The sequence below is a fragment of the Clavibacter phaseoli genome (assembly GCF_021922925.1).
Lineage (GTDB): Bacteria > Actinomycetota > Actinomycetes > Actinomycetales > Microbacteriaceae > Clavibacter > Clavibacter phaseoli.
The window spans coordinates 1815044-1871568 of record NZ_CP040786.1 but is presented as its reverse complement, the minus strand read 5'-3'; the positions used below and the strand labels follow the sequence as shown (position 1 = coordinate 1871568).

The window sequence follows — 56525 nt, the reverse complement described above, 5'->3', positions numbered from 1 at the left end:
CCCCCCGGATCGCGGAGGCCGCGGAGGCCGGATCCGCGGCGGCGTCGCTCGCGGTCCTCGACGCGGTCGGGGTGGCGCGGCGCCGGATCGACGGCAACGTCTCGCCGGCGCTCGCCCTGGAGTCCATGCTCGTCTCCATCACCCGCACGCGCGCGGCGGGTCGCGCGTGAGGCGCCCGGGGCCGCGGCCGGCGGCCGTGCGTCGCGCCGGTGCCCTGGGCGCGCTCCTCCTCGCCGCGGTCGTCGCGCTCAGCGGCTGCGGCCTCATCCCCGTCCCCGAGCCGCGCAGCTCCACCTCGAGTCCCACGACGGAGGACGTCGCGCCCGACCTCGCGCGGTACTACGAGCAGACCCTCGCGTGGTCCCCCTGCGAGGACGGCGCCCAGTGCGCGACCGCGACGGCTCCGCTCGACTGGTCCGCGCCGGATCCGGCCACCGACATCCAGCTCGCCCTCGTGCGGCACACCGCCCGCGGCGCCGACGGCCCGCGCGGGTCGCTCTTCGTCAACCCGGGCGGTCCGGGCGCGTCCGGCGTCGACTTCGTGAAGGCCAGCGTCGACTACGCGGTCTCGCGCGACCTCCAGGACGCGTACGACGTCGTCGGCTGGGATCCCCGCGGCGTCGGGGCGTCCACCGCCGTGGACTGCGTCGACGACGCCCAGCTCGACTCCTTCCTCTACGGCGAGACGGAGGCGCCTCCGGGCACCCCCGCGCACGACGAGGAGCTGGTGCAGGCGTCGAAGTCGTTCGCGGAGTCCTGCGCCGCCCGATCCGGCCCGCTGCTGCAGTTCATCGACACGCAGAGCACCGTGCACGACCTCGACATGCTGCGGGCCCTGGTGGGCGACGAGGAGCTCAACTACCTCGGCTACTCCTACGGCACGAGCATCGGCGCGCAGTACGCGCAGGACTTCCCCGGGCACGTCGGCCGGATGGTGCTCGACGGCGCGACGGATCCGTCCGCGAGCTCGTTCGACGTGGTGCTCGCGCAGACGACCGGCTTCCGCAGCTCGTTCGAGTCCTACATGGCCGCGTGCCTCGCGGGTCAGGGGTGCCCGTTCCGCGGATCCGTCGAGGACGGCGAGGAGACAGTCTCCGCCCTCCTCGACCGCCTCGACCAGAGCCCGCTGCGCGCCGCCGACGGGCGCGAGCTCGACGGGCAGGTCATGCGCAGCGCCATCGACTCCGCGCTCTACAGCGAGCAGCAGTGGCCGGCGCTCACGACGGCGTTCACTGAGGCCCTCCGCGGCGAGTCGGCCACGGCCTTCGCGCTCGCCGACTCCTACTTCGGCCGCAGCCCCGACGGGACGTACACGGGCAACTTCTACGAGGCGTTCCTCGCCATCCAGTGCATCGACTACCCGGTGGAGCGGGATCCGGCGGTGCTCGTGACGGAGGCGGCCGAGATCCGCGCCGCCGCCGGCGAGCTGGCGGACGACGACACCTCCCGCGACGGCGAGCCGGACCCGCTCTGCGGCAACTGGCCGTACGCGGCCCGGGAAGCCCCGGCACCCGTGTCGGCGGAGGGCGCGGCGCCCATCGTCGTCGTCGGGACCACGGGCGATCCCGCGACGCCGTACTCGTGGGCGGAGGCGCTGGCGGGTCAGCTCTCCTCGGGCGTGCTGCTCACCTACGAGGGCGAGGGGCACATCGCGTACGACGAGCGGGATCCGTGCATCGTCTCCGCGGTGGACGGCTACCTGCTCGGCGGGGATCCGCCGGCCGCCGGCACGACCTGCGGCTGACCGGGCGGGGCCCCGCGCGGGCGTCGCGGTCCCCGCTGCGGCTCGGGCGCGCCCGCGTGCAGGAGCGCCCTCCGGGATCCGGTATGCTCTCTACTCGTGCCCGGTACTCCTTGAGTCCGGGCCGGGCCGCCTTAGCTCAGTCGGTAGAGCATCTCACTCGTAATGAGAAGGTCGTCAGTTCGATTCTGACAGGCGGCTCCACCACCCCTCCTCCCCGTCGCGCTCTCCGAACGCGGGCCGGGAGACGGCACCGCTCGTCCCTCGCAGGGTGCCATCGTCGAACGCGTCCCCGGGGCGCCGGCGGCCGGACGTGCCCTCGGGTGCGGCGTCTAACATGGCCCCATGCGACCCCCAGCCGACGGCCCCGACCGCGCGCGCGCCGACCGCACCGATCAGGACGACCCCGCGTCACGCGTCCGCGCGCCTGACCGCCGTCGCACCCGCTCCCTCACGACCGCCGTCGCCGTGGTGGCCCTGCTCGCCGCCGGTGCCGTCGGCGCCGGCGCGCTGACCGGACGCGCCGGCAGCGCCTCCGCGAGCGTCGCCGCCACCTCCGACCCGACGCCCACCACGAGCCCCACGCCCACGCAGGCGCCGCCGCGCACCGCGCCCGCCGACCAGGCCGCGCGCGACCTCCGCATGTGCTCCATCTCGTCCCTCGCGCAGGATCCGCGGCTCGCCACCTTCGAGGGCCAGGTCCGCGACGCCGCGTCCGGCCGGGTGCTGTTCGACCGGAACGGCAGCACGCCGGAGCGCACGGCGAGCGTCATGAAGGTCATCACGTCGGCCGCCGCCCTCGCCGCGCTCGGCCCCGACCGGCGCATCGCCACCACGGTCGTCCGCGGATCCGAGCCCGGCACGGTCGTGCTCGTCGGCGGCGGCGACCCGACCCTGTCGCGCCTCACCTCGGGCAGCTCCGTCTACCCGGGCGCGCCGCGCCTCAGCGACCTCGCCCAGCAGGTCCGCACGGCCTGGGCCGCGGATCCCGCGACGGCCGGCACGCCCATCACGCGCATCGTGCTCGACACCTCCCTCTTCTCCGGCGACACGTGGATCCCCTCGTGGGCCGCCACCGAGCGCAAGGCCGGGTACTCCAGCTTCATGACGCCGCTGCAGCTCGACGCCGACCGGGCGGATCCCGCGGCCGTCGTGTCGGCGCGCAGCGAGGATCCCCTGGCGCGCGTCGGGAGCACCTTCCGCTCCATGCTGGGCGGGTCTGCCGACGTCACGCAGGGCACGGCACCCGCCGGCGCCGCTGTGCTCGGCACGGTGGAGTCGCAGCCGGTGTCGTCGCTCATCCAGACGGCCCTCATCAACTCCGACAACGTGCTCGCGGAGTCGCTCGCGCGGCTGGCGAGCATCCAGGTCGGGGCGGGGAACACGCAGCAGTCGCTGGCGACGGGCATCCCGAAGGCCCTCCAGGCGTACGGGCTCGACACCTCCACGCTCACCATCGTCGACGGCCAGGGGCTCAGCCCCGACAACCGGGTCCCGCCGTCGCTGCTCGCGCAGCTGATGATCCAGGTCGACCAGCGGCAGCAGTCGCTCGGCTACCTGCACGACGGCCTCCCGGTGGCGGGCCGCACGGGCACCCTGGCGAGCCGGTTCACGGGCGACAGCGCCGTGGCCCGCGGGCACGTCGTGGCCAAGACCGGCTGGATCGACACCAGCTACACGCTCGCCGGCATCGTCGACGCGGCCGACGGCACGAAGCTGACCTTCGCCTTCTACGCCATCGGGAACGTGACGGGCGACGCGAAGATCGCCCTCGACGCGCTGGCCGCGGGCACGTACCGCTGCGGGGCGGACCTGGGGGACGAGTGACGCGCGGCCCGATCCCGGGCGGCGGATCCACGGCACCGGGCCCGGCCCGGGGAAGGAGCGGCGCATGAGCAGGGCCCTGTTCATCATCGACGTGCAGAACGACTTCACGGAGGGCGGCGCGCTCGGCGTCGAGGGCGGCGGCGACGTCGCGCGGGGGATCACCCGCCTCCTCGCCGCGGAGCCGTACCGCTACGACCACGTGCTCGCGTCCCGCGACTGGCACGAGGCCACGGGCGGCAACGGCGGGCACTTCGCCGCGGCCGGCACCGTCCCCGACTACTCCACCACCTGGCCCGAGCACTGCGTGCAGGGCACCCCCGGCGCCGAGTACCACCCCGACCTCGACGTCACCGCCGTCGACTTCCACATCCGCAAGGGCCAGGGCGCGCCCGCCTACTCGATCTTCGAGGGCACGACGGAGGACGGCGTGCCGCTGGCGGACCTGCTGGTGCTGCACGACATCACCGACATCGACGTGGTCGGCCTCGCGACCGACTACTGCGTGCTCGCCTCCGCGCTCGACGCGGTGCACCAGGGCAAGCGCGTGCGGATCCTCGCCGACCTCGTCGCGGGCGTGGCGCCGGCCACCAGCGCCGCCGCCCTCGACCGCCTGCGCGACGCGGGGGCCGAGATCGTCGAGGGCCCGGCCGACTGACCCGTGGCGCGGCCGGCGCGGCCGGCGCGGCCGCGACCGCGACCGCGAGCAGCGGCGCGCGCACCAGCGCGAGCGCAGACACGAGCAAGACACAGCACCGAAGAAGCGAGGACAGCATGAGCGCATCCACCGAGACCGACCTCCTGTCGGGCACGCCCATTACCCTGCTCATCGGCGGGGAGCGGGTCGACGCCGCGGGCGGCGCGACGTTCGAGGTGCGGGATCCCGCGACCGACGCCGTCCTCGCGCGGGTCGCCGACGCGAGCCCCGCGGACGGCGCGCGCGCCCTCGACGCGGCGGTCGCCGCGCAGGCGGCGTGGGCGGCGACCGCGCCGCGCGCCCGGGGCGAGATCCTCCGCCGCGCGTTCGACCTGCTCCAGGCGCGCAAGGACGAGTTCGCCCTCCTCATGACGCTCGAGATGGGCAAGCCGCTGGCCGAGTCGCTCGGCGAGGTGACGTACGGCGGCGAGTTCCTCCGCTGGTTCTCCGAGGAGGCCGTGCGCATCACGGGCCGCTACGGCACGAACCCGGAGGGGACCGGCCGCATGATCGTGTCGCAGCATCCCGTCGGGCCGGTGCTGCTCATCACCCCGTGGAACTTCCCGCTCGCGATGGCGACCCGCAAGATCGCGCCGGCGCTCGCCGCGGGCTGCACGGTCGTCATCAAGCCCGCCGACCTCACCCCGCTCACCACGCTCCGGTTCGCCGAGCTGCTGGCGGAGGCGGGGCTGCCCGCTGGCGTCCTCAACGTGATCCCCACCACGGCCGCCGCCGACGTCACGGGTCCGCTCATCGCCGACCCGCGGCTGCGCAAGCTGAGCTTCACCGGATCCACGCCCGTCGGTCGCCAGCTCGGCGCGCAGGCCGCGCAGAACGTCCTCCGCGTCTCGCTCGAGCTGGGCGGCAACGCGCCGTTCTTGGTCTTCGCGGACGCCGACATCGACAAGGCGGTGGAGGGCGCGATGGCGGCGAAGTTCCGCAACGTCGGGCAGGCGTGCACGGCGGCGAACCGCTTCATCGTCGAGGCGTCGATCGCGGGCGCGTTCGCCGACCGGCTGCAGGAGCGCATCGACGCGATGCGGATCGGGCGCGGCACCGAGGAGGGCGTCACGGTCGGACCGCTCATCGACGGCCGCGCCGTCGACAAGGCGGACCGGCTGGTGCGCGACGCCGTCGAGCGCGGCGCGACCGTGCGCGCGGGCGGCGAGCCTCGCGAGGGCGCCGGCCACTTCTACCCGCCGACCCTCGTCACGGGCGTCGCCGAGGGCAGCGACATCCTGCGCGAGGAGATCTTCGGGCCGGTGGTCGCGATCGTGCCGTTCGACGACGAGGACGACGCCGTGCGCCTCGCCAACGACACCGAGTTCGGCCTCGTCTCCTACGTCTTCACGCAGGACCTCGCGCGCGGCCAGCGCATGATCGAGCGGCTCGAGACGGGGATGACGGGCCTCAACATGGGCGTCATCTCCAACGCGGCGGCGCCGTTCGGCGGCGTGAAGCAGTCGGGGCTCGGCCGCGAGGGCGGGCTCGAGGGGATCCACGAGTACCTGAACACGAAGTACACGCTCACGCCCGACCCCTTCGCGTCGTAGTGGCGCACGTCGTCCCGGTCGACGATCTGGCGGATCCGCGGCTCGCCGACTACAGCCACCGCACCGACGTGGCGCTCCGGAAGGCCGCGGGCGCGGGCCACGGCATCTACCTGGCCGAGTCCGCGCTGGTGCTCGAGCGGGCGCTCCGGGCCGGGCACGAGCCGCGGTCGGTGCTCGCGCTCGGCGGCACGGTGGACGAGGCCCTGGCGCTGGTCGGCGACCGGGACGTGCCCGTCTTCACGGGGCCCGGCGAGCTGCTCGCCGAGCTGACCGGCTACGTGCTGCACCGCGGCGTGGTCGCGTCGCTCGACCGGCCCGCGCTGCCGTCGGTCGCGTCGCTGCTGGCCGGCGCGCGGCGCGTGGTGGTGCTCGAGGACGTCGTGGATCCCACGAACGTCGGCGCGATCTTCCGCTCGGTCAGCGCCATCGGCGCGGACGCGGTGCTCGTGACGCCGCGCTGCACGGACCCGTTCTACCGCCGCGCCATCCGCGTCAGCATGGGCACGGTGCTGCAGGTGCCGTGGACGCGCACGGGGGAGTGGCCGGAGACCCGCGCCGCGCTCGCCGACGCCGGGTTCCACGTCGCCGCGCTCGCGCTGACGCCCGATGCCGTCTCGCTCCGCGACTTCCCTTCCGAGGAGCACGAGCGGCTCGCCATCGTGCTCGGCTCGGAGGGGCCGGGCCTGTCGGCGGAGGCGATCCGGTCCGCGGACACCGTCGTGCGGATCCCCATGGCGCACGGCATCGACTCGCTCAACGTCGCGGCCGCCAGCGCGGTCGCGCTCTACGCGCTCACGGCACCGGCCGGCTGATCGCGCGGCCCGCTCCTCCCCAGGCGAGCGGCGGGCCGCTCCGCGACCGATCCCGGGCGGGCGGGTCAGCTCGGCGCGCCAGCGCCTAGCCTGGCCTCATCCACGAGAAGGGGTCCCCATGAGCACGCGTCCCGCACGTCGGCGCCCCACGCGCCTCGCCGTCGTCTACCTGGTGCTCGCGGTCGCCGGCCTCGTGCTCACCTGGTCGGCGAACATCCGTGTGGTGACGGAGGGCCGCGACTTCCTCGCCGACCTCTCCGCCGGCGGCCCGTCGGTCTCGTCGCTGTCGTGGGACCTGCTGATCGCGGCGGTCGCGAGCGTCGTCTTCATCGTCGTCGAGGGGCGTCGCCTCCGGATGCGCCGAATCTGGATCTACGTGCTGCTCGCCCCGCTCGTGGCGTTCGCGGTCGCGCTGCCGGTCTTCCTCGCGGCGCGGGAGATGCACCTGAGCGCGCCGGAGCGGGCGGAGCCGGCGCCGGGCGCATGACGCTCGTCACCGCCGGGGCGCTGGGGCGCTGGGGTGCCGGATCGTGTGAGCACCGCACCGCACCGCACCGCAGCGCAGCCCGAGCGCTGCAGCCCAGCGCCGCAGCGCCCGCGGATCCCCGGCGCCCCGGCGCACTCGCTACACGAGCAGCTGGTGCTTCGCGAGGTCGCGGTAGAGCGGCGTCGAGACGACGAGCTCCGCGTGGGTGCCGGTGCCGACGACGCGGCCCTTCTCCACGACCACGATGAGGTCGCTGTCGACGACGGTCGAGAGCCGGTGGGCGATCACGATGAGGGTGCGGTGCTCGGCGACCGCGTCGATCGCCTTGCGGAGCAGCTGCTCGTTGAGGCCGTCGAGGCTGGAGGTCGACTCGTCGAGCAGCAGGATCGGCGGCGCGGAGAGCAGGGTGCGCGCGATCGCGAGGCGCTGGCGCTCGCCGCCGGAGAGCATGATGCCGTCCTCGCCGACGGGCGCGTCGAGGCCGAGCTCGTTGCGCGCGAGCACCTCGGTGAGGTTCACGGCGTGCAGGACCTGGACGCAGTCCTCGTCGGTGGCGTCGAACGCGGTGAGCGTGAGGTTCTCGCGGAGCGTGCCGGCGAGCACGGGCGCGTCCTGCTCGACGTAGCCGATCTGACGGCGCAGGTCCTCGCGGTCGAGCGTGCGGATATCGCGCCCGCCGACGCGCACGACGCCCGACGTCGGGTCGTAGAAGCGCTCGATGAGGGCGAGGATCGTGCTCTTGCCAGCGCCTGAGGGGCCGACGAGCGCTATGCGGGTGCCGCGCTCGGCGCGGAAGCTGATGCCCTGGAGGACGCCGCCGCCGGTGCGGTCGGCGCCGGGGGCGGCGTCCGCGGCGTCGACGGCGTCCGTCGGCAGAGCGGCGGGCACAGATCCCTCGGGCGTCGAGGTGGAATCCGTGTCCGCATCCGCCGCCACCGGGTACGCGAACCGCACGTCCACGAGCTCGACGGCGGGCGCGTCGGTGAAGTCCTCGGCCACGGGCGCATCGTCCCGGAGCCGTCCGGCGAGGTCGGCGTCGCCGTCGGTCTCGACGGGCAGCTTCACGATCTCTTGGATCCGGCCGAGCGCGCCGAGCGCCTGGTTGACCGCGGTCACGGCGCCGAACGCCTGGCCGAGCGGCATGATCATGAGGAAGAGGAACAGGATGAAGGCCACGAGGTCGCCGACCGTGATGGCGCCCGACGCGACGCGGAAGCCGCCGACGCCGACCACCACGAGGAACGACGCCTGCAGCGCGATGCCGGCGATCGGCACGACCACCGCCGAGGCCTTCGCGACCTTGATGCCCATCTCCCACGCGCCCTCGGCGTCGGCCTCGATGGTCCGGATCTCGCGGTCGGTGGCGTTGCTGGCGCGGACGGTGCGGATCGCGCCGATGGCCCGCTCGACGCTCGCGGCCAGGTCGCCGACCTTGCGCTGCGCGCGCTGGCTGGCGACGCGGATCCGCCCGGACAGGCCCACGACGGCGACGACCGACACCGCGACGACCAGCACCGTGAGGCTGAGGAGCACGGGGTCGATGATGAGCATCGCGATGATGGCGCCGAGGAACGTGACCGCGCCGCCGATCGCCTCGACGAGCCCCTGCGTGAGCACCGCGCGGAGGAGCGTGGTGTCGCTTCCGACGCGGGAGACGAGGTCGCCCGTGCGGCGCGTGTCGAACTCGGAGATGGGGAGGCGCAGGATCCGGCGCACGAGCGTGCGGCGCGACGAGAGCACGATGCCCTCGCCCATGCGCTGCAGCAGGTAGTGCTGGTAGCCGGAGAGCACGCCGGACACGACGACGAGGCCGACGAGCGCCCAGACGAGGACGCCCAGCTGGCCGCCCTCCTGCACGACCCCGACGACCCGCTGCACGAGGAGCGGCTGGCCGAGGCTCGCAGCCGCGCCGAGCACGCTCAGCACGACGACGAAGGCCATGAGGCCGCGCTGCTCGAGGATGTAGGGGAGGAGCTCCGAGAAGCGCGCGCGGGGTCCGTCGTCGGCGGAGTCGCGGCGGGCGAACGGGTTGCGGGACCGGGCGCGCGGGGCGGCGGACTCGGGGCGGGCGGTGCTCATGCGTGTTCTCCCGGAGGGTGGGTGCGATCGTGATGCGGCGCGCGGGCAGCCGGGCGGACGGCCGGCGACCGGGCGGGCGGCCGACGAGCGGCGCGTCGCGCGTGTCGCATCGCCGTGGCGACTCTACGCGCCGGCCGCCGCGCGACCGCCGGGAGTGATTCCGCCCGTGGAGAAAACCCCCGGCCATCCCTAGGCTGTGGACTCGTGCCCACCCCCGTCATCACCGCCGACCGCCTCGTGAAGAAGTACGGCGACCACGTCGCCGTCGACGGCCTGTCGTTCGAGGTCGCGCCCGGCGAGTCCTTCGGGCTGCTCGGCCCGAACGGCGCGGGCAAGTCCACGACCATGCGCATGATCGGCGCGGTCTCCTCGCGCACGGGCGGATCGCTCGACATCCTCGGGCTCGACCCGGACACGCACGGTCCCGAGATCCGCTCGCAGCTCGGCGTCGTGCCGCAGGCCGACAACCTCGACCTGGAGCTCAAGGCGCGCGACAACCTCATCGTCTACGGCCGCTACTTCGGGCTGCCGCGGAAGCAGGTCGCGGCGCGCGCCGACGAGCTGCTCGAGTTCGCGCAGCTCAGCGACCGTGCGGGCGCCAAGGTCGACGACCTCTCCGGCGGCATGAAGCGACGGCTCACGATCGCGCGCGCCCTCATCAGCGACCCGCGGATCCTGCTGCTCGACGAGCCGACGACCGGCCTCGACCCGCAGGCCCGCCACATCCTCTGGGACCGGCTGTTCCGCCTCAAGGAGCAGGGCACGACGCTCGTCCTGACCACGCACTACATGGACGAGGCCGAGCAGCTGTGCGACCGGATCGTCGTGGTCGACGAGGGTCGGATCATGGCCGAGGGCTCGCCTGCGTCCCTCATCCGCGACCACTCCAGCCGCGAGGTGCTCGAGGTGCGCTTCGGGTCCGACCGCAACGAGTCCGCGTCGCGCGAGATCGCCGGGTTCGGCGACCGCGTGGAGGTGCTGCCCGACCGCGTGCTCGTGTACGCGTCCGACGGCGAGGCCGTGCTCAGCCGGATCCTCGAGCAGGGCCTGAAGCCCATCACCACGCTCGTGCGCCGCTCCAGTCTCGAGGACGTCTTCCTGCGCCTCACCGGACGGAGCCTGGTCGAGTGAGCGTCGTCGACCACGCCGCCGCCGGGGGACCCGCGGCCGAGGGATCCGGCACCGGCGCCGACCACCGCGCCCGTGCCGTCGCCGGAGGCGTCCGCCCCCGCCGCTTCGGCGCCTGGTACGCGGCCGAGCACCGGCTGCTCGGGATCCGCGCCTACCTCGGCACCGCGCTCGCGACCGGCATCGCGAGCCCCTACGTCTACCTCTACGCGCTCGGCGTCGGCCTCGCGACGGTCGTCGACCGCGGCACGGACGCGAACCAGGCGCTCGGCGTCAGCTTTCTCGTGTTCGTGGCGCCCGCGCTGCTCGCGACGAGCGCCATGACGGTCGCGAGCGAGGAGTTCAGCTACCCGATCTTCGGCGGCTTCAAGTGGAACCCCGTCTTCCAGGCGATGAACGCGTCGCCGCTGACCCCGGCGCAGATCATCGACGGCCAGGTGATCGGCGTCGCGATCCGCATGGCGCCCACCTGCATCGCCTACTTCGCGTTCATGCTCCTGTTCGGCGCGGTGCCGCTCGGCACGGGCGTCCTCGCGATCGGCGCCGCGGTGCTCACGGGCATGGCGATCGGCGTGATGCTCATGGCCTACGTCGCGACCCTCACGCAGGACACCGGCCAGATCGCGATGGTGATGCGCTTCGTGATCACGCCGCTCTCGCTGTTCTCGGGCACGTTCTTCCCGCTCACGCAGTTCCCCGTCTGGCTGCAGTGGATCGGCTGGATCTCGCCGCTCTGGCACGGCACCGAGCTCGGCCGCGTCGCCACCTACGGCATGGAGGAGCCGCTCTGGCTCACGGTCGCGCACGTCGCGTACCTGCTGCTCTGGCTCGCGGTGGGCTGGACGCTGGCCCGCCGCGTCGCGACGAGGAGGCTGCGCGCATGACCGGATCCACGATGCCGGCGGACGCCCCCGCGCCCGCCGCCCGTCGGAGCCGCGGCGGCCCCCGCGCGCTCTACGCCGGCAACGCCCGCTCGGTGCTCTCCCGCGGCCTGCTGGCGACGCGCAGCACCAACTGGACGGTCGTCCTCTCCGGCTTCTTCGAGCCCGTCTTCTACCTGCTCGCGATGGGGATCGGCTTGGGCTCCCTCGTGGGCGACGTGACCACGAGCACCGGCCAGCCCGTGCCGTACGCCGCGTACATCGCGCCGGCGCTCCTCGCGGTCTCCGCCATGAACGGCGCCGTCTACGACTCCACCTGGAACGTCTTCTTCAAGATGAACCACTCGAAGCTGTACCAGGGCATGCTCGCGACCTCGCTCGGGCCGCTCGACGTGGCGTTCGGCGAGATCGGCCTGGCGCTGCTCCGCGGCGTCGTCTACTCGTCCGGCTTCCTGGTCGTGATGCAGGTGCTCGGCCTCAACCTGTCGTGGTGGGCGATCCTCGCGCTGCCGTCCGTGGTGCTCATCGCGCTGGCCTTCGCGAGCTTCGGCATGGCCGTGACGAGCTACATGAAGACCTTCCAGCAGATGGACTGGATCAACTTCGTCCTGCTGCCCATGTTCCTGTTCTCCGCGACCTTCTACCCGCTGTCGGTGTACCCGGCGTGGATCCAGGCGGTCATCCAGGCGCTGCCGCTCTGGCACGCGGTGGAGCTCGTGCGCGGCTTCACGACGGGCGCGCTCTCGATCGCGGTCCTCGGCCACGTGCTCTACTTCGCGGTGATGACGGCGATCGGCCTGGTCTTCACGACGCGGCGGCTGCGGGTCCTCTTCCTCGGCTGAAGGCCCCCGCCGCGAGCGCGAGGCCGGCGACGCCCATGACCACGGCGGCCGTCGCGACCGCGACCGGGTACGCAGCGGGCTGCGCGGCCGCCGGGACGAGGGCGAGCGCCTGCGCCGTCACGACGGTGGCGAGGAACGACGATCCGGCCAGCACCGTCGAGGTGAGCGACGAGACCCGGCCCATCGTCCCCACGGGCGCCTCCGCCTGCAGGATCGGGCCCTGCGACACGAGGTAGACGGAGAAGACGAGGCCCACGACGCCCATGAGGATCGCCGCGGGCAGGAAGGCGCGCACGGTCGAGTACGCCGCGTAGGCGACGCCGAGGGTCACGAGCGCGACCGGCAGCGCGCGCTCGGGGCGGAGGCGGGCGACGAGCGCGGGCGCCGTGAGGGATCCGACGAGCCCGCCCACCGCGAACATGGCCGTGACGACGCCGTACTCCGCCGCTGTCAGCCCCATCGTGGTGAGGGCGAGGAGCGCGAGCGTCGCGTTGTTGACGCCGAGGGTGACGCCGTAGGCGGCGAGGCCGGCCACGAGGATCCGCAGGCGCGGCGACGCCCGGACGACGCGGATCCCCGCGGCCAGCTCCGCGCGGAAGCGGGCGCGCGCGGAGGCGACCGTCGGATCCGCGCCCGTCGCCAGAGCCCCGCGCTCGCGCACCGCGAGCACCAGCGCCGCCGACGCGAGGAACGCCACGATGTCCACCACGAGCGCGGGCACCGGCCCGACGCCCGCGTAGACGACCGGCCCGATCATGGCGGAGAGGATCCCGACCCCCGTGCTCGCGAGGAGCGTGCGCCCCGCGGCGTCCGCACGGCGGTCGGCGGGGACGACCACCTGCACGAGGGCGGCGCGCGCCGGGTCGAACAGCTGCGAGGCGCAGCCGATGAGGAGCTGCGTGACGATCACGGCGCCGATGACGACGGGCGCGGGTCCGACCATCGCGATCACGAGGAGCGGCACGAGCAGGGCGGCGCGCACGAGGTCGGCCGTGACCATCACGCGGCGGACGGGCCACCGGTCGACGAGCACGCCGGCGACGGGCGCGAGCAACAGCCGCGGCAAGCTCGTCGCGCCGATGACCGCGCCGATGTAGAGCGGCAGGGCCGGGTCGCCGGGCGCGAGGCCCGTCGCGAGCCACACCGTGACGGTCGCCGCGAGCACGTACTCGCCGAAGGAGGAGAGCGCCTGGGCGACCCAGATGAGCGCGAACGAGCGCGAGATCAGCAGGGGGCGGCGGGGGCCGCGCGCACGGGGGCGGGGATCGGGCATGGGCGACCTCCGATCCGTCCGCTCCCCACGGTAGCGGCCGGCCGGGCGGGCCCGCCGGCGGTCCCGCGCCCACGATCCGCTCGGTACCCTGGCGGGGAGCGCCACCCGGGCGCGGCCGGCCGCGCGCCGGGGGAGGCAGGTGCCCATGGGCCGCGTCGTGGTGCTCGGATCGCTCAACGTCGACCAGGTGGTGCGCGTCCCGCGGCACCCGCAGCCGGGGGAGACGCTCATCGGATCCGACCCCGAGCGGCTCTGGGGCGGCAAGGGCGCGAACCAGGCGGTCGCCGCGGCCGACGCCGGCGGCGAGGTCGCGATGGTCGGGGCCGTGGGCGACGACGCCGACGGATCCGCGTACCGCGCGCGCCTGGCGGACCGCGGCATCGACGTGTCCGGCCTCGTCACGGTCGAGGGTGCCACGACGGGCCTCGCGATCATCGCGGTCGACGCCGACGGCGAGAACACGATCATCGTCGCGCCCGGCGCGAACGCCCGCGTCACCGACGCCCACCTGGATCCGCTCGACGCGCTCGCCGCGGGCGACGTCCTGCTCGCCTCGCTCGAGCTGCCCCTCGACACGATCGCCGCGGGCGTCCGCCGCGCGCACGCCGCCGGCGCCCGCGTCGTGCTGAACCTCGCGCCCTTCGCCGAGCTGCCCGCCGACGTGCTGGCGCTCGCGGATCCCGTCGTCGTCAACGAGCACGAGGCGGGGCTCCTCCGCGAGTCGGGCGCGCGCGCGCCCGCGTCGCTGCTCGTCACCCTCGGCGCCGAGGGCGCGATGTGGGGCGACGTCGAGGTCCCCGCGTCGAAGGTCTCCCGCGTCGTCGACACCACGGGCGCGGGCGACGCCTTCTGCGGCGCGCTGGCCTCGGCGCTCGCCGGGGGCGCCGACCGTGAGGGCGCCCTGGTCGTCGCGGCCGACGCCGCCGCGGTCGTCGTGCAGCGTCAGGGCGCGCAGCCGGCGGACGACTGATTGGCGTGGGCGACGCCGCGGACGCCCCGGGGAACGACGCCGAACCCGTCGTCGACTTCGTGCGCGCGCTCGCGACGCCGCCGTGGCCGCGCGCCGCGGCGGACGCGGAGCGGATGCTGGCACCCCTCGGCGTGCATCCCGCGGGCGGGGTCGACGCGTGGTCCCCGACGTCCGCCCGGCACGCGCTCGCAGGGGGCCCCGACGCGGTCGACCACCTGTCCTACGGCGTGCACGCGGACCGCGTCACGGGCGTCGGCTTCTTCCTGGCGCGGCACGGCGGCCCGCGGGATGCGCTCGTCCGGCGCGACCACGACGCGCTCGTCGCGGCCCTCGTCGCCCTGTTCGGCCCACCGCGCGCGGCGTTGGACGACCAGTCGAGCCCGGTGCTGTGGGACGTGGCCGAGCTGCAGGTGGGCGTGCAGCTCTTCGACCGCGTCGACAGCAGCGTCATGGTGGATGTCGATCACCGCGAGCGGTCCGCGGAGGCGGCGGCGGAGGCGGCGGCCGGGGACGACCCGGGTCCGCGGCTAGCGGATCCGCCCCCGTGACATGCGCGCGCGGCGTCCGCCCCGGTCGCGCGACAGCGGGTACGCGCGGTCGAGCCGCGGGCCGAGGAGGAACAGGAACGCCGCGTTCGCCAGCATGAAGCCGCCCGCCCAGTACGCCGGGACGACGACGATCGCCAGGTTCGGCAGCACGTCGGCGGCGATCGAGAAGACGACCGCGAGGGTCAGCAGCACGCCGAGACCGGCGTAGAGCGACCGGACGCCGTCGGTCACCGCGTCGCGGCGCTCCTGCTGCTCCTCGGCGCGGGCGTCGAGCGCCACGACCGTCTCCCCGTACTCGTCCGCGGGCGCCGTCGTGAACAGCTCGCGCACCGGCACGTCGAACGCGCGGGCGACGAGCGACAGCGTCTCGAGGCTCGCGTCCTTCCCGGCCTCCAGGCGCTGCACCGTGCGCACCGTGATCCCGCTGGCCTCGGCCAGCCGGTCCTGCGTCCAACCCCGCTCGCGGCGGAGGTCCGCCACCCGTGTCTCGTTCATGCGCCCAGCCTGGCGCCCTGGCGCCACCCGCACCACGACACGGGGCCGACAGCTCCCCGACATCCGCCCGACAGCGGGCCGACGTCCGCGCAGCGGCGGTCAGGGGCGCCGTCGGATCCCGCGCTTGCCCCCTGGTCGGGGTCCATGAGATGCTCGACGCGCTGCGCTTCTTATGCGCATAAGTAGATCACCGGCTCGCGACGCGGGCGCTTCGTTCAAGGAGGAACACGTGAAGACATCCATGCGTCTGGGCGCGGTCGCGACCGTGCTGGCGGCCACCGTCGCGCTGACCGGCTGCGGCCGCTCCGCCGACGAGGGATCCGGCCCCGCGGCCGCGACCACCCTCGGCTCCGAGCCCGCGACCGGCAAGGTCACCATGTGGGCCATGGGCGCGGAGGGCGAGGCCCTGCCCGCCTTCGTGAAGACGTTCGAGGACGCCAACCCGGGCGTCGAGGTCGACGTCACGGCGATCCCGTGGGACGCCGCGCACAACAAGTTCCAGACCGCGATCGCGGGCGGCACCACCCCGGACATCGCGATGATGGGCACCACGTGGATGGCCGACTTCTCGGACGCCCTCACCACCGTGCCGACCGACGTCGACGCGAGCGACTCCTTCCCCGGCTCCCTCGCGACGAACACCGTGCGGGACCGCGCCGCCGGCATCCCCTGGTACGTCGACACGCGCGTGCTCTACTACCGCACCGACCTCGCGGCGAAGGCCGGCTGGACGACGGCCCCCACCACCTGGGACGAGCTGAAGCAGATGGCGTCCGACATGCAGACCAAGGCCGGCGCCGCGCACGGCATCCGCCTCCCCGCCGGCAACGACGCCTTCCAGGGCACGCTCTGGATGCCGTGGTCGAACGGGGCGGAGATCACCGACGGCGCGAAGTGGACGCTCGACACCCCGGAGATGCAGGAGGCCTACGAGTACTACGGCAGCTTCTTCGCCGACGGCATCGCCGACCCCGACGTCGACGTCTCGTCCGGCGCGCAGGAGGCCTCGTTCGTCGACGGATCCGCGCCCATGCTCATCGAGGGCCCCTTCGAGATCGGCCAGCTGAAGGCCGTCGGCGGCGCGGGCTTCGAGTCGAAGTTCACGACCGCGGTGCTCCCGGCGAAGGAGACCTCGGCGTCGTTCAGCGGCGGCGCGAACCTCGTCGTCTTCGACCAGGCGAAGAACCAGGACGCCGCGTGGAAGCTCGCGCGCTGGCTCGGCCAGCCGGACACGCAGGCGGCCTGGTACCAGGCCACCGGCGACCTCCCCGCCGCGCAGTCGGCCTGGCAGGACCCGGCCCTGCAGGCCGACCCCACCCTCGCCGCGTTCGGCGAGCAGCTGAAGACCGCGAAGTCGGTGCCCGTCACCACCAACTGGGTGAAGGTCGGATCCGCCGCGGACTCGGCGCTGGAGCAGATCCGCCGCGGCACCTCCTCGGTGCCCGACGCGCTGGCGAAGCTGCAGTCGGACGCCGACTCCATCGGCTCGGCGGAGTAGCCGTTGGCCCTCACCGCAGAGCGCGCGGCCGGGTCCCGTCCCGGCCGCACGCGGTCCCCGCTCGTCGCCCGGCAGCGGCGCCGTCAGGCGATCATCGCCTGGGGCTTCTGCCTCCCGTTCGTGGCCGTCTTCGCGGTCTTCATGCTCGTGCCGCTGGTGAGCTCGTTCGCCATGTCGTTCACGGACTTCCGCGCGACCGACATCCGGTCGCCCTTCGCGGTCGACTTCGTCGGCCTCGACCAGTACGTCGCGCTCTTCACCGACGCCACGTTCCTCCGCTCCATCGGCGTGACCGCGTTCTTCGTGGTCGTCGGGATCCCCGTGACGATGGTCACGGCGCTCGCGCTGGCCCTCGCGCTCAACTCGGGCCGGGGACGCATCGTCTCGTTCTTCCGCGTGGGCTTCTACGCGCCCGTCGTCACGAGCATCGTCGCGGTCTCCGTCGTGTGGCGCTACATCCTGCTGCCGGACGGGCTGCTCAACTCCGCGCTCGCGGTGGTCGGGATCACCGGCCCCAACTGGCTGAGCGACACCACGTGGGCGCTGCCCTCGCTCGTCGCGATGGCGGTGTGGCGCAACGTCGGCACGCTCATGATCATCTTCCTGGCGGGCCTGCAGGCCGTGCCCGAGGAGGTGCAGGAGGCGGCCGTCATGGACGGCGCGAGCCCCTGGCGCCGGCTGATCTCCGTGACGCTGCCGCTGCTGCGCCCGACCCTGCTGCTCGGATCCGTGCTCATCTCGGTCGGCTTCCTGCAGTTCTTCGAGGAGGCGTTCGTGATGACCCGCGGCGGCCCCCTCGACTCCACGCTGTCCGTCGCGTACTACACGTACCGGCAGTTCGGCTTCGGCGAGTACGGCCTCGCCTCCGCGGCGAGCTACGTCCTCTTCCTCGCCATCGCCCTGCTCAGCCTGCTGCAGTTCCGGCTGCTGCGGTCGAAGGACTGAAAGGCACCGTCATGACCACCACCGCATCCGCCCCCGCCGCCACGGTCGTCGCCGAGGCCGCGACGGGCGCCCCGCCGCGCCGCCGGCGCCGCACCGACCGCGGCCGGCGCACCCGCGCGATCGTCTACCTCGTCCTCGCCGGCGTGCTCTGCGTCTGGCTCGTGCCGTTCGTCTGGATGGCGCTCGGGTCCGTGAAGACGCAGGGCGAGATCCTGCAGCGGCCGCCGACGTGGTGGCCCCAGGATCCCGTCGCCGACAACTTCGCGCAGTGGTTCGGGCCGCTCGACTTCGGCACGTTCTTCTCCAACAGCCTCGTCGTCGCGCTCGTCACCGTGCTCGGCAACCTCGTATTCTGCTCGATGGTCGGCTACGCGCTCGCGAAGATGGAGTTCCCGGGCAAGCGGATCCTGTTCCTCACCGTGATGGTGACGCTCATGGTGCCGGGCGTCGTCACGTTCGTGCCGCTGTTCGTCATGGTCTCGGGGCTCGGCCTCGTGAACACGTACGCGGCGCTCATCCTCCCGTTCATCACGGCGCCCATCGGGGTGTTCCTCATGCGGCAGTTCATGCTCGGGATCCCCGAGGCGCTCATCGAGGCCGCGCGCCTCGACGGCGCGGGGGAGTTCCGCATCTTCTCCCGCATCGTGATGCCGCTGTGCGGGCCGCCGCTCGCGACCCTCGGCATCCTCACGTTCCTCGCCTCGTGGAACAACTTCCTCTGGCCGCTCGTCGCGGCGCAGACCGAGGGCATGTACACGCTGCCGATCGCCCTGTCGCTCTACTCGACCGGGCAGAACGCGACCGACTACGGCCTCCTGCTCGCGGGATCCGTGCTCGTGATCGCGCCGATCCTCGCCCTGTTCGTGTTCCTGCAGCGCTACTTCATCCAGGGCGTCGCGACCGCCGGCCTCAAGTGACCACCTCCCGCCTCCGACCCCTGGAGACCCCCATGCCCCGCGCCCCGCGCACGCAGCTCACCGCCCCCGACGGCACCCGGTTCCGCGACCTCGACGGGGACGGGGTGATGGCGCCCTACGAGGATCCGCGCCTGACCCCCGAGGAGCGCACGGCCGACCTCGTCGGGCGCCTGAGCCTGGCGGAGAAAGCCGGCCTCATGTTCCAGACCGTGATCGAGGTCGGCGCCGACGGCGAGCTGAAGGAGGAGCCGGGCGCGATCTCGAAGTCCGGCACCACCGAGGTCGTGGTCGGGAAGGCCATGAACCACTTCAACGTGCACGAGATCCGCACGGCCCGGCAGGCCGCGCGCTGGAGCAACCGGCTGCAGGAGCTGGCGGAGTCGACGCCGCACGGGATCCCCGTGACCGTCAGCACGGATCCGCGCCACGCCTTCGTGGAGAACGCGGGCGTCGCCTTCTCCGCGGGCCCGTTCTCGCAGTGGCCCGAGGCGCTCGGCCTCGCGGCGCTCGACGACGTGGACGCGATCCGCGCGTTCGCCGACGCCGCCCGGCAGGAGTACGTGGCCGTCGGGATCCGTGCCGCGCTGCACCCGCAGATCGACCTCGCCACCGAGCCGCGCTGGGGCCGTCAGGCGCAGACGCTCGGCCACGACGCCGACCGCGTCGCCGAGTTCACGGCCGCGTACCTCGCGGGCTTCCAGGGCGACGAGCTCGGATCCACGAGCGTCGCCTGCACCACCAAGCACTTCCCGGGCGGCGGCCCGCAGAAGGACGGCGAGGACGCGCACTTCCCCTACGGCCGCGAGCAGGTGTACCCGGGCGGCATGTTCGAGTACCACCTACGGCCGTTCCGCGAGGCGATCGCGCGCGGGACCGCCGCGATGATGCCGTACTACGGGATGCCCGAGGGCCTCGTGCGCGACGGCGAGGAGATCGAGCCCGTGGGCTTCGGCTTCAACCGGCAGGTGATCACCGGGCTCCTGCGCGAGGAGCTCGGCTACGACGGCATCGTGGTCACCGACTGGGAGCTCGTGAACGACAACCACGTCGGCGACCAGGTGCTGCCGGCGCGCGCGTGGGGCGTCGAGGAGCTGACGCCGCACGAGCGGATGGAGCGGATCATCGCCGCCGGCTGCGACCAGTTCGGCGGCGAGGAGTGCGTGGACGTGCTGCTCGACCTCGTGGCCGACGGGCGGGTCAGCGAGGCGCGCGTCGACGAGTCGGTGCGTCGCCTGCTGCTCGTGAAGTTCCGGCTCGGGCTCTTCGACGACCCCTACGTCGACGAGGACGAGGCCGAGCGCATCGTCGGCCGCGCGGACCTCCGCGAGCTCGGCTTCCGCGCGCAGGCCGCGTCGGTCACCGTGCTCGAGAACCGGGAGCGCGACGGGCGGCCCACGCTGCCGCTGCCCGTCCACGGTCCCCGGATGCGCGTGCACGTCGAGGGCATGCGGCCCGAGGCGCTCGACGGCTGGGCGGATCCCGCCGACGGTCCCGACGACGCCGACCTCGCGATCGTGCGGCTCGGCGCGCCCTTCGAGCCGCGCTCCGATCTCTTCCTCGAGGCGTGGTTCCACCAGGGGTCGCTCGAGTTCCCGCCCGGCCTCGTGCACCGGCTGCGCCGGATCGCCGACCGCTGCCCGCTCGTCGTGGTCGTGAACCTCGACCGGCCCGCGATCATGACGCCGCTCGTGCCGTTCGCCGCCGCGCTCGCCGTCGACTACGGCAGCTCCGACGCCGCCGTGCTCGCGGCGCTCACGGGACGCGTCGCGCCCGAGGGGCGGCTGCCCGTGGAGATCCCACGCTCGATGGATGCCGTGCGCGCGTCGCGGACGGACGTGCCGTCGGACACCGCCGACCCGGTGTACCCGCTGCACCACGGCCTCCGGATCCGCTGACCGCGCCCGTGCCCGCCCCGCGCGGCGCCGGGTCGCGGTCGCGCGCGCCCGCCTCGCCTACGCTTCCAGGAGAGAGGACGGTCGCATGAGCCCCCGGCGCCCCACGGTCTACGACGTCGCCGAACGCGCGAAGGTCTCCATCGCGACGGTGTCGTTCGCGTTCAGCCGCCCCGACCAGATCAGCGCCGCCACGCGCGAGCGCGTGCTCGAGACCGCGCGCGAGCTCGGCTACATGCCGAGCGCGTCCGCCCGGGGCCTCGCCCGTGGTCGCACGGGCGCGCTCGGGCTGCACTCGTTCGACCTCCTCATCGACCGGCCGCTGCAGCGCGAGCCCGCCGAGCCGGTGGCGGACGACGCCGCGGCACCGGCGCGCGAGCCGTACGCGCCCGGCCGCACCTTCATCCCGTGGGACGACGCGGGCGAGATCGCGGCGGACCCGCGCGCGTTCCCGCTCTACGTCGACGAGGTGCGCCGCGGCTTCGAGCTCGAGTGCCGCGCGCACGACCGGCCGGTGATGCTCAGCCGCGGCAGCGACACGACCACGGCGGTCGCCGAGTCGGCCGGCCGCGTCGACGGGCTCGCGATCTTCCCGGGGCCGTCCGCCGCGGCGTCGCTCAAGCGCGTCTCGCTCGCCATGCCGATCGTGCTGTTCAGCTACCCGCCCGCCGACGACGGGCACCACCGCGTCACTTCCGACAACGCCGGGGGAGCACGGGAGCTCGTGCGGCACCTCGTGGTCGAGCACGGGATCACCGACCTCGGATTCGTGGGCGCGACGAGCGTCGGCGACTACCGGGAGCGCTTCGAGGGCTACCGCGCGGCGCTCACGGAGCTCGGGGTGCCGGCGTCCGACGAGGTGCTCGACGACACGGTGCTCGGCGAGGGATCCGGCTTCGGCGGCGTCATCGCGGCCCTCCGCGCCGGGAGGCTGCCGCGCGCGCTCGTGTGCGCGAGCGACCAGCTGGCGCTCGCCCTCGTCGACCTGCTGCGGGCGGAGGGCGTGGACGTGCCGGGCGACGTCGTGGTCACGGGCTTCGACGGGATCCTCGCGGGCCTCCTCGCGACGCCGCGGCTCACCACCGTGCGGCAGCCGATGGAGGCGATGGGGCGCGCGGCGGCCCGCATCCTCATCGACACGACGACGGGCTCGCAGCCGGCGGATCCCGTCACGCTGCGGCTCGGCACGAAGCTCGTGGTGCGCGAGAGCTGCGGCTGCGGCGGCTGAGGCCGGTCCGCCTCCGCGACCCCGCGGTGCCGTGGCAGGCTGGGCGCATGGCCCCGTCACCCCGCACGACGTTCCGGGAGCAGGCGGAGGGAGCGCTGGCGGGATTCGCCGGCATCGTCACGTACCTGCTGTTCCAGGTCGCGCGACGGACCGAGGTGCGGACGGAGGGCGACCGCGTGCTGGTCGTCGTGTGCACGATCGGCGCGGTCGCCATGGGCGCTGTCCTCGTCGTCCTCCTCGTGCGGGGAGCGGTCGTCCGGCATCGCGGGCGGGTCGCGGCCGCCGGGCGCGCACCGGAGACGCGTGACGAGGATACCGGCGAGCGGCCCGGCTCCTAGCGGCGCAGCCCCCGGCGGCGCGCGACCTCCACGCTGAGCGCCACCAGCAGGATCGCGGCGCCCGCCGCGGCGGCCCACCAGGCGATCTCGGTGCCGACCGGCTCCTCTCCCACGATGCCGCCCATCACGGCGCCCAGCGCGACCGCGAGGACGAGCGCGCCGGACCCGGCCAGGGTCGCCGCGAGGATCCGCATGTTCTTGCCCGTCAGACCGGCTGCAGCGCCCGCTGCTCGCCCGCGGGCAGCTCCACGCGCACGGCGTCGTCGGGGCGGACCTCGCCGCCGGCGATCACGACGCCCATGACGCCGGACTTCCGCACGACGTTCCCGTCGGCGTCACGGTCGAGCACCGCCTTCATGGCGCCCGTGCCGAGCTTGTCGATCTGGATGCAGGGGTTGCGCAGGCCCGTCAGCTCGACGACGGCCTCGTCGCCGAGGTGGAGACGCGTGCCCTCGGGCAGGTCGAGGAGCGGGACGCCCGCCGTCGTGACGTTCTCGCCGAGGTCGCCGGGCCCGACGGCGAAGCCCTTCTCCGCCAGCTCCTCGTGCAGCTCGGCGTGCACGAGGTGCACCTGGCGGAGGTTCGGGGCGTCGGGATCCCGGCGCTTGCGCGAGAGGTGCTGCACGGTGGTGCCGAGGTGCGCGTCGCCCTCGACGCCGAGGCCGGCGAGGAGCGTGATCGACGGGCGGACCGGCTTGGAGAACGCGTGGGCGTCGTCGCGCGCGACCGCGAGGACCCGGGGGGAGTCGGAGGGCTGCATGCCAGCGACGATAGCGGCGGCGGGTGCGCCGGTCGAGGGCCGGGCGACGACGGGGGCGCGGCGCGTGTAGCGGCGGATGCGGGTCGGTAGCGTCGCGTCATCGACGGCGAGGGAGGGGGCGGGCGATGCGCGACACGGCGATGAGCGGATCCCCGTCGACGACCGGCCTCTCCGGACGCGACGGACGCCCGTCGCGCGGGGCGACGGGCGTCCGGGTCGAGCGGGCGGCGACGGAGCGCTAGCTGACGTTCCCCGCGTAGTCGGCGTCGCGGGTCTCGCGGCTGATGATCAGCGCGACGAGCGTGATGGCCGCCATCGCGCTGAGGTACACGCCGACGAGCAGCACGTTCCCGTCGAGCAGCTGCCAGAGGGCGACCGCGATGAAGGGCGCGACCGCGGCGCCGAGGATGCTCGCGACGTTGTAGCTGATCGCCGATCCCGTGTAGCGCACGTTCGTCGGGAACAGCTCCGGCAGCACCGCGCCCATGGGACCGAAGGTGAGGCCCATGAGCGTGAAGCCGATGATGAGGAGCGCCATGGTGCCGACGAAGCCGCCCGAGAACAGGGGCACGAAGAGCAGGCCGAAGACGAGGATCCCGACGGTGGTCGCGATGAGCATCTTGCGGCGGCCGTACTTCTCCGCGAGCGGGCCCGAGACCAGCGTGAAGATCCCGAAGAACACGACGCCGACGATCAGCATGAGCAGGAAGTCGTTGCGCGCGTAGCCGAGGCCCGCCGCGAACGTGTCCGGGTTGAACGGCTTGCCGGCGGCGGTCGCGGCGGCCTCGGCGGTGGCGGCGTCGCGCGCGGTGGTGCCGTAGGTGAGCGTGAACGTCGTCATCAGGTAGAAGAGCGTGTAGGTCGCCAGCATGATGAAGGTGCCGAGGATCAGCGGGCGCCAGCTCGTGACGAACACGCGCGCGACGGGCAGCTTGGCGACCTCGCCGGAGTCGACGACCTTCTGGAACGCGGGCGTCTCGATGAGCTTGAGGCGGACGTAGAGGCCCACGATCACGAGCACGGCGCTCGCGAGGAACGGCACGCGCCAGCCCCACGCCTGGAACTGCTCGGGGGTGAGGCCGAGGCTCAGAGCGAGGAACACGCCGTTGGCGACGATGAAGCCGATGGGCGCGCCGAGCTGCGGGAACGTGCCGTAGATGGCGCGCTTGCCGGCGGGCGCGTTCTCGGTGGCGAGGAGGGCGGCGCCGCTCCACTCGCCGCCGAGGCCGAGGCCCTGGCCGAAGCGCATGATCACGAGGAGCGCGGGGGCCGCGACCTCCCAGCCGGGCGTGAGCGCGGTGGGCAGGCAGCCGATCAGCACGGTCGCGATGCCCATGGTGAGCAGCGACGCGACGAGCGTGCCCTTGCGGCCGATGCGGTCGCCGAAGTGGCCGAAGAGGATGGATCCGATGGGCCGGGCGATGAACGCGACGCCGAACACCGCGAACGACGCGAGCTGCGCGACGGTCGGGTCGTCGTTCGCGAAGAAGAGCGCGGGGAAGACGAGCACCGCCGCGGTCGCGTAGACGTAGAAGTCGTAGAACTCGATCGACGTGCCGATGAGGCTCGCGATGATGACGCGCGAGCGCGAGTTCCCGGCGGGCGGGGTGGCGGTGGACGGATCGGCGGCGCTGGCGGCGCGGGTGCTGGACATGCGTGGAGACGGCTTTCGGCTGGTGCGGCGTGAGCGGCAGGGGCGCGCGGAGGGGGCGGGCGCGCCGGTCGGGCGCGGGCGCCGGATGCGGCGGAGTCGAGGGGGCCACTCGTGATGGCCCCATGAGCCTACGCCTCGCGGGGAGTCGCCTGGGAATCCGGGGGCGGGGGTTGCGGTCGCCGCGCGGCGCCGTCGGTAGGTTCGGAGCAGGCGGGACCCGCGACGCCGCCCGACGCACGAGGAGCCCCATGGAGCACGAGACCGGCCGACAGGTCCTCCCCGGCCTCGCGAAGCTGTTCGGCGTCGGCGCGTTCGCCGCCGTCGCGACCGGGTACTGGTACCTCGCGATCCCGTGCGTCGCCGTCGTCGTGCTCTGCGTGATGCAGCTGCGCCGGTGGACGCACCAGGAGCTCGAGGAGCGCGCCCGTCTCGCCGAGGATCCGACCGAGGAGGACCGGGCGGCCGCCCTCGCGTGGGACGAGGACGGGGGCGTCGCCCGGGATCCGCGCCCGGACGTCGCGCGCGAGGACGGGTCGGCCGAGGGCGGTTCGCGGGACGACACGACCGGCGGCATGCATACGCGGCCCATCGACGGGTCATAGGAGGGGCATAGCGGCACGGGGTGTCCTGGGGCTCCACCCCGAGAGAACCCTGGAGCCCGCCGTGGACCACATCCTCCCCATCGCCGTCGACCTCGTCGCCGTCGGCATCCTCACCTTCGCCGTCTACTTCCCCCGCCATCACCGGCGCGACCTCGTCGTCGCCTTCCTCGGCGTCAACGTCGGCGTGCTCGCCGTCTCGCTCGTGCTCGGATCCACCACCATCGGCGCGGGCCTCGGGCTCGGCCTGTTCGGCGTGCTGTCGATCATCCGGCTGCGGTCCGACGAGATCGCCCAGCACGAGGTCGCCTACTACTTCTCCGCGCTCGCCCTCGGCCTGATCTCGGGCCTGTCCGGCACGCTGACCTGGCTGAACGCGGCGCTGATGGCGCTCATCCTCCTCGTGCTCGTCGTGGGCGACCACCCGCGCCTGTTCGGCCGGTACCGCCAGCAGACGATGAGCATCGACACGGCGATCACCGACCACGACGCGCTCGTGGAGCACCTCGGCCTCGTCCTCGGCGCCGAGATCCGCGGCGCGACCGTGAAGCACATCGACCTCGTGAACGACACGACGCTCGTGGACGTGCGCTACCGGGTCCGCCCGGCCGGCAGCGCCGCGCGGATGCGCGAGACCATGCCGCAGGGCAAGGTCACGGCGTGAGCGCCGTGCGCGACATCGCCGCGCTCGACGCGCTCGCGCCCATCACCCTCGAGGAGCTCGTCGCCCGGGCGGCCCTGCTCACGCGGGTGGACCGGAAGTACGTGGTGCCGCTGGCCCAGCTCGACGACGCGCTCGCCGGGCTCGAGCAGGGGACGCGGGCCCTCGAGATCGACGGGCGGCGCGCCGCCGCCTACCGCAGCGTCTACTTCGACACCCCCGAGCTCACGTCGTTCCACCTCGCGGTGCGCGGCCGGCGCCGCCGCTTCAAGGTGCGGACGCGGAGCTACCTCGACACCGGGGAGTGCGCCCTGGAGGTCAAGACCCGCGGCGGCCGCAGCAGCACCGTGAAGGACCGGGTCGCGTACGTCGCGGGCGACGAGCGGGCGCTCACGCCGGCCGGCCTCGCCCACGTGGACGAGACGCTGCACGACGCGGGGATCCACGGCGTTGCCCCGCGGCGGCTGCGGCCGACGCTGGTGACCGAGTACGACCGGGCCACGCTCTTCGTCCCCGGCGACGAGAGCCGCGCCACCGTCGACACCGCGCTCACCTGGATCCTCGACGACCGTCGCCTCGAGCTGCCCGGCGTCGCGATCGTCGAGACGAAGTCCGGATCCCGGCCCTCCGCCGTCGACCGACTGCTGTGGAGCCGCGGCCACCGCCCGGCGACCATCTCGAAGTACGGCACCGGGCTCGCGGCCCTCCGCGACGACCTCCCCGGCAACAGGTGGAACCGGGTCATCCGGCGCCACTTCCTGGACGGGGCCCTCTCCGCGGCGTGACCGCCCGGCCGCCCGCCACCCCGCATCCCGCCGCCCCGACGCGGCACCCCTCCCTCCCCGCGCGACCCCGCGCACCACAGAAGGACACGACCATGACGAAGAAGCGCCCCATCCGGAACCCCACCATCATCGCCGTCTCGCTGCTGCTGAGCGTCGGCCTCCTCGCCGGCTGCAGCCTCGCGACCACCGGCGCCGCGACCGACTCCACGACCGCCGCGACCGCCGCGGCCGTCGACGTCGACGCGACGCAGAGCGCCGCCGACGTGCTCGCGGCCGACGACGAGGCGACCGACTCGAGCGCCGACGTCGACGCGGCCTCCGCGGTGGGGATCGCCCTCGACGGCGACACCGCCACCGCGTCCGGCGACGGGGTCACCGTCGACGGCGGCACCGTCACCATCACGGCGGCGGGCACCTACCGGATCTCCGGCACGCTCGACGACGGGCAGGTGGTGGTCGACACGACCGATGCCGGCACTGTCGCGCTGATCCTCGACGGCGCCTCCATCTCGTCCAGCACGGGCGCGGCCGTCGACATCCGCCAGGCCGACGCGGCCGTGGTGTCGCTCGCGGACGGCAGCGCGAACAGCCTCAGCGACGCCGCCTCCTACGACGACGCGGCGGACGCGAACGCGGCGCTGTACAGCGCGGTCGACCTGACCATCACCGGATCCGGCGCCCTCGACGTCACCGGCAACGGGAACGACGGCATCGCGTCCCAGGACGGGCTCGTGATCGACTCGGGCACCATCACGGTGGACGCGGCCGACGACGGGATCCGCGGCAAGGACGCGCTCGTGATCCAGGGCGGCGCCGTCACGGTGACGGCCGGCGGCGACGGCCTGAAGTCGGACGACGACGAGGACGCGACCCGCGGGTACGTCGCGATCGCGGACGGAGCCGTCACCGTGACCGCGGGCGACGACGGCCTCGCCGCGACCACCGACGTGGTCATCACCGGCGGCACGCTCGACGTCACGGCGGGCGGCGGATCCGCGAACGCGGCCCAGGCGACGGACGACGCGACCGCGCAGGGCATCACCGCCGGCGTGATCGCCGTGATCGAGGGCGGGACGACCACCATCGACGCGCAGCACGACGCGATCAACGCCGACGGCGGCGTGCACGTGGCCGCCGGGTCGGTGTCCATCGCCGCGGGCGACGACGCCGTGCACGCCGACACCGCCCTCGTGATCGACGGCGGCACCCTCGCCGTCTCGACCGCGGAGGAGGGGCTCGAGAGCGCGGCCATCACGGTCGCGGGCGGCGAGACCTCGCTCGTGACGGCCGACGACGGGGTGAACGCGACCGCGGGATCCACGACGGAGACGACCGCGACCGCCACGGGCACCGGCACGACCTCCACGGACGACGCCGCAGCCGCGCCCGCGGAGGGGACGGCGCCCGCCGACGGCACCGCCCCGACCGGCGAGCGCCCCGCGGGCGGCATGCCCGCGGGCGGCGGCGACATGGGCGGCGGCGGCGGGATGGGCGGCGACGACGGATCGACCTTCACCATGACCGGCGGCACGCTCACGATCGACGCGGACGGCGACGGCCTCGACTCCAACGGCTCGGCGAGCATCTCGGGCGGCACGGTCGTGGTCAGCGGGCCCGAGGGGAACGGGAACGGCGCCCTGGACGTCAACGGCACGCTGGACGTGTCCGGCGGCACCCTGCTCGCCGCGGGCAGCACCGGCATGGTCGTCTCGCCCGCCACCACGAGCGCGCAGGGGTGGATCTCCGCCACGCTCGACCGGACCTACGACGCCGGCACGATCGTCCAGGTCCTCGACGCGGACGGCGCCCTGGTCGCGTCCTTCGAGGCGAGCAAGTCGTTCGGCAACGTCGTCCTCTCGTCCGACGCGATCACGACGGGGGAGGCCTACACGGTCTCCGTCGGCGGCACGGTCGCGGGCGCGAGCGTCGGCGGCCTCGCCGCCTCGGGCGACGCGACGGGCGCGGTCGCGTCGGTCACGGTCACCGCGGGCGAGGCGGCGGCCGGCGGCGGCATGGGCGGCCGGTGATGGGCGCTCCGACGCCCGACGCGGGTCGGACCGCGCCGCCCGCGCAGCCCGCGGCGCCTGCGCCGCCCGCGCCACCCGCGCCACCCGCGCAGCCGGGCCGCCGGGCGCGGCCCTCGCGCCGCTCCGTCCTCCTCGGCGGCGCCGCGGCCCTCGGGCTCGCGGCCGCCGGCACCGGCTGGGCCCTCGACCGGTTCGTGGTCGAGCACGTGGAGATCGACGACGTGGACGCCTTCGAGGCCGCCACGGCCTCCACGTCCGACACGGCGGCGGCCGCGGGCACAGCGACCATCGCGGCGGAGACGCGCACGCAGGGATCCGGCGACGACCTGGTCACGTACTACGTGGCCGACCTCCTGCTCTCCGACGCCACCGCCCTCCGCTCCGCGTTCGCCGACGACGCGTTCGGCGAGAACATCGTCGACACCACGTCGAGCATCGCCGCGGCGAACGACGCGGCGTTCGCGATCAACGGCGACTACTACGGCTTCCGCTCCACGGGCATCGTGATCCGGAACGGCGTGGCGTTCCGCGACGAGGGCGCCCGCGAGGGCCTCGCGCTCTACCGCGACGGGCACGCCGAGGTCTACGACGAGACCGCCACGACGGCCGACGCGCTGGTCGCCGCCGGCGTGTGGCACACGCTGTCCTTCGGGCCGGCCGTGGTGCGCGACGGCGCCGTCGTCGACGGCATCGACCAGGTCGAGGTCGACACGAACTTCGGCAACCACTCCATCCAGGGGCTGCAGCCGCGCACGTGCGTGGGCGTGGGCGGCTCCGGGCACCTCGTGATGGTGGTGGTCGACGGGCGCAGCACCGGCTACAGCGCGGGCGTGACCCTGCCGGGCCTCGCGGCGATCATGCTCGACCTCGGCTGCACGACCGCGTACAACATCGACGGCGGCGGATCCTCGACGATGTACCACGACGGCGCCCTCGTGAACCGGCCGCTCGGGAAGGGCACCGAGCGCGGCACGTCCGACATCCTCTACGTGCCCGTGAGCGCGACGTGATCGTGCTGGTCCCGGCCTACGAGCCGGACGCGCGCTTGCCCGCGCTGCTGCGCGAGATCCGGGCCGCCCGCCCGGGGGTCGGGCTGGTCGTCGTCGACGACGGGAGCGGGCCCGCGTCCGCCGACGCGTTCGCGGAGGCGCGGGCGCTCGGGGCGACCGTGCTCGTGCACCCGCGGAACCTCGGCAAGGGCTGCGCGCTCCGCACCGGCCTCGCGTGGATCCTGGACGCGCACCCCGGCGAGGACGTGGTGTGCGCCGACAGCGACGGCCAGCACGCCCCCGACGACGTGCTGCGGGTGGGCGACCGGGTGCGGGCGTCCGGCGCGATGGTGCTCGGCGGGCGGCGGTTCGAGGGCGACGTGCCCGTGCGCAGCCGCCTCGGCAACGCGGTCGCGCGCGGGCTCCTCCGGCGGGCGTCGGGCGGGCGGGTGCACGACACGCAGACGGGTCTGCGCGGCTACCCGGCGGGATCCCTCGCCTGGCTCCTCGAGGTGCCCGGCGACCGGTTCGAGTACGAGCTGCGGGTGCTGCTGCGGGCGCACGGCGACGGGCGCGCGGTGGAGGAGATCCCGATCCGCACGGTCTACCTCGATGGCAACGCGTCGTCCCACTTCCGGCCCGTCGCGGACTCGTGGCGGGTGCTCGCGCCGCTCGTCCTGCACGCCGTCGTGGCGCTCGGCTCGTTCCTGGTGGACGTCGCGGTGCTCGCCCTCGTCGTCGCCGCCACGGGCGACCTCGTCCTCGGGGTGGTCGCCGCGCGCGTGCTCAGCGGGGCGCTCAACTTCTCCGCCAACAGGCACCTCGCGCACCGGGCGCGCGGATCCGCGGGGCCGGGTGCGCGCGCGCGCCGACGCGCCGGGCGGTCGGCTCCCGGGCGGGTCGCCCGAGCGGGCGCCCGACCCGCTCGGTCCGTGCGGCGCCGCGCGCTCGCCGCGGACGCCGCGCGCTACGCGTCGCTCGCGGCCGTGATCGCGCTGGGCGACGTGCTGCTGCTCGAGGCGCTCACGGCGGCGGGCATCCCGCTGCTGCTGGCGCGCGCAGGATCCGGCCTCGCGCTCTTCCTCGTGGGGTTCGCGGCGCAGCGGGCGCTCGTGTTCCGGCGACCCGGCCCCGAGGGGCCCCGCCACGACACGTCCAGCCCCGACAGCGACACCGCGAGCACCGCGGCCAGCACGAGCGCGAGCGCGGGGGCGCCGACCGTCCACGGCGCGCGCTCCGCGTAGGCGCCGCCCTCGCTGAGGATCAGGCCCCACTCGGGCGTCGGCCGGGGGCTGCCGAGGCCGAGGAAGCCGAGGGCCGCGAGCGTCAGGGCGACCCCGGGGAGGCGCAGCGTCGCGTTCCGCACGACGGGGCCGACGACGGCGGGCAGGAGGTGCGCGAGGAGGATCCGCGCGCGCCCGACGCCCAGCACCGGCAGGATCCGCACGTGCGGCTGCGCGCGCGCCTCCTGCACCAGCGCCCCGGCGTGCGCGGCGAGCGGCGCCCAGCCGACGGCCGCCACCGCGATGGCCGCGCCCGCGGTCGACGGGCCCTGGATCGCGGCGACCACGATCCCGACGAGGATCGGCGGGGCGGCGTTCGCGACCTCGATCGGCCCGACCGCGGCGCGCGGCAGGAGCCCGACCGCGAGCCCGATGACGCAGCAGGCGACGACCACGAGGAGCGCCGTGCCGAGCGTCGTGACGGCGCCGTGGCCGACCCGGCCGAGGAGGTCCCGGCCGCTCGCGTCGGCGCCGAACGGGAGCGCCCACGACGGCGGGGCGAGGCGGCCCGCGGTGGTGGCGAGGGGATCCCGCGTGAGCCCGGCCACGACGATCAGCGCGAGGAGACCCGCGGCGACGGCGGGGACGACGGCGTCGCGGGGACGCGCGGGCACGCGCGCGTCGGGCACGGGCAGCGACCCGAGGCGGAGCGCCGGGCCGAGGAGCGCGCGGCGGGCGAGGTCCGCGAGGGCGCCCGCCGCGACGGCGACCGCGAGGAGCGCGAGCACGCCCGCCTGGAGCGCGGGCACGTCCTGGCTGCCGGCGGCGCCGAGCGTCGCGCGGCCGATGCCGGGGATCGCGAAGACCTGCTCGACCGCGACCGCGCCGCCCGTGAGGCCGACGAGCACGAGCCCGACCTGCCCGAGCACCGACGGGAGCGCGCGGCGCAGCACCGCGAGGGTCGTGCGCGCGGGCGCCAGGCCCGCCATCGCCCAGGTCGCGACCCAGCGCTCGGCCGACGCGGCGCGGATCGCGTCGGCGAGGAGGCGCCCGACGAGCCCGCCGGCGGGGATCCCGAGGGCGAGCGCCGGCAGCGCCGCGTTGCCCGGCCCGTCCCAGCCGGAGGGCGGCGCCCAGCGCAGCCACACCGCGACCACCACGAGCAGCGCCGTCGCCAGCACGAACTCGGGCAGCGCCGTGAGGGCGGCGGCCATGGCGCCGGATCCGCGGGCGCGACGCCCGCGCGTCGCGTCGCGGAGGGCGGGCGCGCACAGGAGCGTCGCGACCACCACGGCGACCGCGACGGCGAACGCCATCAGCGTGAGGGAGACGCCGAGCGCGTCGAGCGTGCCGTGGATGACCGGGCGGCCCGAGATCCACGACGTGCCGAGGTCGCCGCGGGCCGCGCCGGCGAGCCAGTCGAGCGAGACGGCGAACGGTCCGCGGTCGAGGCCGAGCTGGGCGCGCACCGACGCGAGCGCCTCCGGGGTGGCCTCGAGGTCCGCGTAGCGCGCGCGGAGGATCGTGTACTCGGGCGAGCGGCCCGACAGCCAGGGCAGCGCGCCGACGAGCGCCACGAGGCCGCCGACGGCGACGACGCGGGACGCCCCGACGACGAGCCCGTCGCGCGCGCGGCCCATCAGCGCGCGACGCGCGTGTCGACCGTGATGAGCGCCCGCTCGCGGGGATCGCGCACGGCGCCCGTCACCCCGGCGGCCTCGCCCTGGATCACGCGCTCGTGCAGGAGCGGCACCGCGGCGTCGTCGGCGAGCACGAGCGCCTCGACGCGCATGATCGCGGCGCGTCGCTCGGGTCCGGCCGGGAGCGCGGAGGCGTCGGCGAGGGCCCGGTCGACCGCGGGGTCGCACTCCTGGGAGATGTTGAAGGATCCCTCGCACGCGAAGTCGCTGTAGAGGTAGGCGGCGGGGTCGCCCGAGTCGAGCACGGTGGCGCGCGACAGGATGAAGGCGTCGAACGCCCCGGCCAGGGCGTCGGCCTCGATGTACTGGTACTCGCGCACGTCCTGGGTCACGTCGAAGCCGGCCGCCTCGAGCTGCTGCTCGAGCTGCACGGCGACCTCGGGCAGCTCGGCGCGGTCGGTGAAGGTGCCGAGCGTGATGGGCACGCCGTCGACGCGGGCGGGCGCCGCGCGGCCCGCGAGCGCGTCGCGGTAGGAGGCGTCGTCGCGGAGGTCGGCGGCCCAGGGCAGCGCCGGCCCGAGGAGCCCGGCGGCCGCGTCGGCCCTGCCCTCGTAGACGCCCGAGACGAGCGCGGCGCGGTCGACGGCGGCCTGCGCGGCGGCGCGCACGGCGGGATCCGCGAACGGCCCGGTCCGCGTGTTGAGGTAGAGCGTGTTAGTGCGCGGCATCGCGACCTCGTGCAAAAGCTGCGGATCCACCTGGGCGGCCTGGCCCACGGGGATCGCCTCGACCACGTCGGCCGTGCCCGTGCGGAGCGCGGCGGCGCGGGCCGTGCCGTCGGGCACGAAGCTGACGTCGATGCCGGCCGACGCGGCGCGCCCGCCCCAGTAGCCGTCGAAGCGGTCGAGCGTGGCGGAGGACGTGCCGTCGACCGCGGTCAGGCGGAACGGGCCCGTCCCCGTGCCGACGGGCGAGACGGTGCCGTCGGCGGAGTACGCGGAGGCCGCGAGGATCGCGAGCTGCGGGCTCGACATGCGCTGCGGCACGAGCGGATCCGGCGTCGCGGTGCGCACCAGCACGCGGTCGCCGTCCGCGGTCGCGGTGAGGTCGACGCCGTCGAGGATCCGCGGCTTCGGGCTCGCGGTCGCGGCGGCGGTGAGCGAGGCGGCGGCCTGCGCGGCCGTGAGGGTCGTGCCGTCGTGGAAGGCGACGTCGGGGCGGATGTCGAAGGCCCACGTCAGGTCGTCGAACCGGGTCCAGCCGGTGGCGAGCTGCGGCTGCGCGTCGCCGAGGTCGTCGAGGGTCACGAGGGTCTCGGCCGTGCTCCAGCGCGCGAGCTTGAAGGCGTCGTCGCTGAGCGGGGTGAGGCCGGAGCGCGGCGGCTGCAGCATCGCGAGGCGGATGCGGGCGTCGCCGTCCTGCCCGCCGGCGGAGGAGGTGGATCCCGGTCCCGCCGCGAAGCACCCGCTCAGGGCGAGCGTCGTCGCGGCGGCCAGGGCGATGAGGGCGGCGGAGCGGGCGGGGCGGGGGCGTCTAGCGGGCATGGGGTCCTGTCTCGGGGATGCGCGGGGCATCGTCGGCGATGCGCGGGGCATCGGGGGTGGTGGTCGGGGGAGCGGCGGCTGCGGATGCGGCGGCCGTCGTCGCCGCGGCGGCGGCGCTCGGGGGAGCGGGCAGCAGCCGGGGCAGGCGGACGGCGGCCGCGACGGGCAGGGCGGCGAGGATCGCCCAGGCGACGGCGGGCGCGTCGTCGAGCAGCGACCCGACCACGCCGCCGGCCACGAGCACGGCGATCCCGCCGCAGCTGGCGAGCAGCCCGTAGAAGGACGCGGTCGGGCGCCCGGCGGCGAAGGACGGGACGAGCGCCATGGTCACGGGCCCCGCGGTCATGTGGCCGAGCGTGAGGCAGCCGACGAGGACGCCCACGGGCACGAGCTCGGCGCCCGCGGGCGGCGGCACCACGGATCCCAGCGCGAGCGCCGCGAAGCCCGTCGCGGTGGTGCCGAAGCCGAGGGCGAGCGCGCGGCCGGGGCCGAGCCGCTGCGCGAGGAGCGCGACGGGCCACTGCAGCGCGATGGTGAGGAGCGAGACGGCGAGGAACGCGGATCCGACCGCCGCGGTCCCGGCGCCCGCCCGCGCCAGCTCGAGCGGCACGCCGAGGTAGAGCTGGTTGTAGGCCACGAGGTCGACGGCGAACAGCGCCGAGAAGGCGAGGAAGCGGCGGTCCCGGACGGCGGCCCAGCGGTCGGCCGGCGGAGCGGGCGCGGCGTCCGCGGCGGGCGGGGATCCCGCGGGCGACGCGACCACCCGGCCCGCGTCCGCCGGGATCACGCACCAGAGCGCCACGCCCACGGCCGCGAACAGCGCCGCGCCCACGAGCACCGTCGCGGAGAACCCCAGCCCGAGCAGGGCAGCGCCGGCGAGCGGACCGACGGCCGCGCCGACCTCGCCCACCAGCACGAGCGCCGCGAACAGCGACGGCCGCCCGGGGCGCCGCGTCGCCCGGGCCCGCGCGTCGGCGTCCGCCACGAGGCTCTGCAGCGCCGGGCTGACGAGCGCGCCGCCGAGGCCCGTGAGGATCGCGCCGACCAGGAAGCCGGGCAGGCCGGCGGCCAGCGCGAGCCCCAGGTAGCCGGACACCCGCACGGCGCAGCCCGCGGCGATGAGGGTGCGCGGGCCGAAGCGGTCGGCCAGCATCCCGCCGAGGAGGAAGAGGCCCTGCTGGCTGAAGGTTCGGGCGCCGAGCACCAGGCCGATCGCGAGGGCGCCCAGCCCGAGGTCGTCGCGCATCACGACGGCGAGGAACGGCACGACCGCGTAGAAGCCGAGGTTGAACACGAGCTGGCTGGAGAGGAGGACGGCGGCGTGGGGGGATCCGGCGCGGGCGACGCCGGGTGCGGCGACGGCCGCGTCGGGCGCGGCGGTGCCCGGGCCCGCGGGTCCGGCGGGGTGGGGCGCGGTCATGCGCTGAGCGCTCCCGGCAGCCGCGGCACGGCGTCGGCGAGCTCCCGCGTCGCGGGGTGCGCGGGATCGGCGAGCAGGCGCGCGGTCGGCCCCTCCTCCACGATCCGCCCGCCCGCGAGCACGACGCTCCGCCCGCAGAGCCGCGCGACGGCGTCGAGGTCGTGCGACACGAGCACGAGCCCCAGCCCGCGCTCGCGCACGAGGTCGTCGAGCAGCTCGATGATCCGGTCCCGCAGCGGCAGGTCCACCCCGCTCACGGGCTCGTCGGCGAGGAGGATGCCGGGGGAGGTCGCGATGGCCCGGGCGAGCGCGACGCGCTGGGCCTGCCCGCCGGACAGCTCGCGCGGCCGGCGGTCGGCGAGGGACGCCGCGAGGCCCACGTCGTCGAGGGCCCGGGCGACGATCGCGGCGTGGTCGCCCGGCACGTCGAGGCGGCGGAGCGGCTCGCGGATCAGCTGCCGCACGCTCATGCGCGGCTCGAGGCTCGCGTCCGGATCCTGCGGCACCATCTGCACGCGCCGCCGGTACCAGCGGAGCGCGGAGGCCCGGCCGGGCGCGACGGCGCGGTCGCCGAGCCGCACGTCGCCCGCCGTCGGCGCCTCGAGCGCGAGCAGCACGCGCAGGAGCGTGGACTTCCCGGATCCGGAGCGGCCCACGATCCCGACCGTCTCGCCGGGCGCGACGCGGAACGTCACGTCGTCGAGCGCGGGCGCGGCGCCGGGGGCGCCGGACGCGCGGGCGGCCCGGGCGGCACGACGCGCGGCGGGGTCGCGGCGCGGCGGGTGCCGGTGCGTGATCCCGGTCGCGACGAGGGCGTCCGCCGCGGTGCCCGCGGCCGGGAGCGCGGCGGTCACGGGGCCGCCACCGCGTCGAGCTGGGCGGCGGCCGACGCGACGGTCGGCGCCGCGACGGGATCCGCGGATCCGCCGCCCGCGCGCCGGGACGCCGCCGCCACGAGCGCCCGGCTGTACGCGTGCCGCGGTCGCCGCACGAGCTCGCGCATCGAGGCGGCCTCGACCACGCGGCCGGCCTCGAGCACGACGACCCGGTCGCACAGCGCCGCGGCCACCGCGAGGTCGTGCGTGATGAAGAGGAGCGCCTGCCCGGTCGCGTCGAGCCGGCGGCGGATCACGTCGACCACGCGCGCCTGCGTCACGACGTCGAGCGCGGTCGTCGGCTCGTCGGCCAGCAGCAGGTCGGCGCGGCAGAGGAGCGCGAGCGCGAGGCAGACGCGCTGACGCTGGCCGCCCGACAGCTCGGCGGCGAAGGCGGGGAGCGCGCCGTCCGGATCCTCGATGCCCACCTCGGCGAGCAGCTCCCGCACCTCGCGCCGCGCGTCACCGCGGGTGAGGAGCCCGCCGTCGGCGGCGGATCCCCGGGCCCGGCTGGCCCGAAGCGCCGCGACGAGCTGCGCGCCCACCGGGACGAGCGGGCTCAGCGCGGCGAGGGAGTCCTGCTGCACCGCGGCGACGCGACCGAGGCGCTGGCGCGGCGCGGCCGGGGCCATCGCTCGGCCGCCGAGCTCGACGACGCCGCGCACGGCGGATCCGGGCGGCAGCGTCCCGAGCACGGCCTGCGCCGTGAGCGACTTGCCGGATCCGGAGGCACCCACGAGCGCGACCCGCTCGCCCGCGCCGACGTGGAGGTCGACGCCGTGCACGAGCGGGGCGCGGTCGATGGCGATCGCGAGGGAGCGGACGTCGAGGGCGGGATGCACCTGGCCCCCGTCCGTCCGCGCCGGATGCCGGGCGGTCCGGCGGCGCTGACGACGACCTTACTGATACTCGTTCTCGATATCAAAAGCGAGGAGGGTCAGCCGCGGATCCCCTTCAGCAGCAGCGCCGTCATCACCGCGGCCTCGGCCGCCTCCGCGCCCTTGTCCTCCTTCGACCCCGGGAGCCCCGCGCGGTCGATGCCCTGCTGCTCGTCGTCGAGCGTCAGCAGCCCGAAGCCGATGGGCTTCCCGGTGAGGAGCGAGGCCTGCGTGAGGCCGGACGTCGCCGCGTCGGACACGTACTCGAAGTGCGGGGTGCCGCCGCGGATGATCACGCCGAGCGCGACGACCGCGTCGGCCCCCGCGTCGAGCGCCGCGCGCGCGACCACGGGCAGCTCGAAGCTGCCGGGCACGCGGATCACCGTGGTGGTGACGCCCGCCGCGTCGAGCACGCGCTGGGCGCCCGCGAGCAGGCCCGCGCTGATCTCGTCGTGCCAGCGTCCGGCGACGACGGTGACGGCCAGGCCCGTCCCGTCGATCGCGGTGGGGTCGATGTCGGGTGCTCCGTGTCCGCTCATGCGGTCTCCTCCTCGGGGGTGGTGGCCGGTCCGGCCGTGGTGGTGGTCAGGCCGTCGGGCGCCTCGGCGTCCGGGTAGGCGTCCGACCCGATGTGCATGTCGGTGTCGAGCACCATGCGGTGCCCCATGCGGTCGCGCTTCGTCTCGAGGTAGCCCGCGTTCACGTCGTTGACGCCGACGACGAGCGGCACGCGCTCGGTCACCTCCACGCCGTGCGCCTCGAGCTGCCGCACCTTCTCGGGGTTGTTCGTGAGCAGGCGCACGTCCTCGATCCCCATCTCCTGCAGGATCGCCGACGCGGCGCCATAGTCGCGCGCGTCCGCCGGCAGGCCCAGGGCGACGTTGGCGTCGAGCGTGTCGAAGCCGTCCTCCTGCAGCCGGTAGGCGCGCAGCTTGTTGATGAGGCCGATGCCGCGCCCCTCGTGCCCGCGCAGGTAGACGACCACGCCGCCGTCGCGCTGGATCTCGTCGAGCGCGGCGTCGAGCTGCGGCCCGCACTCGCACTTGAGGGATCCGAGCGCCTCGCCCGTCAGGCACTCCGAGTGCACGCGCACCAGGGTGCCGTGCTCCTGGGGCTCACCGGCGACGATCGCCACGTGGTCGGCTCCCGTCGTGCGGTCGCGGTAGGCGCGCAGCCTGACCGTGCCGTGGGTCGTGGGCACGGTCGTCTCGACCTCGAAGATCACGCGCGACGCCTCGGGGATCGCGACGGCGGGCTCGAGCGGCCGGTCGCAGTGGAACTCCTCGAGGTGCGCCTTGAGCGCCTCGATCGTGACGACCAGCACGCCCTCGCGCTCGCCGAGGGCGAGGAGGCCGGGGAGGCGCATCATCTCGCCGTCGTCCTGCACGATCTCGCTGATCGCGCCGACGGGCGTGAGGCCCGCGAGCGTGAGCAGGTCGACCGCGGCCTCGGTGTGGCCGTCGCGCTCGCGCACGCCGCCGTCGACCGCGCGCAGCGGCAGGATGTGGCCCGGCCGGTGCAGGCTCGTCGGCACGCTGCCGAGGTCGGCGAGCACGCGCAGGGTGTGCGCCCGGTCGGAGGCGCTGATGCCCGTGGAGAGCCGGTCGGCCGCGTCGACCGAGACCGTGTACGCGGTGCCGCGCGGATCCCGGTTGTCGGCCACCATGAGCGGCAGCTCCAGCCGGTCGGCGATCTCGTTGGTCATGGGCGCGCAGATGAAGCCCGACGAGTGCTTCACGAGCCAGGCCACCCACTCGGGCGAGGCGGACTCGGCGGCGAGCAGCACGTCGCCCTCGTTCTCGCGGCCCTCGTCGTCGACGACGATCACGGGACGGCCGGCGCGCAGCTCCTGCAGCGCCTCGGGGATCGCGGCGAGGCTCACGAGCGGGCCTCCTCGGTCGCGGCGGGGGCGGTCGCGGCGGCGGGCGCCGGCGCGGCTTCGCGGTCCCGCGCGTCGAGCGCGAGCATCCGCTGCACGTGGCGCGCGAGCACGTCCGTCTCCAGGTTGACCTCGTCGCCGGGCTCGAGCGCGCCCAGCGTGGTCGCGGTGAGCGTCTCGGGGATGAGCGACACCTCGAACCACGCGTCCGCGTCCGCCGTGTCGGTGGGGCTGACGGCGCTCACGGTGAGGCTCACGCCCTGCACCGTGATGGATCCGCGGTCCACCACGAGCGGCGCGAGGTCGGCGGGCAGGGAGAAGCGGAGGATCCGCCAGGCCTCGCCCGGCGTGGTCGCGATGAGGCGCCCGGTGCCGTCCACGTGGCCCTGCACGATGTGGCCGCCCAGGCGGTCGCCCACGCGCGCGGCGCGCTCCAGGTTCACGCGGTCGCCCACGCCGAGGCGTCCGAGCGAGCTCATCACGAGCGTCTGCCGCATGACGTCGGCGGTGAACCCCTCGGGCGTCTGCGCGACGACCGTGAGGCACACGCCGTCGACGCTGATGGAGTCGCCGTGCCGGGCGTCGGACACCGCGAGCGGCGCCTCCACCGTGATCCGGGCGGAGTCGCCCTCCGCGTCGAGCGCGAGGACGCGTCCGCGCTCCTCGATGATCCCTGTGAACATCACTGGCCTTCCGTGGTGGGTCGCGCGATCACGAGGAGGTCGTCCCCGAGCCGCGTCGTGCTGATGAGGGTGAGTCGGTGGGCGGCCGGCATGCTCGGCACGCCGAGGTCGCCGGTCGCGGTGCGCGGGCCGCCGAGGAGGACGGGCGCGAGGTACGTGACCACCTCGTCCACGAGCCCGGCGGCGACGAGCGCGGAGACGACCGTGGGGCCGCCCTCCACGAACACGTGCCGGATCCCGCGGCGCCCGAGCTCCGCGATGGCGGCGGCCGGGTCGTGGCCCGCGATGCGGATCAGTCGGCGCGGGTGCTGGTGCAGGGCCGCGTCGTCGGGGATCGCGCGGTCGCCGAGGACGACGGGCGCGGGCTGGTGGGGGTAGGGGATCCCGTCCGGTCGGCGGGCCGTGAGCGCGGGGTCGTCGGCGAGCACGGTGCCGGTGCCCACGAGGATCGCGTCGGCCTCGGCGCGGCGGCGGTGCACGTCCTCGCGGGCGGCGGGCCCGGTGATCCAGCGGCTCGTGCCGTCGGCGGCGGCGATGCGGCCGTCGAGGCTGGACGCCCACTTCGCCGTGACGAACGGGCGGCCGAGCCGAGCGGATCCGAGCCACACCCGCAGGAACGCCGCCGCCTCGTCGGCGAGCACGCCGGGCACGACCTCGACGCCGGCGGCGCGCAGCCGGGTCGCGCCGCCGGAGGACTCGGCTCCCGGGTCGGCGACGGCGTAGGCGACGCGCGCGACGCCCGCCTCGATCAGCGCGGCGGCGCAGGGGCCGGTGCGCCCGGTGTGGTTGCAGGGCTCGAGCGTGACGACGGCGGTGGCGCCGTGCGCCGCGCCCGCGGGCAGCTGACGCAGCGCGTCGACCTCGGCGTGGGCGGATCCGGCGCCGCGGTGGCGGCCCTCGGCGATCACACGGCCACGGGCGTCGAGGATCACGCAGCCGACGCGCGGGTTCGGACCCCACGCGGGACCCTCGGCGGCGAGCTCGAGGCCGCGGCACATGGCGCGCGCGAGCGCGGGGTCGGCCGCCGCGGGAGATGCCGTCGGGTCGTCGTGCATGGTGTCCTCGTCCGTGGACGGACTCCGGGCGCGGTCGACGGACCTCGACGCCGGCAGGGTCGCTGGCGCCGCGTGCTGCCTCCCATCCGGACTTTAACCGTCGGTCCCGGAATCCCACCGGATCGGCGGACGAGGCTCCCGGGGACCCGGTCGCGCATCGTCCGTTCGCGGACTGTCACCGCCGGCTCGGATTTCCACCGACCCCGGAGCACGTGTATGGGTCGAGGTTAGCCCACGCGGCTGCGGGGCCGGGGTCCGTGACGCTCCGCGACCTACGCCGTCAGCGGACGCCGACGAGGTCCACGGCATCGGCGAGGTCCGCGAGCGCCACGATGCGCACGACGCCGGCGGGCAGGGGAGCGTCCCCGTCGCCGAGGGCGTCGAACCAGACGCCGCCGGCCAGGCCCGCGTCGACCGCCCCGAGCGCATCCGTGCGGAGCCGGTCGCCCACCATCACGGCGTCGGCCGGGTCCACGCCCGCCTCCCGGCACGCGAGCAGGAAGATGCGCGGATCGGGCTTGGTGAAGTCGAGGTCCCCGGAGCAGATCACGGGGGAGAGGCGGTCGGTGAGCCCGGCCGCGGCGATCTTCGGCTCCTGCTGGCTCCGCTCGCCGTTGGTCACGACGCCGAAGCGCACGCTCGGGTGCCGGCGCGCGATCTCGTCGAGGGCCTCGTGCGCGCCCGGCAGCGGCCGCCACGACGCCTCGTACCCGGCGAGGTAGCCGCCGAACCAGGCGTCCGTCGCGGCGTCGTCGTCCGCGAGCGCGGCGGCGAGGTCCGCGGCGTCGGCGGATCCCCAGGCCGCGAGGAACCCGCGCGCCCGCGCCCGCCGCTGCCCGGTGTAGTCGAGCTCGCCCGCGAGGTACCGGTGGTAGTGCTCCTCCTCGAGCGCGACCCACAGCGCGACGGCCCGGTCGCGCTCCGGGGGGTCGGACGCGTCGAGGAGGCCGCGCGCGGCGAGGTGGGCGGTGATCCCGTCGGCCACGGCGCCGCGGTGGTCCACCAGGGTGTCGTCGAGGTCGAGGAGGACCAGCCGCAGGGTCATCGGCCGGCGCGCCGCACGAGGCCGACGGCGTCGTAGACGCGCGCGAGCATGGCGTCGGCCCGCTCCTCGGCACGCGCGGCGTTGCCGGCGAGCACGCGGTCGAGCTCGGCCGGGTCGTCGAGGAGCTCGAGCGTGCGCGCGCGGATCGGCTCGAACACGCGCGTGACGGTCTCGGCCACGTCCTTCTTCAGGTCGCCGTAGCCGCGGCCCGCGTACCGCTCCTCGAGCGCCGGCACGGGCGTGTGCTCGAAGGCCGAGAGGATCGTCAGCAGGTTGGAGACGCCGGGCTTCTCGCCGCGGTCGAAGCGGATCTCGCGGCCCGTGTCGGTGACGGCCGAGCGGATCTTCTTCGCCGTCCTCGCGGGCTCGTCCAGCAGCCACACCACGCCCGCGTCGCTGGCGGCGGACTTGCTCATCTTCGACGTCGGGTCCTGCAGGTCGTAGATGCGGGCCGTGTCCTTCTGGATCATCGGCTCCGGGATCCGGAACACGTCGCCGAAGCGCGAGTTGAAGCGCTTCGCGAGGTCGCGGGTGAGCTCCACGTGCTGCTTCTGGTCGTCGCCGACGGGCACGACCTCGGTGCCGTACAGCAGGATGTCGGCCGCCATGAGCGTCGGGTACGCGAACAGGCCGAGCGTGGTCGCGTCCGCGCCCTGCTTCTGCGACTTGTCCTTGAACTGGGTCATGCGGCTGGCCTCGCCGAACCCGGTGAGCGTGTTGAGGATCCACGCGAGCTCGGTGTGCGCCGACACGTGCGACTGCACGAAGAGCGTGGACACGGCCGGGTCGATGCCCGCCGCGATGTACTGCGCGGCGGTGCGCCGGGTGGAGTCGCGGAGGGCCGTCGGGTCCTGCGGGACGGTGATGGCGTGCAGGTCGACGACGCAGAACACGGCGTCGTGCGTGGTCTGAAGCTCCTTCCACTGCAGGAGCGCGCCGATGTAGTTGCCGATCTGCAGCGAGTCGGCGGACGGCTGCATGCCGGAGAAGAGGACGGGACGAGCGGTCATGGCGGTGCCTTCGTGTGCGGAGCGCGGGGCGCTCGGGGTGCGCCGGGCGGGCGCGGAGGGGAGGGAGGGGTGCGGGTCAGATCGCGTAGTCGACGACCACGGGCGTGTGGTCCGACCATCGTTGGTCGTACGCCTCGGCCCGGTCGACCGCGTAGCCCACGACCTTCTCGGCGAGGGCGGGCGTCGCGAGCTGGTAGTCGATGCGCCAGCCGGTGTCGTTGTCGAACGCCTTGCCGCGCCAGCTCCACCACGTGTACGGGCCGTCGACCTCGCCGGCCTGCTGGCGGCCGACGTCCACCCAGCCGAGGCCGGGGCCGGTGGATCCGTCGACGCCCTCGACGTCCTCGCCGCGCGCGCCGAGGATGCGGTCGAGGTAGGCGCGCTCGCGCGGCAGGAACCCGGCGCGCTTCACGTTGCCCTTCCAGTTGCGGATGTCGAGCTCGCGGTGGCCGACGTTGAGGTCGCCGACGACGACGGCGAGCTCGGAGTGCGCGGCGATCTCGGGCAGGCGCCGCTCCATGCCGTCGAGGAAGCGCCACTTCTCGTCCTGCTTGGCGGTGCCGACCTCGCCGGAGTGCACGTAGGCGCTCACGACCGTGACGATGGTGCCGTCCACGTCGTAGTCGGCCTCGAGCCAGCGGCCCGCGCTGTCGAAGTCCTCCTCGCCGATGGCGACGCGGTGGATCTCCGCGCGGCGGCGGCTCGCGAGGGCGACGCCCGCGCGGCCCTTGGCGGTCGCGGCGTCGTGCAGCACGTTCCACTCGGGTCCGAGGAGGCCCTCGATGTCGCCGGTCTCGGCGCGGACCTCCTGGATGGCGAGGATGTCGACGTCGCGCGTGGCGAGCCAGTCGCCCATGCCCTTGCGGAACGCGGCCCGGATGCCGTTCGTGTTGATGGACGCGACGCGGAGGTTCGAGGGCATGGTCTCGATCCTAACGGCGGCGCCTCCGCCGCAGCCCGAGCAGCACCCGCGTGATGCCGCGCGACTGCTCGTACCGCTCCCGCTCCCGCGCGCGCTCCTCCTCCTCGAGGATCCGGCGGGCCTCGTCGAGCTTCGCGAGCCGCTCCCTCTCGAGCTGCTCGGGCGTGAGGTCGCGGGCGTCGATGCCCCGGTCGGACATGCTCACGGCGATCCACGACGCGCAGATCAGGATGACCTGGCAGATGAGGTTGAACCAGATCAGGAGCCCGATGATCACCGCGAACGACGCGAGCAGCGGGTTCCGGCTGGCACCGCCGAGGAGCGCCGTGCCGAGCACCTTGAGGACGCCCATGGCGACGCCGCCGAGGAGCGCGCCCTGCAGGAGCTGCGGCCGCGGGATCCTGACGCCCGACAGGATCCGGTACGCCCCCGCCAACACGGCCGTGTCGAGCGCGAGCACGAGCGCGAGGCCCACGGTGCGCCCGACGACGACGGCGAGCAGCGAGTCCTCGCCGACCTGCAGCAGCCCGAACACGACGCCGAGGAGCCCGGTGCTCACCACCGAGAGCGCGGCCGAGAGCAGCATCGCGAGCGCGAACACCAGGGCGAGCCCCAGGTCCTTGACCTTGAGCAGCAGGAAGAACGTGGTGGGCGGCGGCAGCTCGAAGATCCGCCGCACCGAGTCGCGCGTGGAGGCCAGCCAGCCGAGCGCGGTGACGAGGAGGCCGATCGATCCGATGATGCCGGTCACGGTCACGGCGTTCGAGGCGAGCAGCGCCTGCGGATCCTCGATGGCGCCGCCCTCGCCGAACAGCCCGGGCACCGCGCCCTGGATCAGCGTGAGCAGCGAGTCGAGGAGCGCCGGATTGTCGGCGAGCACGGATCCCGCGACGGAGAACCCGACCGCGAGCGCCGCGAAGACCGCGAACACGGCCTGGTACGACATGCCGGCCGCGAGGATCGGTCCCCCCGCGGCCCCGTAGGCGAGGAAGACCCGCACGGGCTTGAGCTGCATCACGCGCGCGAAGAGGGCGGGGATGCCGGTGGCGGTGGGCGGCTCGGCGGGCGTCGCGCCGGGGGAGGGGGAGGCGGGGCGTCCGCGGCCGTCGGGGGCGGTCATCCCCCGAGGATACGGGCCGCCCGGCCCCTGGTAGCGTGGACGGGCCGTTCCGGCAGCCCGACCGGACGACCACCCGCGCCGACGACGTCCGTCCGCGCGGCCCGCACCCGAGCGAGGGAGTCCCTGTGCGCATCACCGGCATCGGAGTAGGACACGGAGTGGCCACCGGCCCCGTGATGCGGATGCCCGACCCGCTGCCCGAGCCCGGCACCGGGGCCTTCACGGGCGACGCCGAGGCCGAGGTCGCGCGCGTCGCCGACGCCCTCGCCGCCACCGCGGACGACCTGGCCGCGCGCGGCGCCCGCGCGGGCGGCGACGCGAAGGACGTGCTCGACGCGCAGTCGCTCATGGCGCGCGACCCCGCGCTCCTCGACTCGGTCGGCCGCCTCGTCGGCCAGGGCCGCTCGGGCGAGCGCGCCGTGTTCGAGGCGTTCGCCACCTTCCAGGAGCTGCTCACGGGCATGGGCGGGTACATGGCCGAGCGCGCGGCGGACCTCGCCGACGTCGCGCAGCGCGTCATCGCCCGGCTCCGCGGCGTGCCCGCGCCCGGGATCCCCACCGCGGACGCGCCCTTCGTCCTCGTCGCGCGCGACCTCGCGCCCGCCGACACCGCGCTCCTCGAGCTCGACCGCGTGCTCGCCCTGGTCACCACCGACGGCGGCCCCACCAGCCACACCGCGATCCTCGCCCGCAGCCGCTCCATCCCCGCGATCGTCGGCGCGACGGGCGCCGCCGACCTCGTCGAGGGCGACGAGGTCGTCGTCGACGCGGCCGCCGGCGTCGTGGTCGTCCACCCCGACGACGCCGAGCGCGAGGACGCCCTCCGCCGGATCCGCGCCCGCGAGGAGGCGCTCGCCGCCCCCATCACCGACGGCGCCCTGGCCGACGGCACGCCCGTCCCGCTCCTCGCCAACCTCGGGTCGCCCGCGGAGGCCGCGCGCGCGGTCGAGCTCGGCGCCGAGGGCGTCGGCCTCTTCCGCACCGAGTTCCTCTTCCTCGACGCCGCCGAGGCGCCGTCCGTCGACGCGCAGACCGCGCAGTACACCGCGCTCCTCCAGGCCTTCCCGGGCCGCAAGGTCGTCGTCCGCGCGCTCGACGCCGGCGCCGACAAGCCCCTCGCCTTCCTCACCGACGCGGACGAGGAGAACCCCGCGCTGGGCCTCCGGGGCCTCCGCGCGCTCCGGGCGAACGAGCGGATCCTCCGCGACCAGCTCACCGCCCTCGCGGCGGCGGACGCGGCGACCGACGCCGACCTCTGGGTCATGGCGCCGATGGTCGCCGACGCCGAGGAGACCGCGTACTTCGTGGAGCTCGGCCGCGAGCTGGGCCTCCGCACGGTCGGCGTCATGGCCGAGGTGCCGTCGCTCGCGCTCCTCGCCGACCAGGTCGTCGAGGTCGCCGACTTCGTCAGCGTCGGCACCAACGACCTCACGCAGTACACGATGGCGGCGGACCGCCTGCTCGGCTCGGTCGCCTCCTACCAGGACCCGTGGCACCCGGCGGTCCTCCGCCTCGTGCGCACCCTCGGCGACGCCGGCCGCGCGTCGGGCACGCCCGTCGGCATCTGCGGCGAGGCGGCGGCGGATCCGCTGCTCGCGGTGGTCCTCGTCGGCCTCGGCGTCACGAGCCTCTCGATGACCCCGGCCGCGCTCGCCGACGTCCGCCTGGAGCTCGGCCGACGCACGCTCGACGACGCGCGCGCCGCCGCCGATGCCGTCCTCACGGCGCGCACCGCGGCGGAGGCGCGCGCGGCCGCCGAGCGGATCCTCGCGGAGCGCTAGACGCACGCGCACGCAGACGGAAGGCCCCGCAGCTCCGGGGAGCTGCGGGGCCTTCGTGGTCCGGGGAGCTGCGGCGCTACGCCTTGCCGCGCATGATCGCCTGCTTGACCTCGGCGATCGCCTGCGTCACCTGGATGCCGCGCGGGCACGCCTCGGAGCAGTTGAAGGTCGTGCGGCAGCGCCACACGCCCTCCTTGTCGTTGAGGATGTCGAGGCGCACGTTCGACTCGTCGCGCGAGTCGAAGATGAAGCGGTGCGCGTTGACGATGGCGGCGGGGCCGAAGTACTGGCCGTCGGTCCAGAACACGGGGCAGGACGACGTGCACGCGGCGCAGAGGATGCACTTGGTGGTGTCGTCGAAGCGGGCGCGCTCGGCGGCGGACTGGATCCGCTCCTTGCCCTTCTCCGGCTTCGTGTTGGAGATGAGGAAGGGCTGCACGTCGCGGAACGACTCGAAGAACGGCTCCATGTCGACGACGAGGTCCTTCTCCAGCGGCAGGCCCTTGATGGCCTCCACGTAGATGGGCTGCGAGATGTCGAGGTCCTTGATGAGCGTCTTGCAGGCCAGGCGGTTGCGGCCGTTGATGCGCATCGCGTCGGATCCGCACACGCCGTGCGCGCAGGAGCGGCGGAAGGTCAGCGACCCGTCCTGCTCCCACTTGATCTTGTGCAGCGCGTCGAGGATGCGGTCGGTCGGGTACACCTCGACGTCGAAGTCCTCCCAGCGGGGCTCCACGTCCTGGCCGGGCAGGTACCGGCGGATGATGAGGGTCACCGTGAAGGTGGGGATGGCCGAGGCCTCTCCCGCGGGGGGCGCGTCGAGGGTTGCGGTGCTCACGTGTGCGGGTCCTGTTCCGTAGGTGGTGCGGTGACGGGCGTCGGTGCCGACCCGGGGGTCAGTACTTCCGCTCCATCGGCTGGTAGTTCGTGATGACGACGGGCTTGGTGCTCAGCTTGATGTGGTCGCCGGCGTCCGCGCTGTGGGCGTCGCCCGTGAGGTACGCCATGGTGTGCACCATGTAGTTCTCGTCGTCGCGCTTCGGGAAGTCCTCGCGGAAGTGGCCGCCGCGGCTCTCCTTGCGGTACATCGCCGAGTACACGACGACCTCCGCGAGGTCGAGCAGGAAGCCGAGCTCGATGGCCTCGAGCAGGTCCGTGTTGAAGCGCTGGCCCTTGTCCTGCACCTGGATGTTCGTGTACCGCTCGCGCAGGTCGGCGATCACCTTGGTGACCTCGATCAGCGTGTCCTCGGTGCGGAACACCTGGGCGTTGCGGTCCATGGACTCCTGCAGCTCGCGACGCAGCGTCGAGATCCGCTCGGTGCCGTTGGAGTTGCGCGCGCCCTCGACGAGGCCCTTCACGAAGTCGGCCGCGTCGGCGGGCAGCGGCGTGAAGTCGACCGTCTTGACGTACTCGGCGGCGTAGTTGCCCGCGCGCTTGCCGAACACGTTGATGTCGAGGAGCGAGTTGGTGCCGAGGCGGTTGGATCCGTGCACCGACACGCACGCGCACTCGCCGGCCGCGTAGAGGCCCGGGACCACGGTCGTGTTGTCGGAGAGGACCTCGGCCTTGATGTTCGTGGGGATGCCGCCCATCGCGTAGTGCGCGGTCGGCAGCACGGGCACGGGCTCCGTGTAGGGCTCGACGCCGAGGTACGTGCGCGCGAACTCCGTGATGTCGGGGAGCTTCGCGTCGATGACGGCGGGCTCGAGGTGCGTGATGTCGAGGTAGACGTAGTCCTTGTTCGGGCCCGCGCCGCGGCCCTCGCGGATCTCGGTGGCCATGCACCGGGCGACGATGTCGCGCGGCGCGAGGTCCTTGATGGTGGGGGCGTACCGCTCCATGAAGCGCTCGCCCTCGCTGTTGCGGAGGATCGCGCCCTCGCCGCGGGCCGCCTCCGACAGGAGGATGCCGAGGCCGGCCAGGCCGGTCGGGTGGAACTGGAAGAACTCCATGTCCTCGAGCGGCAGGCCCTTGCGCCAGATGATCCCGACGCCGTCGCCCGTGAGCGTGTGCGCGTTCGAGGTCGTCTTGTAGATCTTGCCGAAGCCGCCGGTCGCGAAGATCACGGCCTTCGCCTGGAAGACGTGGATCTCGCCGGTCGAGAGCTCGAGGGCCACGACGCCCGCGGGCTGCTGCTTCCCGTCGACCTCGGCCATGACGAGGTCGAGCACGTAGAACTCGTTGTAGAAGTTGATGCCGAACTTGACGCAGTTCTGGTACAGCGTCTGCAGGATCATGTGGCCCGTGCGGTCGGCCGCGTAGCAGGACCGGCGCACGGGGCTCTTGCCGTGGTCGGCCGTGTGTCCGCCGAAGCGGCGCTGGTCGATCTTGCCGTCGGGCGTCCGGTTGAAGGGGAGGCCCATGTTCTCGAGGTCGATGACCGCGTCGATCGCCTCCTTCGCGAGGATCTCCGCCGCGTCCTGGTCGACGAGATAGTCGCCGCCCTTGACGGTGTCGAAGGTGTGCCACTCCCAGCTGTCCTCCTCGACGTTCGCGAGGGCTGCGGCCATGCCGCCCTGCGCGGCGCCCGTGTGGGAGCGCGTCGGGTAGAGCTTCGAGATGACGGCCGTGTTCGCCTGCGGTCCCGCCTCGATCGCCGCGCGCATGCCGGCGCCGCCCGCACCCACGATCACGATGTCGAACTGGTGGTAGTGGACGCCGTCCACGATGGTGCTCGCGGAGGGCTCGGAACCGGGGGTCGCGGTGTCAGTGGTCACGGGCTTCTTTCTCGAGGCGGATGGGGAGCGGGCTACAGGTCGCCGCAGAAGGAGGGCAGCAGGTCCGCGGGCTGGCCGGCGGGGCACGGGTCGAACGTGAAGACCACGAGCGTGCCGAGGACGAGCAGGACCACCGTGGACGTCACGAGCGCGCCCTTGAGGATCGTCCGGGTGCGGGGAGAGGCCGCGTAGTCGTTCACGAGGGTGCGCATCCCGTTGGCGCCGTGGATGACCGCGAGCCAGAGCAGCGCGATGTCCCACACCTTCCAGAACGGGTCGGAGAGCTTGCCGCCGACGAAGGCGAAGTCGATGGCCTTGATGCCCTCGCCGTTGATGAGGTTGACGTAGAGGTGGCCGAAGATGAGCACGACGAGCACGACGCCCGAGGCGCGCATGTACATCCAGCCCCACTTCTCCCAGTTGACGCCGCCCTGGCGTCGGGGCTGGCGCGGCTGGCGGGGACGCTCGATGCTCACCTGCTGTGCGATGTCGCTCACGATCAGATCCATCCCGCTTCGCTGAACACGTTGATGAGGTGGCGCGGCACGAAGCCGGCCATGAGCACGACCCACAGCCCGATGACCACGTAGAACATGAGGCGCTGGTGCTTGGCGCCGAAGCGCCAGAAGTCGATGAGGATGATCCGCAGCCCGTTGAGCGCGTGGAACCCGATGGCCCCGACGAGGGCGACCTCGCCGATGCCCATGACGGGGTTCTTGTAGGTGCCGATGACCGCGTTGTAGGCCTCGGGGCTCACGCGGATGAGGCTCGTGTCGAGCACGTGCACCAGGAGGAAGAAGAAGATGGACACGCCGGTGATGCGGTGCAGCACCCATGACCACATGCCCTCGCGGCCCCGGTACAGCGTCCCCGCGGGGACCTTCGGTGCGCGCGACGTGTGCGGTTCGCGGGTTCCTGCCGTCTTGATGGACACGGAACGACCCTCCCTGATGCTGGTGCCCCGTGGGCGGAGCGCCTTCGCGCCGACATTGCGCGTCGCCGTCGAGTCTACGGCCCGGGTCCGCGCGGCCACCCGTTAGGGCACCCTAAGCGGCGACGCCCGCCGGAGACTTCGGATCAGGCGATGACGGGGACGGGCCCGGCGCCCGCGGCGTCGGTCGCCTGCAGTGCCGAGCGGCGGGCCGAGACGGCGTGGCCGTAGTGCCCGATGAGCTCGTCGCCGATGGTGGCCCACGAGCGGCCGAGGACCGCGCGGCGGCCGGCCTCTCCCATCCGCAGGCGCATCGGCTCGCTCGCGACGAGCTCGTCGACGAGCCGCCGCATGTGCGCGTCCCGCGGCGACGCGGGGTCGAAGAGGAACCCGTCCGTGCCGTGGTCGACGAGGTCGATGGGGCCGCCGGCGTGCGGCGCGACGACCGGGAGGCCGGACGCGTGCGCCTCCTGCACCGTCTGGCCGAACGTCTCCTCGGTCCCGGTGTGCACGAACACGTCCATGGCGGCGTACGCGGCGGCGAGCTCACGGCCGCCGACGCGGCCGAGCCACGTCACGGGCATGCCCACGAGGGCGCGTCGGGCGGACGCCTGGCTCGGGCCGTCTCCCGCGATGAGGAAGCGCACGCCGCGGATCCCGCGCAGGGCCTGGAGGCGCTCGAGCTGCTTCTCGGGGGCGATGCGGCCCACGTAGCCGACGACCGTCTCGCCGCCCGGCGCGACGCGGTGCCGGAGCGCGACCGCGTCCTCCATGGCGCGGTTGCGAGGGTGGTAGCGGTCGAGGTCGACCCCGCGGCCCCACCGGGCGACGCGCTCGACGCCCGCGGCCGCCAGGTCCGCCGCCGCGGCGCTCGAGGGCGCGAGGGTCAGGTCGGCTCCCTGGTGGATCCAGCGCACGAGCCGCCACACGTACGGCGCGGTCGCGGCCAGCCGGTTCCGGCGCGCGTAGCCGGCCACGTCGGTCTGGAACACGGCGACGGACGGCGCGTCGATGCGCGTCGCCGCCGCGATCGCCTGCGCGCCCAGGAACAGGGGGGACGCGGCGTGCAGCACGTCCGGCGCGAAGTCGGTCAGCAGCCGCAGCACCTGGGGGCTGGGGATCCCGACCGGGAACTGGCGGTAGGCGATGGCGGGCACGCCGTGGACGGGGAAGCCGGCGAACTCGGACGGGGCGCCGGCGTCCGGGGCGATCACGATGGCCTGGTGCCCGCGATCGCGCAGGTGCTCGAGCACCCGGCAGACGCTCGTGGTGACGCCGTTGACGGTGGGGAGGAAGCTCTCGCTGACGACGGCTACGCGCATGCCCCCGACGCTAGGCACGGGCGCCGACGGCGTCGCCGCGGCGCCGTGAACGGCCCGTTGCGGACGCGTGAACTCGGCGCATCCGGACGCCTCCCAGGCTGCCGATAGGGTGGACGCATGGCCGAGCAGACGAGCGCGATCTCCCGTTTCTACAGCGTGATCCCCGCGGGGGGAGTGGGCTCGAGGCTCTGGCCCCTCTCGCGTGCCGACGCGCCGAAGTTCCTGCACGACCTGACCGGGTCCGGCCGCACGCTCCTCCGGGACACGTGGGAGCGCCTCGCGCCCCTCTCCGGCGAGGACCGCATTATGGTCGTCACCGGCCGCGCCCACCGCGCCGCCGTCGAGGCGCAGCTGCCCGAGCTCACCGACCCGAACGTGGTCCTCGAGAGCGAGGGGCGCGACAGCACCGCCGCCATCGCGCTCGCCGCGGCCATCCTCGAGCGCCGCGAGCCGGGCGTCATCATCGGCTCCTTCGCGGCCGACCACGTCATCGCCGATCCCGACCGCTTCCGCGACACCGTGCGCGAGGCCGTCATCGCGGCCGACGCCGGCTACATCACCACGATCGGCATCACGCCCACGGAGCCCGCGACCGGCTTCGGCTACATCCACACCGGCAAGGCGCTCAGCATCCCGGACGCCCCGCACGCCCTCGAGGTGGCGTCGTTCGTGGAGAAGCCGAGCATCGGCGTCGCCCGGGGCTACCTCAAGGGCGGCACCCACCTCTGGAACGCGGGCATGTTCATCGCGCGTGCCGACCGCCTGCTCGAGGAGCTCGGCCGCACCGAGCCCGAGCTGCTGAAGGGCGTGCTCGAGCTCGCCGAGGCGTGGGACACCGCCGACCGCGGCCTCGTCGTCGACCGGGTGTGGCCCAACCTCAAGAAGATCGCCATCGACTACGCCGTCGCCGAGCCGGCCGCCGCCCGCGGTGCGCTCGCCGTGATCCCCGGCAGCTTCACCTGGGACGACGTGGGCGACTTCGCCTCCGTCGCCAAGATGCACTCGAGCGGTCGCAAGTCCGACCTCGTGATCCTCGGCGAGGACGCGCGCGTGCTGTCGGACGCGTCGAGCGGCATCGTGGTGGCCAACAGCAAGCGCGTGATCAGCCTCATCGGCGTGCGCGACATCGTCGTGGTGGATACGCCCGACGCCCTGCTCGTGACGACGAAGGAGAACGCGCAGCGCGTCAAGAGCGTCGTGGACGCGCTCAAGCTCAGCGGCGGGACGGACGTCCTGTAACGAAGGGGTAACGAACCCCCCGCGGGCTCTCCGCGGCCGGAGGGGGCCGGGAGCGCCCCGGTTAGATTCCGGGGATGCCCCGCACCCGCCGCGTCGTCCGCGCCGCCATCCTGCCCATCGCCCTCCTCTCCGCCGCGGCCCTCGCCGGGTGCGGAGCGGCCCCCGAGCCCGGCGCCTCGACGGCTGCCGCGAGCGACTACTGCGCCCGCATGGTCACCAACTCCGGCGGCCTGCAGGACCGCTCCTTCAACCAGTCGAGCTGGGAGGGGCTGCAGCGCGCGGAGCAGGAGCTGGGGATCCAGGCCGACGTCCTCGTCTCCACGTCGGAGACCGACCTCGCGCCGAACGTCGAGCAGGCGGTCGGCACGGGCTGCGGCTTCATCCTCACCGTCGGCTACGAGCTGGCGGACGCGACGTCGGCGGCCGCCGCGGAGAACCCCGACGTGCACTTCTCCATCGTCGACGAGGTCGTCGACGCCCCCAACGTCAAGCCGCTCGTCTTCGACACGGCGCAGGCCTCCTACCTCGCGGGCTACCTCGCGGCGGGCGTGAGCCAGACGGGCAAGGTCGGCACCTTCGGCGGCGGCAACCAGCCGCCCGTCACCCTCTTCATGGACGGCTTCGTCGACGGCGTGGCCGCGTACAACCAGGCGCACGGCACGAGCGTCGTCGCGCTCGGCTGGGACGCCGCGGCGCAGGACGGCGCCTTCACCGGCGACTTCGAGGACGTGTCGAAGGGCCAGACCACCACGCAGAACCTGCTCGACCAGGGCGCCGACGTGATCATGCCCGTGGCCGGGCAGGTGGGGGAGGGCGCGGCGTCCGCGATCCTCGCGCACGGCAGCGGCAAGCTCATCTGGGTCGACAACGACGGCTACGACACGCTCCCGGCCGAGTACCGCCCGCTCCTGCTCACGAGCGTGCTCAAGGACACCGGCCAGGCCGTGGTCGACATCGTGGCCGACGACCAGAAGGGGTCCTTCTCGTCGGAGCCCTACGTGGGCACGCTCGCGAACGGCGGCGTGGGCCTCGCGGAGTACCACGACCTCGCCGCCTCGGTGTCGCCCGAGCTGCAGTCCGAGCTCGACGCGCTGAAGGCCCGGATCGTCTCCGGCGAGGTGCAGGTGAAGTCGGTCTCGACGCCCTAGCAGGGCCCGTGTTGCCGCGGTGTTTCGGGGTCGTCGCGGATCGGCAACGATTGCGCCCGGAGGCCCGATCCGGGCACGGGAGGCATTCCCGCGCATGGGTAACATGAACGCACATCGCCCGGGGGACCCGGGCTGCATCTGGAGGCCACAGTGACCATCACCACCCGAAAGGCCGCCCTGGGCGGTCTCGCCGCCGTCGGCATCACCGCGATCCTCGCGGGCTGCGGCGCCGCCCCCGAGTCGACCGCGGGAGGCGCCGGCGGCGCCGCGAAGAGCGACCTGCTCACCTGCATGGTCTCCGACTCCGGCGGCTTCGACGACAAGTCGTTCAACCAGCTCGGCTACGAGGGCCTCACCAAGGCCGTCGACGACCTCGGCCTCCCGGCGGCCAAGCCCGTCGAGTCCGCCGCGGAGACCGACTTCGCGCCGAACCTCACCAACCTCGCCGACCAGGGCTGCGGACTCATCGTCACCGTCGGCTTCCTGCTGGCGGACGCCACCAAGGAGGCGGCGGCCGCCAACACCGACATCGAGTACGCGATCATCGACGACGCCTCGATCGACGCCCCGAACGTCAAGCCCATCACCTTCAACACCAGCGAGGCCGCGTTCCTCGCGGGCTACTCCGCCGCGGCCTACTCGAAGACCGGCACCGTCGGCACCTTCGGCGGCCTGCAGATCCCGACCGTCACGATCTTCATGGACGGCTTCGTGGACGGCGTGAACTACTACAACGAGCAGAAGGGCAAGGACGTCAAGGCCATCGGCTGGGACGTCGCGAGCCAGAGCGGGTCGTTCACGGGCGAGTTCGTCGCCAACCAGACGGCCAAGACCGCCGCGCAGACCCTCATCGACCAGGGCGCGGACGTCATCATGCCCGTCGGCGGCCCGATCTTCCTCAGCGCCGGCGAGGCCATCCGCGACTCCAGCGACAAGAAGGTCGTCATGGTGGGCGTCGACTCCGACGCGTACGAGACCGCGCCCGACCTCAAGGACCTCTTCCTCACCTCTGTGCTCAAGGGCATCGACGCGGGCGTCGAGGACGTCGTGAAGACGGCGGCGGACGACCAGTTCGACGCGACGCCCTACGTGGGCACGCTCGAGAACGGCGGCGTGGACATCGCCCCGTTCCACGACTACGAGTCGGAGGTCCCCTCGGACCTCGCGGGCGAGCTCGAGACGATCAAGGCCGGCATCATCGACGGCTCGATCGCGGTCGAGTCGCCGTCGTCGCTGACGAAGTAGCATCGAACGCACCGCGGGGGGATCGGCAGGCGCCGGTCCCCCCGCCGCGTGTCCACCCGACCCACCGAACGGATTGATCCGATGAAGCTCGAACTGCGGGGCATCACCAAGCGCTTCGGCGCCCTCGTCGCCAACGACCACATCGACCTCGTGGTCCAGCCGGGGGAGATCCACTGCCTCCTGGGCGAGAACGGCGCCGGCAAGTCGACGCTGATGAACGTCCTCTACGGCCTGTACCAGGCGGAGGAGGGCGAGATCCTCCTCGACGACCGGGTCGCGCGCTTCGCCGGACCCGGCGACGCCATGGCGGCCGGCATCGGCATGGTGCACCAGCACTTCATGCTCATCCCCGTCTTCACCGTCGCGGAGAACGTCATGCTCGGGCACGAGGAGACGAAGCTCGGCGGCCGGCTCGACCTGGCAGGCGCCCGCGCGAAGGTGCGCGAGATCTCCGCCCGCTTCGGCTTCGACGTCGACCCGGACGCGCTCGTCGCCGACCTGCCCGTCGGCGTCCAGCAGCGCGTCGAGATCATCAAGGCCCTGTCGCGCGACGCCGAGGTGCTCGTGTTCGACGAGCCGACGGCCGTGCTCACGCCGCAGGAGACCGACGAGCTCATGGTCATCATGAAGCAGCTCCGGGACGCCGGCACGGGCATCGTCTTCATCACCCACAAGCTGCGCGAGGTGCGCGAGGTCGCGGACCGCATCACCGTGATCCGGCTCGGCAAGGTCGTCGGCGAGGCCGAGCCCACCGCCAGCAACGCCGAGCTCGCGTCCCTCATGGTCGGACGGAGCGTCTCGCTCACCGTCGCGAAGGAGCCGGCCACGCCCGGCGACGCCGCGCTCGTGGTGCGCGACCTCACGGTGATCGACGCCGCGGGCCAGGTCGTGGTCGACGGCGTGAGCTTCGAGGTGCACGCGGGGGAGATCCTCGCCATCGCGGGCGTGCAGGGCAACGGCCAGACCGAGCTCACCGAGGCGATCCTCGGGCTCCAGCCGCGCGTGTCCGGCACCATCGACCTCGACGGCACGCGCCTCACCGGCCGCTCCGTCCGCCGCGTGCTCGACGCGGGCGTCGGCTTCGTGCCCGAGGACCGCAACGAGGACGGGCTCGTCGCCGAGTTCACCATCGCCGAGAACCTCATGCTCGACCGCTCCGACAGCCCGCCGTTCGTCGTCGCCGGATCCCTCAAGCTCGGCTACCTCGACGAGTTCGCGCGCG

Annotated in this window: 52 protein-coding genes, 1 tRNA gene, 1 pseudogene and 1 riboswitch (2 of these 55 running past the window's edge); of the genes and pseudogenes, 30 read left to right on the top strand and 24 right to left on the bottom strand. The window is 74.3% G+C overall.

The window, feature by feature from the left end; genetic code table 11:
* From FGI33_RS08720 to FGI33_RS08685, 8 genes are all read left to right on the top strand, one after another.
* A protein-coding gene (locus tag FGI33_RS08720; RefSeq protein ID WP_237581678.1) for a DNA polymerase III subunit delta' crosses the window boundary here: on the top strand, positions 1–170 show its final stretch. The gene continues 1090 nt to the left of window position 1, outside the view; only the last 170 of its 1260 coding nucleotides appear in the window; the start codon falls outside the window, past its left edge; it ends in the stop codon at positions 168–170.
* A gap of 26 nt (positions 171–196) precedes the next feature.
* Positions 197–1744: an alpha/beta hydrolase gene (locus tag FGI33_RS08715; RefSeq protein ID WP_237581676.1), complete on the top strand. Its 1548-nt coding sequence runs from the start codon at positions 197–199 to the stop codon at positions 1742–1744.
* 125 nt (positions 1745–1869) lie between these two features.
* Positions 1870–1945: transfer RNA gene (locus tag FGI33_RS08710), tRNA-Thr, on the top strand.
* A 141-nt stretch (positions 1946–2086) separates the two neighbouring features.
* Positions 2087–3568, top strand: a complete 1482-nt coding sequence (dacB, locus tag FGI33_RS08705; RefSeq protein WP_237581674.1) for a D-alanyl-D-alanine carboxypeptidase/D-alanyl-D-alanine endopeptidase — start codon at positions 2087–2089, stop codon at positions 3566–3568.
* Between the two features lie 64 nt (positions 3569–3632).
* Positions 3633–4223, top strand: a complete 591-nt coding sequence (locus FGI33_RS08700; protein WP_119435471.1) for an isochorismatase family protein — start codon at positions 3633–3635, stop codon at positions 4221–4223.
* A gap of 116 nt (positions 4224–4339) precedes the next feature.
* Positions 4340–5815, top strand: a complete 1476-nt coding sequence (locus FGI33_RS08695) for an NAD-dependent succinate-semialdehyde dehydrogenase (RefSeq protein ID WP_237581672.1) — start codon at positions 4340–4342, stop codon at positions 5813–5815.
* Entirely contained in the window at positions 5815–6627 is an 813-nt protein-coding gene (locus FGI33_RS08690; protein WP_119435120.1) for a TrmH family RNA methyltransferase, read from the top strand. Before FGI33_RS08695 ends, FGI33_RS08690 begins: the two co-directional genes overlap by 1 nt.
* A gap of 118 nt (positions 6628–6745) precedes the next feature.
* On the top strand, positions 6746–7114 hold the full coding sequence (locus tag FGI33_RS08685) for a DUF2834 domain-containing protein (RefSeq protein ID WP_119435119.1): 369 nt from the start codon (positions 6746–6748) through the stop codon (positions 7112–7114).
* Between the two features lie 138 nt (positions 7115–7252).
* Here the strand turns inward: FGI33_RS08685 and FGI33_RS08680 are convergent, their stop codons facing one another.
* On the bottom strand, positions 7253–9193 hold the full coding sequence (locus FGI33_RS08680) for an ABC transporter ATP-binding protein (RefSeq protein ID WP_119435118.1): 1941 nt from the start codon (positions 9191–9193) through the stop codon (positions 7253–7255).
* A 204-nt stretch (positions 9194–9397) separates the two neighbouring features.
* On the opposite strand from FGI33_RS08680, the gene FGI33_RS08675 reads away from it, so the two are divergent.
* From FGI33_RS08675 to FGI33_RS08665, 3 genes are read left to right on the top strand one after another with little or no spacing between them, the layout of a single operon-like run.
* On the top strand, positions 9398–10324 hold the full coding sequence (locus tag FGI33_RS08675; protein WP_119435554.1) for an ABC transporter ATP-binding protein: 927 nt from the start codon (positions 9398–9400) through the stop codon (positions 10322–10324).
* Entirely contained in the window at positions 10321–11205 is an 885-nt protein-coding gene (locus FGI33_RS08670) for an ABC transporter permease (RefSeq protein ID WP_237581670.1), read from the top strand. The genes FGI33_RS08675 and FGI33_RS08670 overlap by 4 nt, the downstream gene beginning before the upstream one ends.
* Positions 11202–12044, top strand: coding sequence for an ABC transporter permease (locus FGI33_RS08665; RefSeq protein ID WP_237581668.1), 843 nt, complete (start codon positions 11202–11204; stop codon positions 12042–12044). Before FGI33_RS08670 ends, FGI33_RS08665 begins: the two co-directional genes overlap by 4 nt.
* Here FGI33_RS08665 and FGI33_RS08660 read toward each other — a convergent pair.
* Positions 12007–13317: an MFS transporter gene (locus tag FGI33_RS08660; protein ID WP_237581667.1), complete on the bottom strand. Its 1311-nt coding sequence runs from the start codon at positions 13315–13317 to the stop codon at positions 12007–12009. The genes FGI33_RS08665 and FGI33_RS08660 overlap by 38 nt on opposite strands.
* Positions 13318–13462: 145 nt before the next feature.
* On the opposite strand from FGI33_RS08660, the gene FGI33_RS08655 reads away from it, so the two are divergent.
* Both FGI33_RS08655 and FGI33_RS08650 read left to right on the top strand, forming a co-directional pair.
* A complete protein-coding gene (locus tag FGI33_RS08655) occupies positions 13463–14287 on the top strand; it encodes a ribokinase (RefSeq protein ID WP_237581665.1) in 825 nt (274 codons plus the stop codon).
* 5 nt (positions 14288–14292) lie between these two features.
* The gene (locus FGI33_RS08650) at positions 14293–14835 is read left to right on the top strand and encodes a hypothetical protein (RefSeq protein ID WP_237581663.1); all 543 of its coding nucleotides are present in this window, start codon (positions 14293–14295) and stop codon (positions 14833–14835) included.
* Here the strand turns inward: FGI33_RS08650 and FGI33_RS08645 are convergent.
* A complete protein-coding gene (locus tag FGI33_RS08645) occupies positions 14815–15330 on the bottom strand; it encodes a helix-turn-helix transcriptional regulator (RefSeq protein WP_119435249.1) in 516 nt (171 codons plus the stop codon). The genes FGI33_RS08650 and FGI33_RS08645 overlap by 21 nt on opposite strands.
* Positions 15331–15559: 229 nt before the next feature.
* Between FGI33_RS08645 and FGI33_RS08640 the strand changes: the two genes are divergently transcribed.
* The 6 genes from FGI33_RS08640 (at position 15560) to FGI33_RS08615 (ending at position 22148) form a co-directional block, all read left to right on the top strand.
* A complete protein-coding gene (locus FGI33_RS08640) occupies positions 15560–16828 on the top strand; it encodes an extracellular solute-binding protein (RefSeq protein WP_119435250.1) in 1269 nt (422 codons plus the stop codon).
* A 3-nt stretch (positions 16829–16831) separates the two neighbouring features.
* Entirely contained in the window at positions 16832–17773 is a 942-nt protein-coding gene (locus FGI33_RS08635) for a carbohydrate ABC transporter permease (protein ID WP_119435251.1), read from the top strand.
* Between the two features lie 11 nt (positions 17774–17784).
* Positions 17785–18690, top strand: a complete 906-nt coding sequence (locus FGI33_RS08630; RefSeq protein ID WP_237581661.1) for a carbohydrate ABC transporter permease — start codon at positions 17785–17787, stop codon at positions 18688–18690.
* Positions 18691–18722: 32 nt separating this feature from the next.
* The gene (locus tag FGI33_RS08625) at positions 18723–20585 is read left to right on the top strand and encodes a glycoside hydrolase family 3 protein (protein ID WP_119434563.1); all 1863 of its coding nucleotides are present in this window, start codon (positions 18723–18725) and stop codon (positions 20583–20585) included.
* Between the two features lie 85 nt (positions 20586–20670).
* Positions 20671–21810: a LacI family DNA-binding transcriptional regulator gene (locus FGI33_RS08620; RefSeq protein WP_119434564.1), complete on the top strand. Its 1140-nt coding sequence runs from the start codon at positions 20671–20673 to the stop codon at positions 21808–21810.
* Positions 21811–21857: 47 nt separating this feature from the next.
* Entirely contained in the window at positions 21858–22148 is a 291-nt protein-coding gene (locus FGI33_RS08615) for a hypothetical protein (protein ID WP_119434565.1), read from the top strand.
* On the opposite strand, the gene FGI33_RS08610 is transcribed toward FGI33_RS08615, so the two are convergent.
* From FGI33_RS08610 to FGI33_RS08600, 3 genes are all read right to left on the bottom strand, one after another.
* Positions 22145–22342, bottom strand: coding sequence for a hypothetical protein (locus FGI33_RS08610; RefSeq protein ID WP_119434566.1), 198 nt, complete (start codon positions 22340–22342; stop codon positions 22145–22147). The two genes, FGI33_RS08615 and FGI33_RS08610, sit on opposite strands and share 4 nt — an antisense overlap.
* Before the next feature lie 11 nt (positions 22343–22353).
* The gene (locus tag FGI33_RS08605; RefSeq protein WP_119434567.1) at positions 22354–22908 is read right to left on the bottom strand and encodes an MOSC domain-containing protein; all 555 of its coding nucleotides are present in this window, start codon (positions 22906–22908) and stop codon (positions 22354–22356) included.
* 238 nt (positions 22909–23146) lie between these two features.
* On the bottom strand, positions 23147–24562 hold the full coding sequence (locus FGI33_RS08600) for an MFS transporter (protein WP_119456047.1): 1416 nt from the start codon (positions 24560–24562) through the stop codon (positions 23147–23149).
* A gap of 248 nt (positions 24563–24810) precedes the next feature.
* On the opposite strand from FGI33_RS08600, the gene FGI33_RS08595 reads away from it, so the two are divergent.
* The 6 genes and pseudogenes from FGI33_RS08595 to FGI33_RS08570 all read left to right on the top strand — a co-directional run.
* The gene (locus tag FGI33_RS08595) at positions 24811–25164 is read left to right on the top strand and encodes a hypothetical protein (RefSeq protein WP_237581659.1); all 354 of its coding nucleotides are present in this window, start codon (positions 24811–24813) and stop codon (positions 25162–25164) included.
* A gap of 61 nt (positions 25165–25225) precedes the next feature.
* Positions 25226–25825 (top strand): DUF4956 domain-containing protein, encoded by a 600-nt coding sequence (locus FGI33_RS08590; protein ID WP_119402746.1) that lies wholly within the window; start codon positions 25226–25228, stop codon positions 25823–25825.
* Positions 25822–26607: a polyphosphate polymerase domain-containing protein gene (locus FGI33_RS08585; protein ID WP_119435300.1), complete on the top strand. Its 786-nt coding sequence runs from the start codon at positions 25822–25824 to the stop codon at positions 26605–26607. The genes FGI33_RS08590 and FGI33_RS08585 overlap by 4 nt, the downstream gene beginning before the upstream one ends.
* A 92-nt stretch (positions 26608–26699) precedes the next feature.
* Positions 26700–28634 carry a carbohydrate-binding domain-containing protein gene (locus FGI33_RS08580; protein ID WP_237581658.1) on the top strand — a complete coding sequence of 645 codons (1935 nt, stop codon included), beginning with the start codon at positions 26700–26702 and terminating at the stop codon, positions 28632–28634.
* Positions 28634–29644: a phosphodiester glycosidase family protein gene (locus tag FGI33_RS08575; protein ID WP_237581656.1), complete on the top strand. Its 1011-nt coding sequence runs from the start codon at positions 28634–28636 to the stop codon at positions 29642–29644. The genes FGI33_RS08580 and FGI33_RS08575 overlap by 1 nt, the downstream gene beginning before the upstream one ends.
* A pseudogene (locus FGI33_RS08570) lies at positions 29641–30021 on the top strand (glycosyltransferase); the annotation flags it as partial. The gene FGI33_RS08575 and the pseudogene FGI33_RS08570, both read left to right, overlap by 4 nt.
* 569 nt (positions 30022–30590) lie before the next feature.
* On the opposite strand, the gene FGI33_RS08565 reads toward FGI33_RS08570, so the two are convergent.
* The 13 genes from FGI33_RS08565 to FGI33_RS08505 all read right to left on the bottom strand — a co-directional run bounded on the left by FGI33_RS08565 (position 30591) and on the right by FGI33_RS08505 (position 44917).
* Positions 30591–32486, bottom strand: coding sequence for an ABC transporter permease subunit (locus FGI33_RS08565; protein ID WP_237581654.1), 1896 nt, complete (start codon positions 32484–32486; stop codon positions 30591–30593).
* Positions 32486–34030: an ABC transporter substrate-binding protein gene (locus FGI33_RS08560; protein ID WP_119435596.1), complete on the bottom strand. Its 1545-nt coding sequence runs from the start codon at positions 34028–34030 to the stop codon at positions 32486–32488. Before FGI33_RS08560 ends, FGI33_RS08565 begins: the two co-directional genes overlap by 1 nt.
* Positions 34020–35450 (bottom strand): MFS transporter, encoded by a 1431-nt coding sequence (locus FGI33_RS08555; protein WP_237581652.1) that lies wholly within the window; start codon positions 35448–35450, stop codon positions 34020–34022. The genes FGI33_RS08560 and FGI33_RS08555 overlap by 11 nt, the downstream gene beginning before the upstream one ends.
* A complete protein-coding gene (locus tag FGI33_RS08550) occupies positions 35447–36304 on the bottom strand; it encodes an ABC transporter ATP-binding protein (protein ID WP_237581650.1) in 858 nt (285 codons plus the stop codon). Before FGI33_RS08550 ends, FGI33_RS08555 begins: the two co-directional genes overlap by 4 nt.
* Positions 36301–37167 carry an ATP-binding cassette domain-containing protein gene (locus FGI33_RS08545; protein ID WP_237581648.1) on the bottom strand — a complete coding sequence of 289 codons (867 nt, stop codon included), beginning with the start codon at positions 37165–37167 and terminating at the stop codon, positions 36301–36303. Before FGI33_RS08545 ends, FGI33_RS08550 begins: the two co-directional genes overlap by 4 nt.
* Before the next feature lie 95 nt (positions 37168–37262).
* Positions 37263–37742 carry a 6,7-dimethyl-8-ribityllumazine synthase gene (gene ribH / locus FGI33_RS08540; protein WP_119435188.1) on the bottom strand — a complete coding sequence of 160 codons (480 nt, stop codon included), beginning with the start codon at positions 37740–37742 and terminating at the stop codon, positions 37263–37265.
* A complete protein-coding gene (gene ribA, locus FGI33_RS08535; RefSeq protein ID WP_119435189.1) occupies positions 37739–39085 on the bottom strand; it encodes a GTP cyclohydrolase II in 1347 nt (448 codons plus the stop codon). The genes ribH and ribA overlap by 4 nt, the downstream gene beginning before the upstream one ends.
* Complete coding sequence (locus tag FGI33_RS08530; protein ID WP_119435190.1) at positions 39082–39765, bottom strand: riboflavin synthase; 684 nt, start codon at positions 39763–39765, stop codon at positions 39082–39084. Before FGI33_RS08530 ends, ribA begins: the two co-directional genes overlap by 4 nt.
* Entirely contained in the window at positions 39765–40820 is a 1056-nt protein-coding gene (ribD, locus tag FGI33_RS08525) for a bifunctional diaminohydroxyphosphoribosylaminopyrimidine deaminase/5-amino-6-(5-phosphoribosylamino)uracil reductase RibD (RefSeq protein WP_237581646.1), read from the bottom strand. Before ribD ends, FGI33_RS08530 begins: the two co-directional genes overlap by 1 nt.
* Positions 40821–40890: 70 nt before the next feature.
* Positions 40891–41034, bottom strand: a riboswitch (FMN riboswitch).
* Between the two features lie 66 nt (positions 41035–41100).
* Positions 41101–41865, bottom strand: a complete 765-nt coding sequence (locus FGI33_RS08520; protein WP_237581645.1) for an HAD family hydrolase — start codon at positions 41863–41865, stop codon at positions 41101–41103.
* On the bottom strand, positions 41862–42875 hold the full coding sequence (trpS, locus tag FGI33_RS08515; protein WP_119435205.1) for a tryptophan--tRNA ligase: 1014 nt from the start codon (positions 42873–42875) through the stop codon (positions 41862–41864). Before trpS ends, FGI33_RS08520 begins: the two co-directional genes overlap by 4 nt.
* A gap of 76 nt (positions 42876–42951) precedes the next feature.
* Positions 42952–43797: an exodeoxyribonuclease III gene (locus FGI33_RS08510; RefSeq protein ID WP_119435206.1), complete on the bottom strand. Its 846-nt coding sequence runs from the start codon at positions 43795–43797 to the stop codon at positions 42952–42954.
* 10 nt (positions 43798–43807) lie between these two features.
* Positions 43808–44917 carry a YihY/virulence factor BrkB family protein gene (locus tag FGI33_RS08505; RefSeq protein WP_119435207.1) on the bottom strand — a complete coding sequence of 370 codons (1110 nt, stop codon included), beginning with the start codon at positions 44915–44917 and terminating at the stop codon, positions 43808–43810.
* A gap of 176 nt (positions 44918–45093) precedes the next feature.
* On the opposite strand from FGI33_RS08505, the gene ptsP reads away from it, so the two are divergent.
* Positions 45094–46698, top strand: coding sequence for a phosphoenolpyruvate--protein phosphotransferase (ptsP, locus tag FGI33_RS08500; protein WP_237582468.1), 1605 nt, complete (start codon positions 45094–45096; stop codon positions 46696–46698).
* 76 nt (positions 46699–46774) lie between these two features.
* On the opposite strand, the gene FGI33_RS08495 is transcribed toward ptsP, so the two are convergent.
* From FGI33_RS08495 to FGI33_RS08475, 5 genes are all read right to left on the bottom strand, one after another.
* Positions 46775–47536, bottom strand: a complete 762-nt coding sequence (locus FGI33_RS08495) for a succinate dehydrogenase iron-sulfur subunit (protein WP_119435002.1) — start codon at positions 47534–47536, stop codon at positions 46775–46777.
* A 58-nt stretch (positions 47537–47594) separates the two neighbouring features.
* Positions 47595–49418: a succinate dehydrogenase flavoprotein subunit gene (gene sdhA / locus FGI33_RS08490; RefSeq protein ID WP_119435003.1), complete on the bottom strand. Its 1824-nt coding sequence runs from the start codon at positions 49416–49418 to the stop codon at positions 47595–47597.
* A gap of 32 nt (positions 49419–49450) precedes the next feature.
* Positions 49451–49927, bottom strand: a complete 477-nt coding sequence (locus FGI33_RS08485; protein ID WP_174239311.1) for a succinate dehydrogenase hydrophobic membrane anchor subunit — start codon at positions 49925–49927, stop codon at positions 49451–49453.
* Complete coding sequence (gene sdhC, locus FGI33_RS08480) at positions 49918–50352, bottom strand: succinate dehydrogenase, cytochrome b556 subunit (RefSeq protein ID WP_119402687.1); 435 nt, start codon at positions 50350–50352, stop codon at positions 49918–49920. The genes FGI33_RS08485 and sdhC overlap by 10 nt, the downstream gene beginning before the upstream one ends.
* 143 nt (positions 50353–50495) lie before the next feature.
* On the bottom strand, positions 50496–51671 hold the full coding sequence (locus FGI33_RS08475) for a glycosyltransferase family 4 protein (protein WP_204586736.1): 1176 nt from the start codon (positions 51669–51671) through the stop codon (positions 50496–50498).
* A gap of 117 nt (positions 51672–51788) precedes the next feature.
* Here FGI33_RS08475 and FGI33_RS08470 point away from each other — a divergent pair, with 117 nt between their 5' ends.
* From FGI33_RS08470 to FGI33_RS08455, 4 genes are all read left to right on the top strand, one after another.
* Positions 51789–52910 (top strand): mannose-1-phosphate guanylyltransferase, encoded by a 1122-nt coding sequence (locus FGI33_RS08470; protein ID WP_119401837.1) that lies wholly within the window; start codon positions 51789–51791, stop codon positions 52908–52910.
* Between the two features lie 74 nt (positions 52911–52984).
* Complete coding sequence (locus FGI33_RS08465; RefSeq protein WP_119401838.1) at positions 52985–54058, top strand: BMP family lipoprotein; 1074 nt, start codon at positions 52985–52987, stop codon at positions 54056–54058.
* 150 nt (positions 54059–54208) lie between these two features.
* Complete coding sequence (locus tag FGI33_RS08460) at positions 54209–55303, top strand: BMP family lipoprotein (RefSeq protein WP_119434305.1); 1095 nt, start codon at positions 54209–54211, stop codon at positions 55301–55303.
* A gap of 81 nt (positions 55304–55384) precedes the next feature.
* Positions 55385–56525 carry the 5' portion of an ABC transporter ATP-binding protein gene (locus FGI33_RS08455; RefSeq protein WP_119434306.1) on the top strand. The gene runs 401 nt beyond the window's last position, so the window shows 1141 of its 1542 coding nt (coding positions 1–1141); the start codon lies at positions 55385–55387; its stop codon lies off the right edge, out of view.

What these genes read in the sequence shown, in the direction of transcription:
- FGI33_RS08685 (WP_119435119.1), top strand. Translation starts at nt 6,746, where the DNA reads ATGAGCACGCGTCCCGCACGTCGGCGCCCCACGCGCCTCGCCGTCGTC.
- FGI33_RS08530 (WP_119435190.1), bottom strand. Translation starts at nt 39,765, where the DNA reads ATGTTCACAGGGATCATCGAGGAGCGCGGACGCGTCCTCGCGCTCGAC.
- FGI33_RS08510 (WP_119435206.1), bottom strand. Translation starts at nt 43,797, where the DNA reads ATGCCCTCGAACCTCCGCGTCGCGTCCATCAACACGAACGGCATCCGG.
- dacB (WP_237581674.1), top strand. Translation starts at nt 2,087, where the DNA reads ATGCGACCCCCAGCCGACGGCCCCGACCGCGCGCGCGCCGACCGCACC.
- trpS (WP_119435205.1), bottom strand. Translation starts at nt 42,875, where the DNA reads ATGACCGCTCGTCCCGTCCTCTTCTCCGGCATGCAGCCGTCCGCCGAC.
- FGI33_RS08470 (WP_119401837.1), top strand. Translation starts at nt 51,789, where the DNA reads ATGGCCGAGCAGACGAGCGCGATCTCCCGTTTCTACAGCGTGATCCCC.
- FGI33_RS08625 (WP_119434563.1), top strand. Translation starts at nt 18,723, where the DNA reads ATGCCCCGCGCCCCGCGCACGCAGCTCACCGCCCCCGACGGCACCCGG.
- FGI33_RS08645 (WP_119435249.1), bottom strand. Translation starts at nt 15,330, where the DNA reads ATGAACGAGACACGGGTGGCGGACCTCCGCCGCGAGCGGGGTTGGACG.
- FGI33_RS08560 (WP_119435596.1), bottom strand. Translation starts at nt 34,030, where the DNA reads ATGCCCGCTAGACGCCCCCGCCCCGCCCGCTCCGCCGCCCTCATCGCC.
- FGI33_RS08630 (WP_237581661.1), top strand. Translation starts at nt 17,785, where the DNA reads ATGACCACCACCGCATCCGCCCCCGCCGCCACGGTCGTCGCCGAGGCC.
- FGI33_RS08595 (WP_237581659.1), top strand. Translation starts at nt 24,811, where the DNA reads ATGGAGCACGAGACCGGCCGACAGGTCCTCCCCGGCCTCGCGAAGCTG.
- ribD (WP_237581646.1), bottom strand. Translation starts at nt 40,820, where the DNA reads ATGCACGACGACCCGACGGCATCTCCCGCGGCGGCCGACCCCGCGCTC.
- FGI33_RS08580 (WP_237581658.1), top strand. Translation starts at nt 26,700, where the DNA reads ATGACGAAGAAGCGCCCCATCCGGAACCCCACCATCATCGCCGTCTCG.
- FGI33_RS08520 (WP_237581645.1), bottom strand. Translation starts at nt 41,865, where the DNA reads ATGACCCTGCGGCTGGTCCTCCTCGACCTCGACGACACCCTGGTGGAC.
- FGI33_RS08605 (WP_119434567.1), bottom strand. Translation starts at nt 22,908, where the DNA reads ATGCAGCCCTCCGACTCCCCCCGGGTCCTCGCGGTCGCGCGCGACGAC.
- FGI33_RS08555 (WP_237581652.1), bottom strand. Translation starts at nt 35,450, where the DNA reads ATGACCGCGCCCCACCCCGCCGGACCCGCGGGCCCGGGCACCGCCGCG.
- FGI33_RS08680 (WP_119435118.1), bottom strand. Translation starts at nt 9,193, where the DNA reads ATGAGCACCGCCCGCCCCGAGTCCGCCGCCCCGCGCGCCCGGTCCCGC.
- FGI33_RS08620 (WP_119434564.1), top strand. Translation starts at nt 20,671, where the DNA reads ATGAGCCCCCGGCGCCCCACGGTCTACGACGTCGCCGAACGCGCGAAG.
- FGI33_RS08505 (WP_119435207.1), bottom strand. Translation starts at nt 44,917, where the DNA reads ATGACCGCCCCCGACGGCCGCGGACGCCCCGCCTCCCCCTCCCCCGGC.
- FGI33_RS08465 (WP_119401838.1), top strand. Translation starts at nt 52,985, where the DNA reads ATGCCCCGCACCCGCCGCGTCGTCCGCGCCGCCATCCTGCCCATCGCC.
- FGI33_RS08600 (WP_119456047.1), bottom strand. Translation starts at nt 24,562, where the DNA reads ATGTCCAGCACCCGCGCCGCCAGCGCCGCCGATCCGTCCACCGCCACC.
- ribH (WP_119435188.1), bottom strand. Translation starts at nt 37,742, where the DNA reads ATGAGCGGACACGGAGCACCCGACATCGACCCCACCGCGATCGACGGG.
- FGI33_RS08695 (WP_237581672.1), top strand. Translation starts at nt 4,340, where the DNA reads ATGAGCGCATCCACCGAGACCGACCTCCTGTCGGGCACGCCCATTACC.
- ptsP (WP_237582468.1), top strand. Translation starts at nt 45,094, where the DNA reads ATGCGGATGCCCGACCCGCTGCCCGAGCCCGGCACCGGGGCCTTCACG.
- FGI33_RS08660 (WP_237581667.1), bottom strand. Translation starts at nt 13,317, where the DNA reads ATGCCCGATCCCCGCCCCCGTGCGCGCGGCCCCCGCCGCCCCCTGCTG.
- FGI33_RS08575 (WP_237581656.1), top strand. Translation starts at nt 28,634, where the DNA reads ATGGGCGCTCCGACGCCCGACGCGGGTCGGACCGCGCCGCCCGCGCAG.
- FGI33_RS08615 (WP_119434565.1), top strand. Translation starts at nt 21,858, where the DNA reads ATGGCCCCGTCACCCCGCACGACGTTCCGGGAGCAGGCGGAGGGAGCG.
- FGI33_RS08665 (WP_237581668.1), top strand. Translation starts at nt 11,202, where the DNA reads ATGACCGGATCCACGATGCCGGCGGACGCCCCCGCGCCCGCCGCCCGT.
- FGI33_RS08485 (WP_174239311.1), bottom strand. Translation starts at nt 49,927, where the DNA reads ATGGATCTGATCGTGAGCGACATCGCACAGCAGGTGAGCATCGAGCGT.
- FGI33_RS08565 (WP_237581654.1), bottom strand. Translation starts at nt 32,486, where the DNA reads ATGGGCCGCGCGCGCGACGGGCTCGTCGTCGGGGCGTCCCGCGTCGTC.
- FGI33_RS08475 (WP_204586736.1), bottom strand. Translation starts at nt 51,671, where the DNA reads ATGCGCGTAGCCGTCGTCAGCGAGAGCTTCCTCCCCACCGTCAACGGC.
- FGI33_RS08700 (WP_119435471.1), top strand. Translation starts at nt 3,633, where the DNA reads ATGAGCAGGGCCCTGTTCATCATCGACGTGCAGAACGACTTCACGGAG.
- FGI33_RS08610 (WP_119434566.1), bottom strand. Translation starts at nt 22,342, where the DNA reads ATGCGGATCCTCGCGGCGACCCTGGCCGGGTCCGGCGCGCTCGTCCTC.
- FGI33_RS08655 (WP_237581665.1), top strand. Translation starts at nt 13,463, where the DNA reads ATGGGCCGCGTCGTGGTGCTCGGATCGCTCAACGTCGACCAGGTGGTG.